Origin of the sequence: Streptomyces sp. MK37H (assembly GCF_018035285.1) — a bacterium.
Classification (GTDB): Bacteria; Actinomycetota; Actinomycetes; order Streptomycetales; family Streptomycetaceae; genus Streptomyces; species Streptomyces endocoffeicus.
This window is the reverse complement of the sequence record NZ_JAAAYH010000020.1, coordinates 1-51001: the sequence shown is the minus strand read 5'-3', so window position 1 is coordinate 51001 and position 51001 is coordinate 1. Positions and strand designations below refer to the sequence as shown.

Here is a 51001-nt window from a genome sequence, read left to right as displayed (position 1 = left end):
TGCCGCCCCTGCCGCCCGACCCGCCCAAGCCCGCCCCGGGCAGCGGCGACTGGGAGCGCAAGCTGGCCCACGGGCTGAGCTTTCTGCGCCGCCGGATCACCGGGGACTACGAGGTCGACGACTTCGGCTACGACCACGACCTGACCGAGCAGGTGCTGATGTCCCTGCTCCGCCCGCTGTCCGACAAGTACTTCCGGGTCGAGGTGAAGGGGATCGAGAACATCCCCGACAGCGGCGGCGCGCTCGTCGTCGCCAACCACTCCGGGGTGCTGCCGCTGGACGGACTGATGCTCCAGGTCGCGGTGCACGACAACCACCCGGCCGAGCGCCATCTGCGGCTGCTCGCGGCCGATCTGGTCTTCGTGCTGCCGGTCATCAACGAGCTGGCCCGCAAGGCCGGGCACACCCTCGCCTGCGCCGAGGACGCCCAGCTGCTGCTGGAGCGCGGCGAGGTGGTCGGGGTGATGCCGGAGGGCTTCAAGGGGATCGGCAAGCCGTTCTCGGAGCGGTACAAGCTGCAGCGCTTCGGGCGGGGCGGCTTCGTCTCGACGGCGCTGCGCGCGGGGGCGCCGATCGTGCCGTGCTCGATCGTGGGCGCGGAGGAGATCTACCCGATGGTGGGGAACGCCAAGACCCTGGCCCGGCTGCTCGGCATTCCTTACTTCCCGATCACGCCGACCTTCCCGCTGCTCGGGCCGCTGGGCGCGGTGCCGCTGCCGACGAAGTGGACCATCCAGTTCGGCGAGCCCATCCCCACCGACGGGCATCCGCCGGAGGCGGCGGACGACCCGATGCTGATGTTCAACCTGACCGACCAGGTACGAGAAACGATCCAGCACACGCTCTACAAGCTGCTCGTGCAGCGGCGGTCGGTGTTCTTCTGACGGCTACCCGGCCAGGGCTGTGATGCGGCGCGGCCACCCGGCCCGACGGACGGAGTCCGGCGCAGCCGCCCGAAGCCGGGGAGGCCCTCCAGGGCCGAGCCATGCGAGGGTGGCCGGAAGAGGGGCCGAGTTGCTGGTGCGGCGGCGGTCGGTGTTCTTCTGACGGCTTGGTCCCTGGGGGTGGTGTGCGCCGCACACCACCCCCAGGGCATTTTCACCTCGTGTCGTCGCCGTCGATGCTCAGGCCCGGCAGCAGGTCGGGCAGCAGCGGGGGAATCGTGATGTCCGGCTGGGACGGCTTGCTGCCCGGGTCGCCCTTGCCCGTGGACGGGCTGGGGCTCGATCCGCCGCCGAGCGGCGGGTCCAGCAGATCGCCGGCCCCGCCCACCAGGCCGCCGCTCTGGCTGTGGGTGCTCGCCGAGGACGACGGGTGCGCGTGGGGGGCCGTCTTCCCGTCCGTGCGGCTGCCGCTCGGGGTGGCCGAGGCGGACGCCGGGCGGTCGTCCGGGTCCATCCCGCCCGCGCGCTGCGGCGCATGGCCGGTCTGCGGGCCGGACTGGGCCTGCTGCTCCTTCTTCGTGGGCAGCAACGCCCGCAGCGGACCGACCTCTTGGTCTATGGCGTCGAAGACCGAGCTCACCTCGTCGCCGACGTCCATGAGCTGGACCGGCAGCTGCTCGCGCAGCCGGCTCCAGCCGTCGCGGTGGGCCTGGGAGAAGGTGGAGAGCTGCTGGATCGGGCCGAGCGAGCCGTCGCGCTGATAGACCTGGTGCAGCAGCCGATGGCCCTCGGAGGCGTCATGGCGCATCCCGGCCAGGACCCGGCGGATCTCGCCCAGCGAGTCATGGTCCAGATCGCCGGCGCGGGTCCGCTCCATCAGGCGGCGCGCCTCGCTCATCCGCGTGGACGCCTGGTCCAGATAGATCCGGCCCCGGTCGGCGTCGCCGTCCGCCATCTCCAGCTTGAGGTCTTCCATACCGCGCTTGAACCCGTAGAGGGTGTCGCCCGGCAGCGCGTTCGAGCTGGCCGCGGCGACGCCGCCGAACGCGCCCGCCGCCACGCCGACCGTGAGTCCCCCGGCCGCGAGCCCCTTGGACCAGCGGGAACGGGGGCGGAATCTTGCCACCGGGGGTTTGGCCCGGTGGGCGCCACTGGGGCGGCGGCGCTGCTCGGGCACGCGTGGCGCCCCTTCGGCGAAGGCCGCCTCCATGGCGGCGAGCAGCTGCGCCCGCTGGGTGACGCGGACCTCCGGGTCCAATGTCGGTGTCGGCAGCTCGCCCAGCCCGCTCGCCAGGGCCAGCAGCCGTCTCCGCTCGGCGCTCTCCGCCGATGGGGAACCTGGCTGCTGCTGCGGCGTCTCGTCCCGGGCGGCCTGGTGGTTGCTCTCCAGGGCCTCCAGGGCCTCCAGGGCCTTGGCGAAGGCGTTCGCCCGCCGGTGTGCCGTTACGTTCGCGATCACAGGCGGCACCTCCTCTCGTCGTGACGGTCGACTCCCCAGGACACCCGAGGGTTCCGTGCCATGCGCGCGTCCACCCGATCGAGTGAGTGGATCACTGGCAGGGTACGACCACAAGGCGCCTGCATCCCCCACAACGAGCGGCGCAGCACCCGGGTTACGCCCTCCCCGAGGGCCCTCCCGGCGGGCGGACGGACCGTGGCCGGGAGGCTACGGGCGGTCAGCGGGCGTCGTCCGGAAGGAGCCGGGCCAGAGTGCGGACGGCCCGGTACTGAAGTGTTTTGATCGCGCCCTCGTTCTTCCCCATGACCCGGGCGGTCTCGGCGACCGAGAGGCCCTGGAGGAAGCGGAGCGTCACGCACTCCTGCTGCTGCGGGTTGAGTTTTCGCACCGCCTGGAGCAGGGCGGCGTTGGACAGCGATTCGAGGACGGAGTCCTCGGGGCTGCGCTCGACCTCGTTGGCGTCCAGCATCTCGCCGGTGGTGACCTCCAGCCGGAAGCGGCTGGACTTGAAGTGGTCGGCGACGAGGTTGCGGGCGATGGTCACCAGCCAGGCGCCGAAGTCGCGGCCCTGCCAGGTGAAGGTGCCGATGCGGCGCAGGGCGCGCAGGAACGTCTCGCTGGTGAGGTCCTCGGCCGTGGCCCGGCCGCCCACGCGGTAGTAGATGTAGCGGTAGACCGTGTCGGCGTACTGGTCGTAGAGCCTGCCGAACGCCTCGGCCTCCCCGGACTGGGCGCGCTCGACGAGGTCCATCATGCGGCGGCTGTCGCTGTCGGCGCTTGGACGCCGGGCGGTGGGGGTGGAGCCGCGGGAGCGTCTGCCGACCGCGGCACCCCCGTCCGCCAGGGCGTAGCACGGACCGGCCTGGCCGGGGCGGTCGACCGTGCCGACGGCTGGGCTGACGGGCTGTGGGGTGGCGAGGGCGGGGACGGCATACGCGGTGGGGACGAAGCCGCGCAGACAGTCGAGGACCGTTGCGCGCAGCGTAGCCAGGCCCGAGGCGTCAACCCCGACGTGTGGGTACACGGGACTCCCAGAGGCAGAGCTTCCATCACGTGCAGTACGGGACCGTCACCCGCCGTAGGGACGTGTGGGTACCGGTTTGCGTCTAAGGAGAATAACGCTTCGTACAGGCGGCACTACACCCGGTTGCTCAAATCATCGTTTCCGTTCGCTCTGTTATGGATTGATGACACATCAAGTATCGAACGTGTACCGCCAATTGACCGGAATCGTTCGTGGGTTGTGCGATTGTGTGGCGTGTTGTGACAAAGTGGCGGTAAGGGGACTGGCGGGGGCGCTGTGGGGTAGGAAGTGCGGAATGACCGAAACAGGGCGGGCGCGTTCGGTTGTGTATCGAGGGGCACATCGTCACGGAGCGCGATCGACGGTCAGCCTTGACCGTCCTCGGTCACGGTCGTACGCAGGCGGTCAGCACCGCCCGAACGGGGCACTCCGGAAGGGGCTCAGCGGGAGGTCAGCGAGGGGATCGGGGGTCAGGCCGGAGTCGGAACGGGCCTCGGCCGCCGGTGGTCAGCGACGCCGGCGGTGCAGGGCCACGGCGGCCGCCGTGCCGCCCGCCACCGCGCCCACCCCGGCCGCCGCCGGAATGCCGATCTTGGCCGCTTTGCGCCCGGTGCGGTAGTCGCGCAGCCGCCAGCCGTGCTCACGGGCGTGCCTGCGCAGCCGGGTGTCCGGATTCACCGCGTACGGATGGCCCACGATCGACAGCATCGGAATGTCGTTCGCGGAGTCGCTGTAGGCCGCGCAGCGGGTCAGGTCCAGTCCCTCGGCCCCCGCCAGCGCCCGTACGGCCTCGGCCTTGGCCGGGCCGTGCAGCGGCTCGCCGACCAGCCGGCCGGTGTAGATGCCGCCCACCGACTCGGCCACCGTGCCCAGCGCCCCGGTCAGCCCCAGCCGCCGGGCGATGATCGTCGCGGTCTCGACCGGCGCGGCGGTCACCAGCCAGACCCGCTGCCCGGCGTCCAGATGGGCCTGGGCGAGGGCGCGGGTGCCGGGCCAGATGCGGTCGGCCATGTACTCGTCGTAGATCTCCTCGCCGATCGACATCAGCTCGGACACCCGGTGGCCCTTGACGATGGACAGGGCGCTGCTGCGCACGTCCTCCATGTGCGCCGGGTCCTCGACCCCGGCCATCCGGAACCAGGTCTGCTGCCAGGCGAAGCGGGCCAGTTCGCGCTTGCGGAAGAAGTGCCGCTTGTAGAGGCCACGGCCGAAGTGGAAGAGCGCGGCGCCCTGCATGACCGTGTTGTCCAGGTCGAAGAAGGCGGCGGCCCGCTCGTCCCCGACGACGGGGAACTCCGGCTCGGCGGGGGCCTGCGGTCCGGGGGTCTCGGCCGACGACTTGCGCGCGGCCTCGGCCGATGCCTCTCCGGCGAGGACACTCCGCTCGGTGGCGGGTCGTCGACGTCGGGTGAACCATCCCAGTGCGGCCATGGAGGGAGCATAGCCAGCGCTCCGGCGCATCCCGTTACGCCCGGGTGTCGGGCCGTTTCAGGTTAGGCGAAAGGGAGGCGCGCAAGGGTGGAACGGTCCCCGTGCGGCGGCCGGAATCAGCCGCCGAGCGCGGCGCGCAGCCGCTGGGGGTTCACCCGCCAGAAGTCGTGCTGCTCGCCGTCGATCAGCACCACCGGGATCTGCTCCCAGTAGGCGCGGTACAGCTCCTCGTCCTGGGTGATGTCCTTCTTCTCCCAGGGGGTGCCCAGCTCGCCGCAGACCTCCTCGACCACGGCCTCGGCGTCCTCGCACAGATGGCAGTCGGGCTTGCCGATCAGCGTGACCGTGCGCTCGGTGGGCTTCTTCCGCGGGGTGCGGCGCAACAACGGGCTCATGGCTACAAGTGTGCCCGCCTTTTTTCGGGGCTCGGTTCGCCTCCGGGCGCCTCAGCCTCCCCCGGCTACCGCTGGGAGGTGCCCCCGGCCAGAAGACCCCAGCGCTCCGATGCGCGATGGCGCCCGGGCCGCTGCCGACGAGTTCGGAAGTGGGCTCTCGGTCGATTACGATCGTGGGCGTTTTGTTGCTGTCCGGGGTAAAAAGGTGAGGAGTGAGGACCTGTGCTCCCGTCGGCGGCCCAGCGGGGCGAGCGTGTCCGCGGGGAACGGCGCGACGCAGGTAGTGGTTCCGCGGCTGGCTCGATAAGGCGCGTGACACCGGTCACTTTGCACGGACAAAGCGGACACCATCTTTGTGCACGCGTTCACAAAGACATAGCCTGCTGTCGATGGGGCGGTCATGAAACACCCGGCCGCCCGCAGCCTAGCTCTACCCGCAGGAGCACCGTGGCAACTGGCCGAACTCACCGACCGGCGACCCGCAGCCGAGGGATCCCCGAGGCCACCGTCGCCCGGCTACCGCTGTATCTGCGTGCGCTGACCGCTCTCTCCGAGCGCTCGGTGCCCACGGTGTCCTCGGAGGAGCTGGCCACCGCGGCCGGCGTCAATTCGGCCAAGCTGCGCAAGGACTTCTCCTATCTCGGTTCGTACGGCACCCGCGGTGTCGGCTACGACGTCGAGTACCTCGTCTACCAGATCTCGCGGGAGCTCGGGCTCACCCAGGACTGGCCGGTTGTGATCGTCGGCATCGGTAACCTCGGCGCCGCGCTCGCCAACTACGGCGGCTTCGCCTCCCGTGGCTTCCGGGTCGCCGCGCTGATCGACGCCGACCCCGCGATGGCCGGGAAGCCGGTCGCGGGCATCCCGGTGCAGCACACCGACGAGCTCGAGAAGATCATCACGGACAATGGCGTCTCGATCGGCGTCATCGCCACCCCGGCGGGCGCGGCCCAGCAGGTCTGCGACCGGCTCGTGGCCGCCGGGATCACCTCGATCCTCAACTTCGCGCCCACCGTGCTGTCCGTTCCGGACGGGGTGGACGTGCGCAAGGTCGATCTCTCGATCGAGCTGCAGATCCTTGCCTTCCACGAGCAGCGCAAGGCGGGCGAGGAGGTCAGCGCCCCCGAGGAGGCCGCGGGGGCGGTTCCACCGCCGCCCGTGACGCCCCATCGCGCGCCCTCCGGCGCCCCCGGCGTCGACAGCGGCCGGCAAGGACCTGACGGGGACGTGCCCGCCGTGATGCCGGCATGAGTCTCCTCGTCGTCGGACTGAGTCACCGCAGCGCGCCCGTGAGCGTGCTGGAGCGCGCCGCCCTGGTGGGGGACGAGCAGGCGAAGCTGGTGCAGGACACCCTCGCCGCCGAGCCCGCCACCGAGGCCGCGGTGCTGGCCACCTGCAACCGCATTGAGCTCTACGCCGACGTGGACAAGTTCCACGCCGGGGTCGCCGAGCTGTCCACACTGCTCGGCCAGCACACCGGCGTCGGACTGGACGAGCTCACCCCGTACCTCTACGTCCACTACGAGGACCGGGCCGTCCACCACCTGTTCTCGGTGACCTGCGGGCTGGACTCGATGGTCGTGGGCGAGGGCCAGATCCTCGGCCAGATCAAGGACGCGCTGGCGCTGGGGCAGGAGCTGCACACCGCCGGGCGGCTGCTGAACGATCTCTTCCAGCAGGCGCTGCGGGTCGGCAAGCGGGCCCACAGCGAGACCGGGATCGACCGGGCGGGCCAGTCACTGGTCACCTTCGGCCTGGAGCAGCTGGCCCAGGGCGCGCCGGTGGCGGAGTGGGCCCGGGGCAAGCGCGCCCTGGTGATCGGCGCCGGTTCGATGTCCTCGCTGGCCGCGGCGACGCTCGCGCGCGCCGGTGTATCAGAACTGGTGATCGCCAACAGGACGTTGGAGCGGGCGCTGCGCCTGGCCGAGTCCCTGGCCCAGCAGCACGCCGCCACCCCGGCCGCGATCATCCCCGCCGGTGAGGACGCCTCCGCCGATGCGGATACCGGTGCGGAAACGTTGCGCGAGGGCCTGGTGGCCCGCGCCGTGCCCCGGGACCGGGTCTCCGCCGAGCTGCCGCACGCCGACATCGTCGTGTCCTGTACGGGCGCGACCGGGCTGGTCCTGACCGCCGCCGAGCTGCGCACCGCGCTCGCCCAGCGCGCGGCCTGCCCGCCCGGGACGCACCCCGCCGGGGCGGACGTCTCGCTGCTGGACCTGGCGATGCCGCGCGACATAGACGCGGCGGCGCACCGGATCGAGGGGCTGCACCTGATCGACATCGAGTCCCTCGCCGAGGCGGCCGCCGAGCCGTCCGGCGCGCCGGGCTCGTCCGCCGGGGCGATGGCCGCCGACGTGGACAAGGTGCGGACCATCGTCTCCGAGGAGGTGGCCGCCTTCGGGGCGGCCCAGCGTGCCGCGCACATCACCCCGACGGTGGTCGCGCTGCGTACCATGGCGGCGGACGTCGTCGCCAGTGAGATCGCCCGCCTCGACGGGCGACTTCCCGATCTGGACGACAAGCAGCGGGCCGAGATCACGCAGACCGTGCGCCGGGTCGTCGACAAGCTGCTGCACGCGCCCACCGTGCGGGTCAAACAGCTCGCGAGCACTCCGGGAGGCGCCGGTTACGCGGACGCGCTGCGGGAGCTCTTCGACCTCGATCCGCAGGCGGTCGCCGCCGTCAGCCGCGCCGACGGCTCGGCCCGCACCGCAGAACCGAACGACCCGAAGGGAGGCCGGGCATGAACCCCACCCCCTCACCCGCCGCCTCCGGCGGCGCTCCGCCGCTGCGCCTGGGCACCCGCCGCAGCGCGCTCGCCATGGCCCAGTCCGGTCTGGTCGCGGACCTGGTCAGCGAGGTCACCGGGCGCCCCGTCGAGCTCGTCGAGATCACCACGTACGGCGACACCTCGCGGGAGCACCTGGCGCAGATCGGCGGTGCCGGCGTCTTCGTCTCGGCGCTGCGCGAGGCGCTGCTCAGGGGCGAGATCGACCTGGCCGTGCACTCGCTGAAGGACCTTCCCACCGCGGAGCCGGAGGGGCTGGCGCTGGCCGCGGTCCCGCGCCGCGAGGACCCGCGCGACGCGCTGATCGCCCGGGACGGGCTCACCTTCGCCCAGCTTCCGCCGGGGGCCCGGATAGGCACCGGATCCCCGCGCCGCGCGGCCCAGCTGAACGCGTGGGCCCGCTCCTTCGGCCTCGACATCGAGACCGTGCCGATACGCGGCAATGTCGACACCCGCATCGGCTACGTCCGCTCGGGACGGCTGGACGCCGTGGTGCTCGCCGCCGCCGGTCTGATCCGTCTGGGGCGGATCGGCGAAGCGACCGAGCTGCTCGATGCCGACCATGTTTTGCCCGCCCCCGGCCAGGGGGCCCTGGCAGTGGAGTGTGCCGCGTCCAACGTGGCGCTCACTGCCCGGCTCGCCGAGATCGACGACCCGTCCACACGGGTCGCCGTGACCGCCGAGCGATCCCTGCTCGCCGCCCTGGAGGCCGGCTGCAGCGCACCCGTGGGGGCGCTGGCCGACCTGTTGGGCGACGGTCAGGCTGTCACCGAAATGCGCCTGCGTGGCGTCGTCGGCACGCTCGACGGCACGACGCTGGTGCAGCTGTCCACCACCGGTCCCGTACCCGCATCGCCCAGTGAGGCCGCGGACCTCGGTCGCGTACTCGCCGCCGAGCTGCTCGCCAAGGGTGCGGCCGGTCTTATGGGGGAGCGAGCACTTTGAACCCCACCGCCCCGAATCACCCCGGCTGCGGACACGTCACCTTCCTCGGTGCGGGCCCCGGAGATCCGGGCCTGCTGACCTTGCGCGCCGTGGAGGCACTCGCCACCGCGGACGTGTTGATCGCCGACCCTCAAGTGCTCGACGTGGTGCGCAAGCACGTCAGGCCGGGCGTGGCCGCGGACGCTCAGGGCACGCCGCGGCAGGCGGACGCTGATGGGTCGTCAGGCACCGCCACCGTCCCGGTACTCAGGGACAGCGCCAATCTTGTCATGACGGCCGCGCGCGGCGGCAAGCGGGTCGTGCGCGCGGTCGCGGGCGACCCCGGCCTCGACGGATACGCCGCCGACGAGATGCTCGCCTGCGCCGCCGAGGGCATCGTCTTCGAGGTGGTGCCCGGTGTGGCCGCCGCGGTGGGCGTGCCCGCCTACGCGGGCGTGCCGCTGCGGGACGCCCACAGCGCGGATGTGCGCTTCGTGGACGCCCTGAGCGCCGACGAGCGCTGCTGGAGCGAGATCGGCTCGTCCGACGCGACCGCCGTGGTCTCCGCGACCCTGGAGACGGTGGCCGCCGCCGCGGGTGAGCTGGTGTCCGCGGGCCGCAAGCCGGACACCCCGCTCACCGTCACCGTCGCGGGCACCACCACCCGCCAGCGGACCTGGACCGCGACGCTGGGGACTATCGCCCAGGTGCTGAAGGCGGCGAAGGTACTGCCGTCGCCGCAGGGCGCCCAGCCGGTGATAGCCGTGGTCGGCGAGCAGAGCGCGGCCGGCCGGCGCGATCAGCTGTCATGGTTCGAGTCCAAGCCGCTGTTCGGCTGGAAGGTCCTGGTGCCGCGCACCAAGGAGCAGGCCGCCTCGCTCTCCGATCAGCTGCGCGGCTACGGCGCGGTGCCCAGTGAGGTGCCGACCATCGCCGTGGAGCCGCCGCGCACCCCGCAGCAGATGGAGCGCGCGGTCAAGGGCCTGGTCACCGGGCGCTATGAGTGGATCGCCTTCACCTCGGTCAACGCGGTCAAGGCGGTGCGCGAGAAGTTCGAGGAGTACGGGCTCGACGCCCGCGCGTTCGCCGGGATCAAGGTCGCGGCGGTGGGCGAGCAGACCGCCACGTCGCTGATCGAGTTCGGTGTGAAGCCGGATCTGGTGCCCAGCGGTGAGCAGTCCGCGGCCGGGCTGCTGGAGGACTGGCCGCCGTACGACCCGGTCTTCGACCCGATCGACCGGGTGTTCCTGCCGCGCGCCGACATCGCCACCGAGACCCTGGTCGCCGGGCTGATCGAGCTGGGCTGGGAGGTCGACGACGTGACCGCGTACCGCACCGTGCGCGCCTCGCCGCCGCCGGCCGAGACCCGTGAGGCCATCAAGGGCGGCGGGTTCGACGCGGTGCTCTTCACCTCGTCGTCCACCGTGCGGAACCTCGTCGGCATCGCGGGCAAGCCGCACAATGTCACCGTCATCGCCTGTATCGGCCCGGCCACCGCGAAGACCGCGGAGGAGCACGGACTGCGGGTGGATGTGCTGTCGCCCGAGCCCTCGGTGCTCAAGCTGGCCGAGGCGCTCGCGGACTTCGGGGCGGCGCGGCGGCAGGCCGCGCTCGAGGCCGGGGAGCCGGTCACCCGCCCGAGCGAGCGACGGCCTGGTTCGCGAAGGAGGGCACGCTCTTGAGCATCTCGTACGGCAGCTTCCCCGGTACGCGGCCGCGCCGGCTGCGCACCACGCCCGCGATGCGGCGCATGGTCGCGGAGACCCGGCTGCACCCGGCCGAGCTGATCCTGCCCGCGTTCGTCCGCGAGGGCGTGACCGAGCCGGTGCCGCTGCGGTCGATGCCGGGCGTGGTCCAGCACACCCGGGACACGCTGCGGAAGGCGGCGGCCGAGGCGGTCGCCGCGGGGATCGGCGGGATCATGCTCTTCGGGGTGCCGGAGGAGTCCAAGAAGGACGCGGTCGGCACCCCCGGCACCGATCCCGACGGCATCCTCCAGGTGGCCATCCGGGACGTGCGCGCCGAGGTCGGCGACGACCTCGTGATCATGTCCGATCTGTGCCTGGACGAGCACGTCGACCACGGCCACTGCGGGGTCCTGGACGCCGAGGGCCGGGTGGACAACGACGCCACGCTGGAGCGGTACGCGGAGATGGCACGCGTCCAGGCCGACGCGGGCGTCCACACCGTGGGCCCCAGCGGGATGATGGACGGGCAGGTCCGGGTGATCCGCGAGGCGCTGGACGGCGCCGGGCACCAGGACGTCTCGATCCTCGCCTACACCGCGAAGTACGCCTCCGCTTTCTACGGCCCGTTCCGCGAGGCGGTGGGCTCCTCGCTGAAGGGCGACCGCAAGACCTACCAGCAGGACCCGGCCAACGCCCGCGAGTCGCTGCGCGAACTGGAGCTGGACCTGGCCGAGGGCGCGGACATGGTCATGGTCAAGCCGGCCCTGCCGTACCTGGACATCCTGCGGCAGATCGCCGACGCCGTGGACGTGCCGGTGGCCGCGTACCAGATCTCCGGTGAGTACGCGATGGTCGAGGCGGCCGCGGCCAACGGCTGGATCGACCGCGACCGCGCCATCATGGAGACGCTGACCTCGGTGCGGCGCGCGGGCGCGGGGATGATCCTCACCTACTGGGCGACCGAGGTGGCCCAGCGGCTGAACCGCGGGGAGTGACACTCCACCGCGGGGAATGACCACGAGGCCGGGGGCGCGGAGCCCCCGGCCTTCGCGTCACCGGGCCCGCCCCTCTTCATGTCGCTCATACGGCGATCACCGGCCCCTGACCACGAAGTCGGCGGCCGCCCGCCCGGGGGCCACCAGCCGGGCGTTGGCCTCGTCGGAGGTGAGGACGAAGCGCTCGGCCTCGTCGTGCGGCTTGCCGAACCGCTCATGGCGCTCGATCAGCCGGCGCACCCGCTCCTCGCTGTCCAGGTCGACCCACCAGGTCTCGTCCAGCAGCTCGCGCACCGGGAGCCAGGGCGCCTCGCCGAGGAGCAGATAGTTGCCCTCGGTGATCACCAGCGGGATCTCCGGCGGCACCGGAATGGTGCCCGCGACCGGCTGTTCGAGCTCGCGGTCGAACCCCGGCGCGTAGACGACCTCCTCGGTGCGCGGCGCCCGCAGCCGCCGCAGCAGCGCGGTGTAGCCGTACGGATCGAAGGTCTCCGGCGCGCCCTTGCGGCCGATCAGGCCGAGCCTGCGCAACTCGGCGTCGGCGAGGTGGAAGCCGTCCATGGGCACCAGGACGGCCCGGTCGGCGCCGAGGGCGTCGACCAGGTGCTCGGCGAGGGTGGTCTTACCGGCCCCGGGTGGTCCGGCGATGCCGAGCAGACGGCGGCCGCCTGCGTCGGCGAGGCGCTGAGCGCGGTCAAGGAGGTGCTGGGGAATCATGGCGGGCGCTTTCGGCACGTCGGGTTCGGTGCGCGAGGCAGGCTATCCGGAGGCGGCGACGAGGCGGTGCTCGACTGCCGACTGTGGTGACTGCCAACTGTAATGACCGCCAACTGTCGTATGAGCGCGCTAGGTTGAGGCCGTTCGCTCCCTTCGCGTTCCTCAGCAGAGAGGCAATGCTCGTGCGCTCACGCACCAGATGGAGACGTATCGTCTCGTCCGCCGCCACCGGCCTCATCGCGGTGACGGGACTCCTCGGGGCCGTCGCCGCCCCGGCCCACGCGGTCCCGGAAACCGCCGTAGGGGCCGTCACCTCCTACACGTACACCAGCGCCTCCGTCGATGACTGGATCGGATGGGGCGGTTCCGGCTCCTATACCGCGCCGAGCGACACCATCGAGATCAACGGCACCGCGCGGTACCTGACGGTCAGTGTGTCCAACGCGAACGACTTCTGGGACATCGGCCTCGCCGCCCCCGAGGGCGAGACCCTGCACCCCGGTGTCTACCACGACGCCGAGCGCGCCCTCTCCCGCACGGGCCGCGCCCCGGGCCTGGACGTGTCGGGCAATGGGCGCGGCTGCAACGAGGTCTACGGGCAGTTCGCCATCGATCAGATCGAGACGGACGCGTCGGGTGCGGTCACCTCGCTGGAGGCGACCTTCACGCAGAACTGCGACTGGGCGGCCGCCCCGGCCCTTCAGGGCACTGTGAGGTTCCAGGCCCGCCCGCTGTCGTACGCCTACACCAGCGACCACGGCGACTACATTGGCGGCGGCCGCTCCAATGACTACACCGGCTCCACTTCCATCTTCGGGCTGAGCGGCAGCGGTGCCCCCATGAACACCATCAATTACAGCGTCTCCGGCAAACGGGACAACTGGTCGGTCCGGATGGCCGCACCCAGTGGCCAGTCTTTGGAAGCCGGGAAGACCTACCGGACGACCGGGCTCGGTGGTGACGATACGGCCCGTCTGGAAGCCGGCGGCAACGGACACGGCTGCAGCCGCAGTAACGGCGACTTGACCATCACCGAGCTCTCGTACGACGCGGCAGGCAAGATCGCCACCTTCGCCGCCACTTTCACTCAGCACTGCGAGGGCGTCGAGCCCGCGCTGCACGGCACGATCCACTATCTGGCCTGACGCCCCGGCGCATAGGCGCACCCGGGGGAATTTCCAGGAAATCTCGGCAGAGGGCACATCCATCGGGCCCTCTCGGACGTCTGACCAGGGAGCGGCCCTGTGATGCGGCCGCAGGCCAGGGGCATTTGGAGATATTCACGTTGAAAACCGGCATGAAGGGTCTACGTCGCGTATCCGCGGTCACGATCACCGCTGGAGCCGTGCTGACGGCGGGGGCGTTCACCGCCTCCGCGCAGGCCGCGACGACCGCAAGTCCCACGATCGCCGCCAAGGGCGGGTTCGTGATGAACAACGCCACGGGGAAGAGCCTGTTCACCAAGGCCGCGGACACCCGTCTTTCCACCGGCTCCACCACCAAGATCATGACCGCCCGGGTGGTGCTCGCGCAGCCGAACCTCAACCTGGACGCCAAGGTCACGGTCCAGAAGGCGTACAGCGACTACATCGTCGACAACAACTGGGCCTCCTCGGCCAAGCTGATCGTCGGCGACAAGGTCACCGTCCGCCAGCTGCTGTACGGGCTGATGCTCCCGTCCGGCTGTGACGCGGCGTACGCGCTGGCGGACAAGTTCGGCACGGGTTCCACCCGGGTCGCGCGGGTGAAGTCGTTCATCGGCAAGATGAACACCACAGCCAAGTCCCTCGGGCTGACGAACACCCACTTCGACTCGTTCGACGGCATCGGGCACGGCGCCAACTACTCGACGCCGCGCGATCTGACCAAGCTGGCCAGCAGCGCGATGAAGTACTCCACGTTCCGCTCGGTCGTGAAGACGAAGTCGACCAAGCAGAAGGTGACCACGAAGAGCGGCGGCTACCGCTACATGTCGTGGACCAACACCAACAACCTGCTGGGCAGCTACTCGGGCACCATCGGCGTCAAGACCGGCTCGGGGCCGGAGGCCAAGTACTGCCTGGTCTTCGCCGCCACCCGGAACGGGAAGACGATGATCGGCACCGTCCTCGCCTCCACCTCGGTGGACAACCGCACGAAGGACGCGAAGAAGCTGATGGACTACGGCTTCAGCAGGTAGCCGTCACCCGCGGCACAGCAAGGGGCCTGCCCCGCGAACCCATCGGGTCGCGGGGCAGGCGCGCGGTCAGGGCCCCGGCGCCGTGCTCAGCGCACCGCGTTCCAGGAGTGCGCCACGTCCACCACGACATGCCCGTCGGTCTGGAAGACCCGGAACGGCAGCCGTGCCCGCACCCCGAGGCCGACCTGGGTCTCACCCTCGAAGCTGGCGCCGAAGCGGGTGTCCCGGAAGGTCTGGTAGCCGGAGATGTCCACGCCCGGCAGCGGCTTGCGCGCCCGCCCCGGGTACGACTCCGCGCCGCTGCCCGGGTCGTAGCTTGGCGCGGACACATGGATGTCCAGGATCGCCCCGCCGCGGACCGGGATCTCCTCGCCGGAGCCGTCCTGGTACAGGGTGTTCACATACCCCACGCGGTAGCCGACGCGATCGGCGGCCGTGGCCCCCTTCACGTCGAACACGATGCGGTCGTAGCACGCGTGCCGGCCCGTCCTGATGTTCCCCAGCGGTGCGTGTCCCGCCGGCTGGGCCGTCTTCTCGCCGCTGCCCCAGCCGGTCTCACAGGTCGTCGCCGCCTTGGCCGCGGTCGGCGTGACGGCCCCGGCCGTCCCCGCCGTCGCCGCCAGCGCGCCGCCCGCGAGCACCATCGCCGCGAGTGCGGTCCCCCACCGTCGCATGGTCAAGCCCCCAATGGTCTGTTGTCTGTTGTCTGTCGATGACAGGTGATTCACGGGGTTGGACAGGCCGGGGCGGTGAGAGGTTGTCCCGGTCCGGGAAATGTGTCCCGAATGCTACGTGCGCGGGGGCATTCATGGCAGTCGCCCGGGGGTTTTCCCCCGAGCGGGTCGGCCGGTTGCCCGGATGGGACGGGAAGGGCGGTTCGACAAGGCTTGTGCACATGAGACCGACGACCGGCAGAACCGCCGCACTGGCCCTCGCCACCGCCGCCACCGCCTCCCTCCTCGGGGTCGCTTCCGCGAACGCGACCCCGGACCCGCCGGCCGACCCGACCGCCACCGCGCTCGACTGGGGCGCCTGCGAGGGCACCGGGCTCGACCCCCGTCAGGAATGCGCCACGCTCAAGGTGCCGCTGGACTACCGCGATCCCGGCGGCAAGCGGATCTCCCTCGCCGTCTCCCGCATCCCCAGCGAGCGGCCGCGGGCCCGCCGGGGCGCCCTGCTGCTGATCCCGGGCGGCCCCGGATCGCCTGGGCTGGGCCGGCCCAGCACGCTCGGCAAGCGGCTGCCGAAGTCGGTGCGGGACGCGTACGACGTCGTCAGCTTCGACCCGCGCGGCCTGGGGAAGTCCACGCACACCGGATGTGATCTGAACCGCGCGGATCTGTCGCTGCTCGCCTCCCGCCCCTGGCCCGCCCCCGGCGGGGACATCACGCGGAACATCACCACCGGCCGCCGCATCGCCGACACCTGCGCTCGCAACGGCGGCGAGCTGTTGCGCACCATCAGCACCGTCAACGAGGCGCGGGACATCGACAGCGTCCGCCGGGCGCTCGGCGAGCGGAAGCTGTCCGCGTGGGGCGTCTCGTACGGGACGTATGTGGGCTCCGTCTACGCGCAGATGTTCCCCGAGCACACCGACCGCTGGGTGCTGGACAGCAATGACGACCCGAACCCGGAGCGGGTGGAGCGCGGCTGGCTGGCCAACTACGCCGTGGGCGTCGAGGACACCTTCCCCGACTTCGCCGCGTGGGCCTCCGCGCCCGACAGCCCCGTGCGGCTCGCCGAGACCCCCGACGGGGTGCGGCGGCGGGTCCTGGAGCTCGCCGCCCGGCTGGACGCGAAGCCGCTGCCGTGGCCCGGCGCCAACCCGCCCGAGCTGAACGGCAACGCACTGCGCCAGAGCATGCTGAACGCCCTGTACTCCCGGGACGACTTCGAGAGCCTGGCCCAGCTGATCGTCGACGCGGACGCGGGCAAGGCGCCCGCCGAGGCACCGGCCGACCCCTCGCAGGACGCCGCGGCCGTGTCCCTCGCGACCATCTGCAACGACGTGGAGTGGCCGACCTCGCTGCCCGGCTACGCGCGGGATGTCGCAGCCAGCCGCAAGAGCCACCCGCTCACCGCGGGCATGCCGGTGAACGTCACGCCGTGCACGCTCTGGCATGACGAGCCGCGGGACAAGCCGGTGCGGATCACCGACCAGGGGCCGTCGAACGTCCTGCTGGTGCAGAACAAGCGCGATGTGGCCACCCCGTACAGCGGCGCGCTCAACCTGCGGCGGGCTTATCGAGACCGGGCCCGGATGGTCGGCGTGGACGCGATGGGGCATGGCGCGGCGTATGTGGAGAACGGCAGCGCCTGCGCGGACCGGAGGGTGACGGACTTCCTGCTGACCGGTGAGCGGCCGAAGCGCGATGTGCTCTGCCCGTGACGCGGGTGACGAGCCACCGATGAACGCGGAGAGCCCCGCCCCTCGTACTGGGGCGGGGCTCTTCACGGCTCTTCACACGCGGTGGCTCAGAGGCGCTCGGGGGTGCGGATGCCCAGCAGGGACATGCCCTGCCCCAGCGTGCGCGCCGTGATGTCGCACAGGAAGAGGCGGTTCTCCACCTGGGCCGGGCCGCCCTCCGCCTTCAGCACCGGGCACTGGTCGTAGAAGGTCGTGTACAGCGAGGCCAGTTGGTAGAGATACCCGGCCAGCTTGTGCGGCTCGTACCCGGCGGCCACCTCGCGCAGCGTCTCCCCGAACTGGTCGAGGTGCAGACCCAGCGCCCGCTCGGCCGGGGCCAGCGGAAGCTCCGGGTGGGCCAGCGGCCGCTGCCCCTCCTCGGCGCGGCGCAGGATCGACTGGATCCGGGCGTACGCGTACTGGAGATAGACCGAGGTGTCCCCGTTGAGCGAGACCATCTGGTCGAGGTCGAACTTGTAGTCCCGCGAGGCGGAGGTGGACAGATCCGCGTACTTCACCGCGCCGACGCCGACCTGGGCGCCGCGCTCGAGGACCTCCTCCTCGGTGAGGCCGAGCTTCTCGCTCTTCTCCCGGACCACGGCCGCGGCCCGCTCGGTGGCCTCGTCCAGCAGGTCCTCCAGCCGCACCGTCTCGCCCGCGCGGGTCTTGAACGGCTTGCCGTCCTTGCCCAGGACGGTGCCGAAGGCGAGCTGTACGGCGTGCACCTGGTCATTGAGCCAGCCGATCCGGCGAGCGGTCTCGAAGACCATCTTGAAGTGCAGCGACTGCCGGGCGTCCACCACATACAGCAGGGTGTCGGCCTTCAGGTGCTGCACCCGGTCCCGGATCGCGGAGAGGTCGGTGGCCGCATAGCCGAAGCCGCCGTCGGACTTCTGGACGATCAGCGGCACCGGATTGCCCTCGGGGCCCTTGATGTCGTCGAAGAAGACGCACAGCGCACCCTCGGAGCGCACGGCGACGCCGGACTCCTCCAGCAGCCGGCAGGTCTCGGCCAGCATGTCGTTGTAACCCGACTCGCCGACCACATCGGGGTCGTGGATCTCGATGTCCAGCTTGTCGAAGACCGAGTAGAAGTAGATCTTCGACTCGTCCACGAACTTCCGCCACAGGGCGATGGTCTCCTCGTCGCCCGCCTGGAGCTCCACCACCCGCCGCCGGGACCGCTCCTTGAACTCCGCGTCGGAGTCGAAGAGCGCCCGCGCGGCCTTGTAGAGCCGGTTGAGGTTGGACATGGCCTCCTCGCCGGAGGAGGCGTCCTTGTGGTCCAGCTCGTGCGGGTGCTCGATCAGATACTGGATGAGCATGCCGAACTGGGTGCCCCAGTCGCCGATGTGGTGGCGGCGGATCACCTTCTCGCCGGCGAACTCCAGGATCCGCACCACCGCGTCGCCGATCACCGCCGAGCGCAGATGGCCGACGTGCATCTCCTTGGCCACATTGGGCTGGGCGTAGTCGATCACGGTGGTGCCGGGCGCCTGCGCGTACGGCACGCCGAGGCGGTCGTCGGCGGCGCGGGCGGCGAGGGTCGCGGTGATCGCGGAGTCGGCGATCGTGATGTTGAGGAAGCCGGGGCCGGAGACCTCGATGTCGGCGATCACCGGATCGGGGTCGGCCGAGGTGGCGGCGACCGGAAGGTGCGCCACGACCTTGGCGGCCAGCTCACGGGGGTTTCCCTTGAGCTGCTTGGCCAGCGCCAGCATCCCGTTGGCCTGGAAGTCGGCCCGGTCGCTTCGTCGCAGCAGCGGGTCCGCGGAGCCGGTCTCCGGCAGGGCAGCCGAGAGGGCGTCCGCGACGCGCTGATGGACCGTAGCGGCGAGGGAAGGGACCGAAGCCATGGAGTGCCATTCCGATAGTGGTGGTATGGGCAACCCAGTATTTCACGGCGGGTCCAACGGTTTCCCCGGCCTGTGGATAACCCGGGCCCGACCGGCGGACCCTGTGGGCAACTCCGGAGGGGTCCGTTCCGTCTGGGACAATGGGCGGTGCCATGACCGCTAGGAAGGAAGTGCCGACCGTGGCTCAGAGCACCGAGACCGACTGGGTCTCCCGATTCGCCGACGAGGTCATTGCCGAGGCGGAGCGCCGCGCCCCGGGCAAACCTGTCGTCGTCGCCTCGGGCCTCAGCCCGTCCGGCCCGATCCACCTCGGCAATCTGCGCGAGGTCATGACCCCGCACCTGGTCGCCGACGAGATCCGGCGCCGGGGCCGCGAATGCGTTCACATCCTGTCCTGGGACGACTACGACCGGTATCGCAAGGTCCCGGCCGGGATCGACCCCTCCTGGTCCGAGCACATCGGCAAGCCGCTCACCTCGGTCCCGGCCCCGCCCGGGTCCCCGTATCCGAACTGGGCGGAGCACTTCAAGGCGCCGATGGCCGAGGCGCTGCGGGAGATGGGCATCGAGTTCCACCCCATCAGCCAGACCGAGATGTACACCTCGGGGGCGTACCGGGAGCAGATCCTGCACGCGATGCGCCACCGCCGGGAGATCGACGCCGTCCTGGACCGGTACCGCACCAAGGACAAGCCGGGCGCCAAGAAGCCCAAGCAGCAGCAGAAGCCGGTGGACGAGGCCGAGCTGGCCGCCGCCGAGGGCTCGGGCGCTGCCGCCGAGGACGACGGCAGCGCGGGCGGGGCGGGTTACTACCCGTACAAGCCGTACTGCTCGGTCTGCGAGCGTGATGTGACCACGGTGACCTCGTACGACGACGAGACCACCGAGCTGGCGTACACATGCGCGTGCGGCCACGGCGAGACCGTCCGCCTGAGCGAGCACAACCGCGGCAAGCTGGTCTGGAAGGTCGACTGGCCGATGCGCTGGGCGTACGAGGGCGTGGTCTTCGAGCCCTCGGGCGTCGACCACTCCTCGCCGGGCTCGTCCTATGTGGTCGGTGGCCAGATCGTCCGCGAGGTCTTCGGCGGGGAGCAGCCCATCGGGCCCATGTACGCGTTCGTGGGCATCAGCGGCATGGCCAAGATGTCCTCCTCCAAGGGCGGTGTGCCCACCCCGGCCGACGCGCTGGAGATCATGGAGGCGCCGCTGCTGCGCTGGCTGTACGCCCGGCGTCGGCCCAACCAGTCCTTCAAGATCGCCTTCGACCAGGAGATCCAGCGGACCTACGACGAGTGGGACGCGCTGGAGCGGAAGATCACCGAGTCCACGGCCCAGCCCGCGGACGCGGCCGCGTACCGCCGCGCGACCCGCACCGCCACGGGCGAACTGCCCAGCACCCCGCGCCCGCTGCCGTACCGCACGCTGGCCTCGGTGGTGGACATCACCACCGGCCATGACGAGCAGACGCTGCGCATCCTCGGCGAGCTCGACCCCGACAACCCGGTGAAGTCCCTGGAGGAGACCCGGCCCCGGCTCGACAAGGCCGAGCGCTGGATCACCACCCAGGTCCCGGCCGACCAGCGCACCCGGGTCCGGGACGAGCCGGACACGGAGCGGCTGGCCGCTCTGGGCGACACCGAGCGGGAGTCGCTGCGGCTGCTGCTCGACGGCCTGGACGACCACTGGTCGCTGGACGGCCTCACCACGCTGGTCTACGGGGTGCCCAAGATCCAGGCGGGGCTGTCGCCGGAGGCCAAGCCGACGCCGGAGCTGAAGGTCGCCCAGCGGTCGTTCTTCGCGCTGCTCTACACCCTGCTGGTCGGTCGGGACACCGGCCCGCGGCTGCCCACGCTGCTGCTGGCGGTGGGGGCGGACCGGGTGCGCAAGCTGCTCGCGGCCTGACCTCCGCGGCTCCCGGGCGCCGGGCGGATGGCCTTACGGCCGCCGCCCGGCGTTGCGGCTTCGCGGGACGGCCACGGGGTGGCTACGGGATGGCCTCGCGCTCCAGGCGGACGCGCTCCTTGAAGTCCTCGACATACCCGGCCAGCTGGCCGTTGCTGAGGTCGGTGACGCCGTAGGTCTCCCGCAGCCGCTGCCCGAACTGGTACGCGGAGGGGTACCGGCTGTGGTCGGCGAGGAACTGGCGGAAGGTCGCGTAGTAGACCTCCTCGCGCGGCACGTCGTCCGGCAGCTGGTTCGGCTGCTGCTCCGGCTGCGGCTCCTCGTACGCGTACCGCTCGGGCTCGCGCTGCTCCGGTACGTAGACGCCCTGATGGCTCCCCACGCCCTCACCGCCGAGCGGCCGCACCCGGCCGCCCGGCCCGACCGGCACGGTCAGCTGGGGCTGCTGGAGCTGTGGCTGCTGGAATTGCTGCGGCTGCTGCTCGGGCTGCGGCGCCTGGCCCGGGACCTGCTGGTCCTGCGGCTGGAGCTGCTGCGGCTGCTGTGCCTGCTGCGGGTGCTGGAGCTGCTGTGCCTGCTGCGGCTGCTGCTCGACCGGCGCGGGGTGGGCGGCCGCCGGGTCGAAGGGCACGGCGTTCCGGCCGTCATGGCCCTGCCCGGCGGGCTGCTGGTACACCGGCAGGGGCAGTGAGAGCGGCAGCTCCTGCGTCTGGGGCTGCTGGGGGTGCTGCTGCGGCCCCATGTCCGCCATGGGCCCCGGCGCGCCGTACGGGCCCGGCTGGGCCTCCAGGGACGCGCTCCTGGGTCCCGTCTCGTCCGCCGCGGCCGACCGGCCCGAGGGGAGCGCGGTCGGCGACACCGTGGACGGGTCCAGACCGGCCGCCGCGAGCCCCGCCGGCGCGGTGTCCGCCAGCGGCACCCCATACCGCGCCAGCCGCAGCGGCATCAGCGATTCCACGGGCGCCCTACGGCGCCAGGACCGCCCGTAGCGGGCCCGCAGCCGGGCCTGGTAGACCAGCCGGTCCTGCTCCAGCCTGATGACCTCCTCGTAGCTGCGCAGCTCCCACAGCTTCATCCGGCGCCACAGCCGGAAGGTGGGCACCGGCGCGAGCAGCCAGCGGGCGATGCGGACCGACTCCATGTGCCGGTCGGCGGTGATGTCGGCGATCCGGCCGACCGCGTGCCGGGCGGCCTCGACGGAGACGACGAACAGGATCGGGATCACGCCGTGCATGCCGACGCCGACCGGGTCCGGCCAGGCGGCCGCGCCGTTGAAGGCGATGGTGGCCGCGGTCAGCAGCCAGGCGGTCTGGCGCAGCAGCGGGAAGGGGATGCGGATCCAGGTGAGCAGCAGATCCAGCGCGAGCAGGACCACGATCCCCGCGTCGATGCCGATCGGGAAGACATTGGCGAACTTGCCGAAGCCCTTGTCGAGGGCGAGATCGCGCACCGCGGCGTAGGAACCGGCGAAGCCGATCCCGGCGATCACCACCGCCCCGGTGACGACCACCCCGGCCAGTATTCGGTGCATCCGTGTCAGTTGCATCGCGGCCACCCGCGACCCCTCCCCGTCCTCAACAACAGCCGCATCAGCGTCGCATACACGTCAAGGCTCGTGGGCGGGAAGGGGTCGTGTCGGCGAGTCAGGCGCCGCTCTTGGCGCCCTTACCGATGGCGCCGACGGCCTCCTTGGCCGCGGACTTGGCGTCCTTGAGCAGGTCGGCCGCGTCCGGGGCCTTGGCGGTCTCATAGCCGGCGCCGTCGTACTGGAGGGTGATGACGACATTGGCGGTACGGACCACGACCGTCTGGTCGCGGAAGTCGTCGCCGTCCTTCTTCTCCTTGGTGCTGACCGTGGTCGCGTCGTCGCCGATGCCCGCGACCTTCTCGGTCTTGGGGTCGGTCACCTTACCGGCGGTGGCGGCCCTGCTCGCCTGCTGGGCGGCGTACTCCCCGGCGCGCTTGTCGCCGGAACCGAGCCCCGGGTCGGAGTGGAACAGCTTGAGGGAGACGGTCAGCGAGCGGTAGTCGAACTTGTCGAGGCCGCTCCACAGGCAGCTGGCCGACGTATTGGTGTCGGCCGAGGGAAGGGCCTTGCCCTTCTTGTTCTGCGCCTTGGGGACGAGATCGTCGATCGTCTTCCCGGAAAGCGTGGAGCACACATCGGGCAGCTTGCTGAACTTCGCTGCCGCGACGGTGGGTGAAGCGCTGGGCGAGCCGGGTCTCGCTGAGCCACCGGCGTTCTTGTCGTCCTTCTTGTCCGAGCCGGAGGAGCAGCCGGCGACGAGCACCACCGGTACGGTCGCGCAGGCGAGTATTCGGGCGAGTCGCGGGGCTGAACGGTGCATGGGTCCTTCGCTCATTCTCTGTCGATGGGCGGACGTGCCGCCCGCGTCATTAGTCGGCACGGTACGCGGCCGACGCGCGGGCGTCCCAATTTCCGAGGTCTCCGCGGGGAGGGGCCGGGGTGCTCGCGGGGGTGCGGCGAGGACCCGTTATTCGTTGAGGCGACCGGTCAGTTCATCGGCCAAGTCCTGGGCGTTTTCCTGCAGTTCCTGGCTGCTGGGAATGTGCTTCTTGTCGGTCGTCCACTGGTCGTACGCAATGGTGGCAATCACATTCGAGGACCGGAACACGACGGTGATGTCGCGGTGGATACCCGAGTCCTTGGTGATCAGTTGGTCGTTGAGAAAGGCGTCGTCACCGAGGTCGTCCAGCCGGCGCGGGGCGGTGTCCTCCGAGGCGGTGTCACTTTCGTCACTTCCGCCGCTCGCATCGGCGCCCGCGGAGGGGCTATCGGTGCTTTTGCCCCCCTCATCGCTCTTGTCGCCCTTACCGGCTTCGTCGCTCTTGTCGCCCGTGCTGCTCTTACCGGGCTCATCGGCGCTCGCACTGGCGGAGGCGGAGGAGCCGCTGTCGTCGCCCGCGCCGCCCCCGTCGCCCGCATCGCCCGCGTCGCTCTCCGAGCTGCTCTCCGAGCCGGAGGGGCTCGAGGGAGGGCTCGTGGCGTCCGGGATATCGGCGGCGACGGCCTTCTTCTCGTACGTCTCCTGGGCCCGGTCGTCGTCGCTGACCGAGGGGTCGTACGAGACCACCCGCTGGAAGTCGATCGTGAGATAGCGCGTGCCGCTCGTGGTCTCCACCTTCCAGCGGCAGCCGTCCCGGCGGTCTATGTCATACGTCACGGCCGCCTGGCCGTCGTACACCTTGTCGTCCTGCTCGGCGCCGGGCAGCAGGGCCTGGAGGGTCTTGCGGCTCACCGCGCCGCATGCCTCGGGCAGCGTGCGATAGCGGCCGGGCTCGGCCGAGACGGCCGTCCCGGAGTCGCCGGAGGCGCCGTCGTCCGGGTCGGTCGTCGAATCGGAGCCGGTGCATCCGCCGAGCCCCGCGGCGGCGAGCACGGTGATGAGCACGGCGACGGCCGGGGTGGCCCGCCGTCCGTACGCCCTTCGCTGCGCTGGCTGCACTGTCCGTGTCCCTTCGAGCGACGGAAAACTCCTTGCCGCCCGCAGGCGGTGGCTGGACACAATGTCTATCGCACGCACTGCCGTGCCTGCCGGTCGCCCGCCGCCTATGGGGCATTGGCCCGGCTTTTGCGTTTTCAGTCTTTTACGGGGGAATGAGTACATCATGTCGTATGTCGAGGTGCCCGGCGCGCAGGTGCCGATCCGGATGTGGACCGACCCCTCGACGGTCGAGGACGTGGCCATGCAGCAGCTGCGCAATGTGGCCACGCTGCCCTGGATCAAGGGGCTCGCCGTGATGCCGGATGTGCATTACGGGAAGGGTGCCACGGTCGGCTCGGTGATCGCGATGCAGGGCGCGGTGTGCCCGGCGGCGGTCGGGGTGGACATCGGCTGCGGGATGTCGGCCGTCAAGACGTCGCTGACCGCCAACGACCTTCCGGGGGATCTCTCGCGGCTGCGGACCCGGATCGAGCAGGCGATCCCGGTGGGGCGCGGTATGCACGACGCCCCGGTGGACCCGGGGCGGCTGCACGCGTTCCCGACGACGGGGTGGGACGACTTCTGGAGCCGGTTCGGGGGAGTGGCCCAGGCGGTCAGGTTCCGCCAGGAGCGAGCCGTCAAGCAGATGGGTTCGCTCGGATCCGGTAACCACTTCATCGAGTTCTGTCTCGATGACGAGGGCTCGGTCTGGCTGATGCTGCACTCCGGCTCCCGCAACATTGGCAAGGAGCTGGCCGAGTACCACATCGGCGAGGCCCGGAAGCTGCCCCACAACCAGAATCTGGTCGATCGCGACCTGGCCGTCTTCATCGCGGGCACCCCGCAGATGGCGGCGTACCGGCACGATCTCTTCTGGGCTCAGGAGTACGCGAAGTACAACCGCGCGATCATGATGGCGCTCTTCCAGGACGTGGTGCGCAAGGAGTTCAAGAAGGCCTGCCCCGTCTTCGAGCCGGTGATCAGCTGCCATCACAACTATGTCAGTGAAGAGCGGTACGAGGGGATGGATCTGCTGGTTACCCGGAAGGGAGCCATCAGCGCGGGCTCGGGGGAGTGGGGGATCATCCCCGGCTCGATGGGCACGGAGTCCTACATCGTGCGCGGTCTGGGGAACGAGGCGTCGTTCAACTCGGCCTCGCACGGTGCCGGCCGCCGGATGAGCCGGAACGCCGCGAAGAAGCGGTACTCGGCGCGGGACCTGGAGGAGCAGACGCGGGGCGTGGAGTGCCGTAAGGACTCCGGCGTCGTGGACGAGATCCCGGCCGCCTACAAGCCGATTGGACAGGTCATGGAGCAGCAGCGGGACCTGGTCCAGGTGGTCGCCAAGCTCAAGCAGGTCATCTGCGTGAAGGGCTGAGGTGCAGGACGATACGTGATCGATGGCCCCCGGACTGGTGACGGTTCGGGGGCCTGCCTGCTTGGTCGTCGTGGTGCTGCACTGTGGACCGCGTTACTCAGCGGGGCGTGCTGCCGCGCGGGACGGCGTAGACAGGTTGTTGGGCGGCCTTCGGGCAGCCCCGGTGCGAGGAGATGGGGGGATAGACGTGAAGCGCGACGAAGAGCGACGGATCAAGCGGGCTGTCGCCAAGGGAATCCGTGACCACGAGCGGAAGAAGGACGGCGGCTGCGGATGGATCATGGGGCTCGTGCTGGTCGTGGTGATCCTCGCGGTTCTGGACGCGCTCGGCGTGCACTTCATATGAGGTGCCGCCGCCCAGCACTATGAAGTCGATGGGCAGGCGATCCCGCGCGGCCCCGCGGCCAGTCCGGAGCCCGCGAGCCATTCGGTGTTGCGCGTCGCGCCCAGGGCGACGACGGCCACCTCCGCGTCCAGCGCGTCGCCGTCGGAGACGTGGGCCCGCCGCAGCCTGCCCGCACCGTCGCCTTCCAGCCCGGTGACCATCACACCGCAGCGCAGATCGACGCCGTACTGGTGCTGCAGCTCGGCGGCCACCTCGCCGATCACGCCGCCCAGGGCGCCCACCAGGGGAGCCGGGCCGCGTTCGGCGACCGTGACGGGCAGCTCCCGCTCACGGCAGACGGAGGCGATCTCCGAGCCGGTGAACCCGGCGCCGATCACCAGCACCCGGCGGGGTCCGGCCCGCAGCCGGTGGACCGACCGGGCGGCGTCGTCCGTGGTCCGCAGCACGAAGACGCCGTCCAGGCCGGCCTCCAGCTCGTTCGGCCACGGGCGGGAGCGCACACCGGTGGCGATCAGCAGCCGGTCGTACTCCACCGAGGTGCCATCGGCGAGCGCCACCCGCTTGGCCGCCGTGTCCAGCGCGGTCGCGGCGACGCCCAGCCGCCACCGCGCGTCGATCGCACGGCGGCGGGGGAGGGCCGTTTGGCCGACCGGCACCAGGCCGAGCAGGACCTACGATGTGGCCCTCGCGCCGGAGCCGCTCCAGGGAGCCGTCAAGCGCCATCGGAGGCACCCACCCGGTCCGCCGTCCACCTGCCGCCCGCGCCCTCCACGGTGATGGCCCTGACCGGGCACGCCGCCACCGCCCGCAGCACGTCCGCGCGCCGCGCGTCGTCCGGCCGCGCGTCGTACAGCAGCGCTTCCTCACCGTGCATCGCGAACACATCCGGCGCGAGGAAGGCGCACTGTGCGTAGCCCTGGCACCGGTTGAGATCAACGACAACCCTCATGACGCCTCCGCTTCACCGCGAAGAGTCTCCGGGAGGTGACGGCCGCTCCCAGCATCGGAGCGTCCCCGGGATGGCGCATACGCACTGAGCCGAACGGGGGACGGCGGGCTGTCGCGGCAGGGCTGTGAGGAGCCGTGGAGGACGAGGGCGGACGGGCTCAGCGCTCGCGGTGGACCTTGTGCTGGGCGGCCTGGGCGCGGGGGCGGATGACCATCATGTCGATGTTCACATGCGAGGGGCGGGTGACCGCCCACTCGACCGTGTCGGCCACGTCGTCGGCGGTCAGCGGCTCGGCCACGCCCTCGTAGACGGCCGCGGCCTGGCTCTCGTCCCCGCGGTAGCGGTTCACCGCGAACTCGTCGGTCCTGACCATGCCCGGGGCGATCTCGATCACCCGCACGGGCTCACCGCACAGCTCCAGGCGCAGGGTGGCCGCGATGGCGTGGGAGCCGTGTTTGGCCGCCACGTACCCGCCGCCGCCCTCGTACGCCACATGGCCCGCCGTGGAGGACAGCACGACGATCGTGCCGTCGCCGGAGGCGGTGAGGGCGGGCAGCAGCGCCTGGGTCACCTGGAGCACGCCCACCACATTGACCTCGTACATCGCCCGCCAGTCGGCCGGGTCGGCGTTGGCCACGGTCTCGGCGCCGATCGCGCCGCCCGCGTTGTTCACCAGGACGTCGCAGCGGTCCAGACCGGCGGCGAAGGACTCCACGGCGGCGCGGTCGGTGACGTCCAGGACGTACGCCTCGGCCTCGTGCCCCGCCTCGGTCAGCTCGGCGGCGAGCGCCTCGATGCGCTCCTTACGGCGGGCGGCGAGGACGACACGGAATCCGGCGGCCGCCAGGCGGCGCGCGGTCGCGGCTCCGATCCCGCTGCTCGCGCCGGTGATCACTGCGGTACGGGTGGTCATCGGCCCTCCAGTGGTGACGTGGCGCAAACGGTGGTGTGTGCGCATGATCCATATGCAGGATATGACGGCCCGATTTACCTCCAACCGGGGGACTGAAGATAGGAATCCGCTAGGGGCTCTCGGGCTCGGGGAAGGGTGCACTGCGTCCGGCGCGGTGCCGGTAAATGGAGCACCCATGCCCAAGGAGTGAATTCAGGTAATGACCCAGCAGAGCAGATTCCTTCAGCGGTCCCGTCGTTCTTTCCGGCGCTGGGGCGTGGCCTCAGCGGGCGCCATCGCGGCGGCGGCCCTGGTTACCGGTACTCCGGGAACCGCATGGGCCTCGGGCAGCACCCCCGATCCGCACTCGTCGCAGAGCAACCACTGTGCCCAGGACCGGGCGCACGGTGACAACAAGGAGAACCACGACAAGGGGAACCACGACAAGGGGAACCACGAGAACGGCCGTCACGAGGACAAGAAGGGCCAGCACGAGCACGGCCGCTACGAGGTGAAGGACCCGAACGGCCGTCACGAGGACAACGGTCACGAGCACGGCCGCTACGAGGCGAACAGCCACGAGGACCCCAACGGCGGCCGCCACGATGACCACGCCAGGGACGACCAGGACGGCCGTCACGACGAGGGCGGGCGGTACGAGAAGAAGGAGAGCGACCCGCGCGAGGAGAGCGACCAGCGCGAGGACCACGGCCAGCGTGAGGACCACGGCCAGCGTGAGGACCACGGCCGGTACGACGAGAAGATGGACAGCGGTCGTGAGGACAGCGGCCGCAAGGAAGAGAGCCGTAAGGAGGACAGCGGCCAGGAGGAGAGCCGTAAGGAGGACAGCGGCCAGGAGGAGCACGGCCAGCGCGAGGAGAGCGGCCAGCGCGAGGACCAGGGCCGTCAGGACCCGACCCGCTACTTCCCCACCGGGAAGTACTGGCCCGGCATCCAGGGCCGCAGCGCGGCGCGCCCCGAGCAGGCCGCGCAGCCGGAGCAGGTGGCGCAGCCCGAGCAGGCCGCGCAGCCGGAGCAGGCGGCGCAGCCCGAGCAGGCCGCGCAGCCGGAGCAGGCGGCTCAGCCCGAGCAGGCCGCGCAGCCTTACGAGGCCGCCCAGTCCGGTGAGGAGGCCCAGGACCGCGGTGCCGTCCGTCCCGTCACCGTCCCCGTCCACGAGGCCGACCAGGCGCGCCACGGCCAGGAGCACAAGGAGCACCAGGACCAGAAGAAGAACGACCCGGTGACGCTCGCCGAGGCGGTCGAGATCGCCGAGTGCGAGGTCGGCGGCCAGGCGGTCAGCGCCGAGCTGGTGGACTGCCCCGAGGACGACCCGCACCACCAGGGCAAGCACCAGGACGGCCGTAAGGACGACCGTAAGGACGACCGCAAGGACCCGCGCCACCACGACGACCAGCGCAAGGACAAGCAGCGCAAGGACGAGCACAAGGACCCGTACAAGCAGGAGGTCAAGCAGGTGTGGGTCGTGGAGGTCGAGTGCGACCACACCATCACGACCGTCTTCATCGACCCGGACACCGGCTGCGTCCTCGGCACGGAGCAGGAGCAGGACGACCACCACGGTGACCACGGCAAGCAGGGCAAGGACAACCACGGCGACCATGAGGGCAAGGGCGGCCACGGCCGGCCGATGGTTACCTCCTAGGCACGTACATGATCACAGCGACTCCGGCCAGACAGATCAGCGCTCCGAGCACATCGAAGCGGTCGGGCCGGTAGCCGTCGGCGACCATGCCCCAGGCGAGCGATCCGGCGACGAACACGCCGCCGTACGCCGCGAGGATGCGACCGAACTCCGCGTCCGGCTGGAGCGTGGCCACGAACCCGTAGGCGCCAAGGGCGATGACCCCGGCGCCGATCCACGCCCACCCCCTGTGCCCACGCACGCCTTGCCAGACGAGCCAGGCGCCGCCGATCTCCAGGAGCGCGGCCACGGCGAACAGAGCGATGGAACGTGCGATGAGCATGGGGGGAAGGGTACGGCCCGCCCATGCAAGGCTCCGTAGCGGAGCGGAACGCTACGATCGGCGCCCACCAAAGGATCACACCGGGGGATGGGTGCCGTGCAGTTCCGCCTTCGAGTCGACGCCGCCGAGGGGTCTCCGGGCGTCCTCGACCTCAATCGCTGGTTGACCGGGGACCCCGACGTCGCGGGCGCCGCGGAGGTGGCGCTGGTGGACGAGGAGGACCGCGACGACACCCTGGGCGGCCTCGAGGTCATCTCCATCGTCGTCTCGAACCTCACGTCCCTCGGCAATCTGCTGCTCGCCGTGGCCACCTGGCGTGACGCACGGGCGCGCGGCACGGACACCCGGGTCGAACGCGATGGCGTCTCCCTGCGCGTCGAGAGCACCGACCCGGAGACGATCCGCCGCCTCCTCCGGCAACTGGAGCCCCCGGAGGGCTCCCAGCCCCCGGAAGCGTCCCCGGAGAGCTCCGACCGCCCGGAGAACCCGGCATGACCTGGCGCTCCGGTACCTCCCGTACGACGGGAGAGGGACCGGCAGCACGCCTCTCCGACCCCTCCGCGTCCCGGGCGGTCCTCATCGAGGCCCATGCCTTCACCCGCGGCGGAGCCGCCTCCCGGGACCGGCAGCGGCATCTGGACGACCGTCCATCCGTGGCGGCGGGCTGCCGGCGGCTGGCCGAGCTGTTCCGGGATCCGGAGGTGTGGGGCCTCCCCGAGGAGCACTGCCGGATCGTCTCGCAGCCGACGCGCGACAGCATGCTGGAGGCCGTCCACCGCGCGGCCGCCGAGGCCACGGACACGCTCGTCGTCTACTACGCGGGCCATGGCCTGCTCTATCCGCTCAGCGGCGGCTTACACCTGGCCGTACCGGAGACGACGAAGGACAAGTCGTTCACCGCGGTGAAGTACGACGACCTGCGCGAGATCCTGCTGAGCGCCACCCGTGTCCGCCGTAAGGTCGTCATCCTCGACTGCTGCTTCAGCGGCACCGCCCTGCGCGGCCATCTGTCCGCCGGGGATGACACGATCCGGCTGGCCGATGTCGAGGGCACCTCGGTCCTCGCCGCCTCCCACGCCACCAAGCAGGCGCTGGCGCCACCGGGGGAGCGGTACCCGGCCTTCACCGGCGAGTTGATCACACTCCTCGAAGAGGGCGACCCGGACGCGCCGGAGTTGCTCACCATGGCGGACCTCTACGACCGCGTGGACCGCGCCCTGATGCGCAAGAACCGCCCACGCCCCCAACAGCTGAACCGCGACCGCGGCGCCCACATCTCCATCGCCCGCAACCGCACTCTCCGCCAGGACCCCCCTGAGCCGGACGAGACCGTCGCCGCACCCGAAACCCACCGCCTGAGCACGCGCCAACGCGCCCTCGCCGCGGCCACCCTGGCCCTCGCCGCCATCGTCGGCCTGACCTTCTGGCTCCTGCCGGACGGCAACGGCGAGCGCGGGGCCGACGGCAAGGGCCTGAGCTGCGGCAAGGCCCACTCGACCTTCGACTCGGGAGACGGCACCCAACGCCGTGAGCCATCCGTCGACTCCGTGCACAACGCGGCGTGCAGGGGCGACTTCGACACCATGGAAGTGGCCATGGACCGCGGTGGTTTCGACGGCACGGGCCTCTCCGCCGCCGCCCCGGACAAGGTCATCGCGTCCTGGAAGAAGCGCCGGGACCGAGCGTCCTTCCTCCACGACCTTGCCACCCTGCTGGAACGCGAACCGACGGTCGATCAGGGCGGCTTGACCTTCTCCAACGGCGACCAGGTGGCCACCTGGCAACGAGGCCCGGGCACCGTGCCCGACAGCCACTACCGCTGGACGGGCTACTTCCTCTGCACCGGCCCGGACTCCAACCACCCGGTCTGCGACCGGCTCAGAGTAATCCACTGACCCAGCCGCACTCGGGCCCGCCCGGGCCCCTGGCTCAGGGCCAGACCAGGCAGTACGGCTGATGCCCCGCCTCGTGCAGCCGGTGGCTGAAGTCCTGCCACTCGTGGAGCAGTTGATAGACCGTGAAGGCGTCCCGGGGGCCGCCGCGGTCGGGGACCGTCGACCAGATGAAGGCCGCGGCGCCCACCGCCTCCTCGCCGACGCCGCGCAGCGGATCGACGGCGGTCATCGGGAGCTTGACGACGGCGTAGTCCGGGTGGAGAACGACCAGTTCGAGCGGGGGGACCTTGTGCAGCGGGACGCCCTCGATGCCGGTGAGGACCATCGCCGCCACCGTCTCCGGCTTGATCTTCGTGAACATGCCGTGGCCGAGTTCGTCGCCGCCGAGCTCCTCGGGGCGCATGGAGATGGGGACCCTGGCCGCGGTGGCGCCGTCCGGCGCACCGAAGTACTTGTAGGTCACCCCCATGCGGCCCCCGCTTCTGCCTGTCCTGCCCGCCTCGTCCCGCCGATGGCGTCCGGGCCGGGCACGCTCGGGGCCTCGGTCGTCAGTCCCTTCACCCAGTTCGCCACCGCGATACATATCTCCACCCGACCACTCGCGGCCACTACCGCGCAACCCGATCTCTGTTCACAGAGACCTCCCCCACCATAGAGCTGTGAAACGCCCGGCCGCGGGAGTACGTCCGCCTCTGACAACATGGCTTGTGTGAGCTATCCGTACGCAGCCCCAGTTTCGCAGACGCTTTTCGACCGCGCGGCCGCCGTGACGCCCGGCGGCGTGAACTCTCCGGTGCGGGCGTTCCGCGCCGTGGGAGGTACGCCCCGCTTCATGGTGTCCGGGGACGGTCCGTACCTCACCGACGCCGACGGACGCGAGTACGTGGACCTCGTGTGCTCGTGGGGGCCGATGATCCTCGGCCATTCCCACCCCGAGGTCACCGCGGCCGTGCAGGCCGCCGTCGCCCGCGGTACGTCGTTCGGTACGCCGGGCGAGGGCGAGGTCGAGCTCGCCGAGGAGATCGTGGCGCGGGTCGGCCCGGTCGAGCAGGTGCGCCTGGTGTCGTCCGGCACCGAGGCGACGATGTCGGCGATCCGGCTGGCCCGTGGGTTCACCGGACGGTCGAAGGTGATCAAGTTCGCCGGTTGCTACCACGGGCATGTGGACGCCCTGCTGGCCGCCGCCGGGTCCGGGGTGGCGACCTTCGGGCTGCCGGACACTCCGGGGGTGACGGGAGCGCAGGCGGGGGAGACCGTAGTGCTGCCGTACAACGACCTGGAGGCGGTCCGGGCGGCCTTCGCCGCGCACCCCGGGGAGATCGCCTGTGTGATCACCGAGGCGTCGGCGGGCAACATGGGCGTGGTGCCGCCGCTGCCAGGGTTCAACGCGGGCCTCAAGCAGCTCTGCGCCGACCATGGCGCGCTCTACATCTCCGACGAGGTCATGACCGGCTTCCGGGTCTCCAGGGCCGGGTGGTTCGGGCTGGACGGCGTGGAGCCGGACCTGATGACCTTCGGCAAGGTCATGGGCGGTGGCTTCCCGGCCGCGGCCTTCGGCGGGCGCGCCGACGTCATGGAGCGCCTGGCCCCGGCCGGCCCGGTCTACCAGGCGGGCACGCTGTCCGGGAACCCGGTCGCCACGGCCGCGGGCGTCGCCCAGCTGCGGCTGCTGGACGACGCGGCGTACGGACGGGTCGACGCGGCCTCCGAGCGGCTGCGGGCGATGGTGACGGAGGCGCTCTCCAAGGAGGGCGTGGCGCACCGGGTCCAGGTCGCGGGCAACATGTTCTCGGTCTTCTTCACCGGCGACGAGGTCACCGACTACGAGACGGCCAAGGCGCAGGAGGCGTTCCGCTTCACCGCCTTCTTCCACTCCATGCTGTCCCAGGGCGTCTACCTCCCGCCGTCCGCCTTCGAGTCGTGGTTCGTCTCCACGACGCACGACGAGAAGGCGCTGGAGCGGGTGGCGGCGGCTCTGCCGGGGGCGGCGCGGGCCGCCGCCGAGGCCACTGAATGATGGGTGACATGACACAGAGCGAGAACGACATCACCGTCGTCCATGTGATGCGCCACGGCGAGGTCCACAACCCGGAGGGCGTGCTCTACGGCAGGCTGCCCGGCTACCACCTCTCCGATCTGGGGCGGCAGATGGCCGACCGCGTCGCCGAGCACCTCGCCGACCGTGACATCACCCATGTGGTCGCCTCCCCGCTGGAGCGGGCGCAGGAGACGGCGGCGCCGATCGCCAAGGCGCACGGCCTGGACGTGGCCTCGGACGAGCGGCTGATCGAAGCGGCCAACGTCTTCCAGGGCAAGACCTTCGGTGTCGGCGACGGCGCGCTGCGCAAACCGGTCAACTGGCGCCATCTCACCAACCCGTTCCGCCCGTCCTGGGGCGAGCCCTATGTCGACCAGGTGGTGCGGATGATGGCGGCGCTGGGCCGGGCGCGGGACGCCGCGCGCGGCCACGAGGCGGTGTGCGTCAGCCATCAGCTGCCGATCTGGATCGTGCGCAGCTTCGTGGAGCGGCGGCGGCTGTGGCACGACCCGCGCAGGCGGCAGTGCACGCTGGCCAGCCTCACCAGCTTCACCTTCCGCGGCGACCGGATCGTCTCGGTGGGCTACAGCGAACCGGCCCGTGATCTCGTTCCGCCCCATCTGCGCGCGGGCGCCAAGCCGGTGAAGGGGGCCTCCAAGGGCTACGGCGCCTGAGCGGTGCGCCCGGCCGCGGCCGGGCCGGGGGTGCGGGCCGCCATGTGCGGCCCGCGATGTGCGTGACGGGCGCATGGCCGTGGGATGACCGTTGGGGCATGCGGCGTGCCACCGAATGGAGACATTGTGTCCGCCGTGTAATTGACCGCGTTCTTTCGGAACCTCGCTATTCGCCTCGCCATCTCCAGGGTTGTCCGGACACCCCGGGCAATCAGAACGGCGAGTGCGAATTGAGGACGTTATGCGTGAGGTCAGCCGGAGGGGGATCCTCGGTCTTGGTATGGGAGCGGCGGCATCACTGGCCGTCGCCGGCTGTTCCTCGGGGTCCGGATCCGGTACGCCGAAGCCCTCGAAGACGACCCAGGCGAAGCCGATCGGTGACGGCTCCACTTCGCACGGTGAGCGGCGTAAGGAGGCCCCGAAGCCGGAGCGGCTGGAACGGGGGCAGAAGCCGCCGCAGTTCGTGGTGTTCTCGTGGGACGGCGCGGGAGAGGTCGGCAACGGACTCTTCCCGCGGTTCCGCAAGCTGGCCGAGGACCACGGCGCGACCATGACCTTCTTCCTCTCCGGTATCTACTGCCTTCCGGAGTCGAAGAAGTCGCTGTACCGGCCGCCGAACAACCCGGTGGGCGCCTCCGACATCGGCTATCTCACCGATGAGCACATCAAGGCCACGCTGCGGAACGTGCGCGAGGCGTGGCTCGAGGGCCATGAGATCGGCACCCATTTCAATGGGCACTTCTGCTCCGGCAGCGGCTCGGTGGAGAACTGGACGTCCGCGCAGTGGAAGTCCGAGATCGATCAGGCCATGTCCTTCGTCACGGAGTGGCGGACGAATACGCGCTTCACCGATGTGGATCCGCTGCCCTTCGATTATCACAAGGAGCTCATCGGTGGCCGCACTCCGTGTCTGAAGGGCCAGACCAATTTGCTGCCGACCGCCCGGGAGCTCGGCTGGCGCTATGACGCCAGTTCGCCGGGCGGACTCCAGGTGTGGCCGTCGAAGAAGCAGGGCCTCTGGGACTTCCCGCTGCAGCAGATTCCCTTTCCGGGGCACTCCTTCGAGGTGCTCTCGATGGACTACAACATCCTGGCGAACCAGTCGAGGAATTCCACCAACGCGCCGCCCGCGAACTACCCGGGCTGGCGCAAGCAGGCCGCCGAGGCGTACATAGCCGGTTTCAAGCGGGCCTATGAGACCAATCGCGCCCCGTTCTTCATCGGAAACCACTTCGAGCAGTGGAACGGCGGTATCTATATGGACGCCGTCGAGGAAGCGCTCAAGCACATGGCCGACGAGAAGCACAAGGACGTCCGGCTGGTCTCCTTCAAGCAGCTCACCGACTGGCTGGACGCACAGGACCCCGCGGTCCTGGCCGAGCTGCGCGGGCTGGGCGTGGGCCAGGCGTGGAGCGCGAACGGCGGCTGAGGGCGTTGGCGGATGCGGGCGAGCCGGGGGCAGGGCCCCGCGGGGCCCGGCGGGGTGCCCGGAGGGGGGTGGCGAAGATCCCCAAAAGGGCCATGCGAAACTTTTCACATGAGTGCCTGCCGTGCCCCTCGGGGCCTCGTGACCCGTCGTCGCGCAACCGTGCTGGCCATCGGGGCCACGGTTGCCGCGCTGTCCCTGACCGCCTGCGGCGGGGGCGGCACCTCGGGCGGCTCCGCCGACACCAAGTTCGTCCAGGGCAAGGGCGGCGTGGACACCGTCGCCAAGGAGAACCGTAAGGACGCACCCCAGCTCTCGGGCAAGACCCTGGAGGGCAAGCCGCTGGACGTGGCGGACTACAAGGGCAAGATCGTGGTCCTGAACGTCTGGGGCTCCTGGTGCGCCCCCTGCCGGGCCGAGGCGTCGAACCTCGCCAAGGTGGCCAAGGACACCAAGGCCAAGGGTGTGCAGTTCATCGGGATCAACACCCGTGACTCCAACCGCGCCCCCGCGCTCAGGTTCGAGAAGGAATACGGCGTCGACTACCCGAGTCTGTACGACCCGATCGGGAAGCTCATGCTGCGCTTCCCCAAGGGCAGCCTCAACCCGCAGGCCATCCCCTCGACGATCGTGCTGGACCGGGAGGGCAGGATCGCGGCCCGCGCTCTGACGCCGCTCAGCGAGGAGCGCCTGCGCACGATGGTCACGCCGCTGATCGCGGAGAAGTGACCTTTCGTGAACACGCTGGCCGCCGCGACCGATCCCAACCAGACCGTCCTGACCGGGGCGCTGCTGCTGGCGCTTCCGGTCGCCCTGCTCGGCGGACTGGTCTCCTTCTTCTCCCCCTGTGTACTGCCGCTGGTGCCCGGCTATATGTCGTACGTCACAGGGGTGACGGGCACGGATCTGGCCGAGGCCAAGCGCGGCCGGATGGTCGCGGGCGCCTCGCTCTTCGTGCTCGGCTTCACCGCGGTCTTCGTCTCCGGGGGCGCGCTCTTCGGCAACTTCGGCTGGACGCTCCAGGAGCACAAGGAGACCATCTCCAAGATCCTCGGGGTCGTCACGATCGTGATGGGCCTCGCCTTCATGGGGGTGCTGGGGGGCTTCGGACAGCGGGAGTTCCGCTTTCACATCAAGCCCACGCTGGGGCTCGCGGGGGCGCCGGTGCTGGGCGCCCTGTTCGGCGTCGGCTGGACGCCGTGCCTGGGGCCGACGCTCACCGCCGTCAACGCCCTGGCGTTCAATGAGGCGAGTGCGGGGCGCGGGGCCCTGCTCACCGCCGCCTACTGCGTGGGGCTCGGGCTGCCGTTCGTGGTGGTCGCCGTGGCCTACCGCCGGGCGCTGGGCGCCTTCGGCTGGGTCAAGCGGCACTACGTCTGGGTGATGCGAGCCGGGGGCGGCATGCTCGTCGCTCTGGGGGTGCTGCTGCTCACAGGTGTCTGGGACACCATGATGGGCTCCATGCAGACCTGGGCTCAGGGCTTCAACGTTGGGATCTGATCGATGTCCACCACCGATACCGACACCGCGGCCGGCAAGGAGGCCGGAACGCCGCCCGAGGGTGGCGCGACCGCCGAGGAGCGCGAGCTCGGCGCCGCGGGGTCGCAGCTGTCCACCGCCCCGGCCGAGGAGATCAACGTCCCCTCGCTGGGGCCGCTCGGCTGGGCCCGGTGGTTCTGGCGGCAGCTGACCTCGATGCGGGTGGCGCTGCTGCTGCTCCTGCTGCTCACCCTCGCCACGATCCCCGGCTCGCTGGTCCCGCAGACCAGCATCGACCAGCTCAAGGTGCAGGACTTCCAGGAGCGGCACCCGACGCTCACCCCGATCTACGAGAAGCTGCAGCTGTTCCACGTCTACAGCTCGGTGTGGTTCTCGGCGATCTACCTCCTGCTGTTCATCTCGCTCATCGGCTGCATCGTGCCGCGCACCTGGCAGTTCATCGGCCAGCTGCGCGGCCGCCCGCCGGCCGCGCCCCGCCGGCTGACCCGGCTTCCCGCGTACACCACCTGGCGCAGTGAGGCCGAGCCGGAGCAGGTGCTGGCGGCCGCCCGGAAGATCATGAAGGGGCGCCGCTTCCGCCTCGAGGCCTCGGGTGACGCGGTGGCCGCGGAGAAGGGCTATCTGCGCGAGGTGGGCAATCTGCTCTTCCACACCGCGCTGATCGTGCTGCTGGTGTCCTTCGCCGCCGGGCAGCTGTGGAAGACCGAGGGCAGCAGCCTGATCACCGAGGGCGGCGGCTTCTCCAACAGCCTCACCCAGTACGACGACATCAAGACGGGGCAGCTGTTCAACAGCGACGATCTCGCCCCCTTCGGCTTCCAGCTGAACCGCTTCACCGCGACCTATGAACGCAGCGGTCCGCAGATGCGCACCCCGCGCACCTTCCGCGCCGATGTGAGCTACTGGGACGGCGCGGACGGCGCCAGCCACAAGACCTCCATCAAGGTGAACGAGCCGCTGGAGATCGCGGGCTACAAGGTCTTCCTGCTGAACCACGGCTACTCGCCGGTCGTCACCATCCGGGACGGCAAGGGCGATGTGGTGCACCAGGGCCCGGTGGTCGGGCTGCCGATCGACGGGGCCAACCTCACCGAGAGCATGGTCATCAAGGTCCCGGACTATCGGGACAAGAACGGCAAAAAGGACCAAATCGGCTTCCAGGGGCAGTTCCTGCCGACCTGGGTGCGCAGCAAGGGCATGTTCTCCGTCTTCCCGGCGCTGGACAATCCGACGCTGGTCCTGACCGCCTACCACGGCAGCCTCGGTGTGGACGGCGGTACTCCGCAGAGCGTGTACCAGCTGGACAAGTCGCGGATGAAGCAGTTCCTGGAGCCCGACGGCAAGACCAAGTTCGCCCGGGCGCTCAAGGTCGGCGACACCATGAAGCTGCCGAACGGCGCCGGAACCCTGTCGTTCGACGGCGTCAAGGAATGGGCCAGCTTCCAGATCTCGCACAAGCCGGGTGACCAGGGCGCCCTCATCGGTGCCGTGGCCGCCCTGGTGGGCCTGGCCGCCTCCCTGTTCATCCAGCGCCGCCGGGTGTGGGTGCGCGCGGTGACGGGCGACGACGGCACCACGGTGGTCGAGATGGCGGGGCTCGGCCGCAGTGAGTACGCCAAGCTGCCCGAAGAACTCGCCGATCTGGCCGTCCGTCTCCAGGCGGACGCACCCCCGGCCCCGGAAGCGGAACCCGACCCGGAGCCCGACCGGAACTCCACCGAGGACTCCGGTAAGGACTCCACCGGAGACTCCGGTAAGGACTCCGCCAAGGAATCCACCGAGGACTCCGCCTCGGAATCCGCATCCGACACCGCAGATCCCGCAGATCCTGCCGAAGGAGCGCGCGCGTGAACCTCGCCGCCGAAGTCAACGAGAACCTGGCTCACTACAGCAACGTGCTGATCTACTCGGCGATGGCGGTCTACACCCTCGCCTTCCTGGCGCATATCGCCGAGTGGGTGTTCGGCAGCCGCAGCGCCGTCGGCCGCACCGCCGCCGCGATCACCGCCGACGCCGAGGCCGCCCAACGCGCCAAGGTGACCGTGCGGGTGGGCGGGCAGAGCGGCGGCACCGCCGTCCTGGAGCGGCCGAAGATCGTCACCCGCTCCGCGGCGGGCAGCCGCGACGTCCCGGACGGGCCGGGCGCCGCGGGCGGCACCGAACAGGGCGATGTGTACGGCCGGATCGCGGTGGGCCTGACCGTACTGGCCTTCCTCTTTCATGCCGCGGGCGTCCTCTTCCGCGCGCTGTCGGTGCAGCGGGCGCCGTGGGGCAACATGTACGAGTTCTCCACGACCTTCGCCATGGTCGCGGTGGCCACATACCTGGTGCTGCTGGCGCTGAAGAAGAATGTGCGCTGGATCGGGCTGCCCCTCGTCACCACGGTCCTCCTCGACCTCGGTCTCGCCGTCTCTGTCTTGTACACCGCGAGCGACCAGTTGGTTCCGGCCCTGCACTCGTACTGGCTGTGGATCCACGTCAGCTGCGCGATCGTCTCCGGCGCCTCGCTCTACATCGGGGCCGTCGCCACGCTGCTCTACCTCTTCCGCGACCGCTACGAGGTCCAGCTGGAGAACCCGGAGGGCAAGCAGTTCGGCCGGTTCGCCAAGTCCGTTCTGGAGCGGGTGCCCTCGGCGGCGTCGCTGGACAAGTTCGCGTACCGGATCAACGCCACGATCTTCCCGCTGTGGACCTTCACGATCATCGCGGGCGCGATCTGGGCCGAGGCCGCCTGGGGCCGCTACTGGGGCTGGGACCCCAAGGAGGTCTGGTCCTTCATCACCTGGGTCGCCTACGCCTGCTACCTGCACGCCCGCGCCACCGCCGGCTGGAAGGGCCGCAAGGCCGCCTACCTGGCGCTGATCGCCTTCGGCTGCTACCTGTTCAACTACTACGGCGTCAACATCTTCATCACCGGCAAGCACTCCTACGCCGGGGTCTGACACCGGACAACGCAACGGCCGGTTCCCCTGACCCATGTCGGGGGAACCGGCCGTTGTCGCGCTTCTCGGGCCGCCTGGCCGCTCTTCCGGACGCGGCCGCTCCTCAGGACGCCGCCGGCGGGGTGTCCTCCGGACCTGACCCGGAGCCGGAACCGGAACCGGAACCCGAACCGGAGCCCGGCCCATCGCCCTTGCGGCGCAGCTCCTCCTCGCGGCGGCGGAGGTCGGCCTCCCAGTCCCTCAGGCGCTCCTCGTCGCTCTCACGGTCGCCGGGCGTGTCGGCCGGTCCGTCCCCGTCGTCCTCAGGGCCCTTGTCGTTCAGGGACTTGAGGAACTCGGGGTTGTCGTCCGGCGCGACCCAGCCGCCCCCGCCGCCCGCGCTCCGGGCCCCGGGCCGGCCGGCACCCCCGGGGACGGCGCGCTTGCGGCCCGCGATCAGCCAGGAGATGGAGCCCACGACGGGGAACAGCAGGACGAGGATCGCCCAGATGGGCTTGGGGATATAGCGGATGTCCTGTTCGTCGGTGGTGATGCAGTCGATGAACGCGTAGATGCTCAGTGCCAGCGGCACCAGGATCATCAGCACCCGTAGCATGAGGCGATTCCCCCTGCGTGTGGTGTTCGGGGCGGTGGCTCGGGCCCCCAGTTACGGGACCAGGGTAGTGCGTACCGGATACTGGGACGTATGGCTTATGACGATCTTCGTTCCTTTCTGCGGGCGCTCGACAGGGAAGGCGACCTCAAGAGGGTCAAGGCCGAGGTCGATCCCTATCTCGAGGTCGGGGAGATCGTCGACAGGGTCAACAAGGCGGGCGGCCCCGCGCTGCTCTTCGAGAACGTCAAGGGTTCGGCGATGCCGCTGGCCATGAATGTCTTCGGCACCGACCGCCGCCTCCTGAAGGCCCTGGGACTCCGCTCGTACGACGAGATCAGCGAGAAGATCGGCGGGCTGGTCAAGCCCGAGCTGCCGCAGGGGTTCGTGGGACTGCGCGAGGCGTTCGGGAAGCTGGGCTCGATGGCCCATGTTCCGCCGCGGAAGGTGAAGGAGGCGCCCGTCCAGGAGGTGGTCCTCACCGGCGAGGACGTCGATCTGGACCAGCTTCCGGCGCTGTTCACCTGGCCCGAGGACGGCGGGTCGTTCTTCAACCTCGGCCTGACCCACACCAAGCACCCGGAGACCGGGGTGCGCAACCTCGGCCTCTACCGCCTCCAGCGCCATGACCGCCGCACCATCGGCATGCACTGGCAGATCCACAAGGACAGCCGCAACCACTACCAAGTGGCCGCCCGGCGCGGGGAGAAGCTCCCGGTGGCGATCGCCTTCGGCGCGCCGCCCGCCGTGACCTACGCCGCGACCGCGCCGCTGCCCGGCGACATCGACGAGTACCTCTTCGCGGGGTTCGTCCAGGGCCGGCGGGTCGAGATGGTGGACTGCAAGACGGTGCCGATCCAGGTCCCGGCGGCCGCCGAGGTCGTCATCGAGGGCTGGCTGGAGCCCGGGAAGACGCTGCCGGAGGGCCCGTTCGGCGACCACACGGGCTTCTACACGCCCCAGGAGCCGTTCCCGGCCCTGACCATCGACTGTGTGACGATGCGGCGGCGGCCGCTGCTCCAGTCGATCGTGGTGGGCCGTCCGCCGACCGAGGACGGACCGCTGGGGAGGGCGACCGAGCGGTTCTTCCTCCCGCTGCTCAAGATCATCATCCCGGACATCGTGGACTACCACCTCCCCGAGTCCGGCGGGTTCCACAACTGCGCGATCGTCTCGATCGACAAGAAGTACCCCAAGCACGCGCAGAAGGTGATGCACGCCATCTGGGGCGCCCACATGATGTCGCTCACCAAGCTGATCGTCGTGGTCGACGCCGACTGCGATGTCCACGATCTGCACGAGGTTTCCTGGCGCGCTCTGGGGAACACCGACTACGCCCGCGATCTGACCGTGGTCGAAGGCCCCGTCGACCATCTCGACCACGCCTCGTACCAGCAGTTCTGGGGCGGTAAGGCGGGCATCGACGCCACCGCGAAATGGCCCGAGGAGGGCTATACGCGCGACGGCGGATGGCCGCGCATGGTCATGTCCGATCCGGAGACCGCCGATCGGGTGACGAAGCGATGGAAGGAGTACGGGCTGTGAGCGCCGATTCCGCGACCCCCGATCTCTTCGGCCCCGAACCGGCGCCGCCCGGCCGGGTCCGGGCCTTTCTGCGGCTGGTGATGATCGAGCACTCGGTCTTCGCGCTGCCCTTCGCCTACATCGCCGCGCTGACCGCGATGCATCTGTGGGACGGCACCGTCCACTGGACGCGGCTGCTGCTGATCACGATCGCCATGGTGGGCATGCGCACCTTCGCGATGGCCTGCAACCGGATCATCGACCGCGAGATCGACGCCCGCAATCCGCGCACCGCCGGCCGTGAGCTGGTCACCGGCGCCGTCTCGGTGCGCACCGCGTGGACCGGCGCGCTCATCGCGCTCGCCGTCTTCCTGGGCTCGGCGGCGCTCCTGAACCCGCTCTGCCTGGCGCTGGCGCCGCTCGCGGTGGTGCCGATGGTGGTCTATCCGTACGGCAAGCGGTTCACCGACTATCCGCACGCCATCCTGGGCGTGGCCCAGGCCATCGGGCCGGTCGGCGCCTGGATCGGGGTCACCGGCGAATGGTCGTGGGACGCGGCGATCCTGGGGCTCGCGATCGGCATCTGGATCGGCGGCTTCGACCTGATCTACGCCTGCCAGGACGTGGCGGCCGACCGGGCGCACGGGGTGCGGTCGGTGCCGGCCCGCTTCGGCATCGCGGGCGCCCTCTACGGGGCGCGCGTCTGCCATGTGGTCACCACGGCCCTGCTGGTCTGGTACGCGCTGGCCACGGACGCCGGGGCGTTCTTCTGGGTCGGGCTGGCGATCGTCGCGGCGGCGTTCGCGTACGAGCACACCATCGTGCGGCCGGGCGATCTGTCCCGGCTGAACCGCGCCTTCTTCACGGTCAACGGCTTCATCGGGATCGCCCTGTTCTGCTGCGCGCTCCTCGACCTCGTGGTGCGGGGCCTCGGCCTGTGAGACCCGCCGGATAGGCTCGGTGACGTGGAGACGCCGCACGAGCCTTACGGGCCACATGAGCCGTACGGGCCGCACGAAGAAGTGGGCGGGCGCCGTCCCTGGGTGGTCGGTGTGTCCGGCGCGTCCGGGACGCCGTACGCCGCCTCGGTGCTGCGCGCGCTGCTGGCGGCGGGGGAGGCGGTCGACCTGGTGGTCAGCCGGGCGTCAAGGCTGACGCTGCTGGACGAGACGGGGATCGGATTCCGGGACGCCCACTGGCGTGACGATCTGCGCCGCTGGCTGGCGCGTGGCGCGGACGGCACACCCGACGCCTTCGAGGTGCCCGCCGAGGTGGCGGACGTGACCCACTGGTCGCCCGGGGACCTGGCGGCCGGGCCGTCCTCCGGCTCGTATCCGGCCAAGGGGATGCTGATCGTCCCGGCGAGCACCGCGTGTGTGGCCGGGGTGGCGCTCGGGCTGTCGAAGGACCTGCTCCAGCGGGCCGCGAGCGTCACGCTCAAGGAACGGCGCAAGCTCGTGGTGGCGGTGCGCGAGACACCGCTGAGCGGACAGACGCTGAAGGCTCTGGTGACGCTGGACGAGGCGGGCGCGGTGGTGCTGCCCGCCTCGCCGGCGTTCTACGCGGGGGCGACGCACATCCAGGATCTGGTGGACTTCGTCGCGGGGCGGGTGCTGGACGCGGCAGGGGTGCCGCACAAGCTGTACCGCCGGTGGGAGGGGGAACTCGGTGGGGACCGGGACCGGGGAACGGCCTAGCGGGTCCAGCGCCGCCTGGTGCGCGCGGCGCGGGCCGCGACGACGGCCGCGCGGCGGGCCGCGCGGGAGACGGGCCGGTCGGTGGTACGGGCTGCACGCGAGCGGCTGGCCAGGTCCCGCAGCTCGAGCATGCGGGCCTCAAGGCCCTCGATCGTGTACACGGTGAGTCTCATCTCCTGAGGGATGGTCGATCGCCTAAAAGATTTACAGGACTTGTGGTCCTGATGCCTTAGATTCTACATGTAATCTCGCTCAATCTCTGAATAATGGAAGGCGCACGTGCTTATGGACGCGGTGGACAGGCAGCTCATCCAGGCCCTGCGGGAGAACGGCCGGGCCTCCTACGCCGAGCTCGGCAGGCTCGTCGGCCTCTCCGGGCCCAGCGTCACGGACCGGATCAACCGCCTGGAGGCCGCCGGGGTGATCACCGGCTATCGCGCGACCGTGGACGCCGCCTCCCTGGGACTGGGCGTCACCGCGCTGATCGGCATCCAGCTCTCGGACGCCACCGACCACGAGGAGGTGGCCCACCGGTTGCGCGAGCTCGCCGAGATCGAGGACTGCTGGTTCATCGCGGGCGACGACTCCTACATGCTCAAGGTGCGCGCATCCGATGTGGACGGCCTGGAGCGGACCATCCGCCGGCTCTCCGGCACCAAGGGCGTATCCCGCACCCGGACCACGATCGTGCTGTCCACGAAGTGGGAAAACCGGGTCGGCGAGCTTCCGGAGGACATCGAGGCGTAGTCTCGGCGAAGGCTGACATCAGCAGACGTATGGGAGGCGACCGGGGTGACGGGGACCACACACGACGTGGGTTTCAAAAGGGAGTTGGAGCAGAAGGTCCGCGCGGGCGAGCGGCTCTCGCGGGAGGACGGCATCGCCCTTTACGAGTCCGACGATCTGGCCTGGCTGGGCGGTCTCGCCCATGAGGTGCGCACCCGTAAGAACGGCGACGTCGTGCACTTCAACGTCAACCGCCACCTCAACATGACGAACGTGTGCACCGCGTCCTGCGCGTACTGCTCCTTCCAGCGCAAGCCCGGCGAGAAGGACGCCTACACGATGCGCATCGAGGAGGCCGTCCGCCTCGCCAAGGCGATGGAGAACGAGAACCTCACCGAGCTGCACATCGTCAACGGCCTGCACCCGACCCTCCCCTGGCGCTACTACCCGCGGTCGCTCAAGGCGCTCAAGGAGGCCCTTCCGCAGGTCTCCCTCAAGGCGTTCACCGCCACCGAGATCCACCACTTCGAGAAGATCTCCTCCATGCCCGCCTCGGAGATCCTCGACGAGCTGATCGATGCCGGGCTGGAGTCGCTCACCGGTGGCGGCGCCGAGATCTTCGACTGGGAGATCCGGCAGCACATCGTCGACCACGAGACCCACTGGGAGGACTGGTCGCGCATCCACCGGCTCGCGCACGAGAAGGGGCTCAAGACGCCCTGCACGATGCTCTACGGGCACATCGAGGAGCCCCGTCACCGGGTGGACCATGTGCTGCGCCTGCGTGAGCTCCAGGACGAGACCGGCGGCTTCCAGGTCTTCATCCCGCTGCGCTACCAGCACGACTTCGTGGACATGAAGGACGGCAAGATCCGCAACCGCCTTCAGGCCCGCACCACCATGGCCACCGGCGCGGAGGCGCTGAAGACCTTCGCGGTCTCGCGGCTGCTCTTCGACAACGTGCCGCACGTCAAGGTCTTCTGGGTGATGCACGGCGTGCAGACCGCACAGCTCGCGCTCAACCACGGCGCGGACGACATGGACGGGTCGGTCGTGGAGTACAAGATCACCCACGACGCCGACGCCTACGGGACGCCCAACAAGCTCACCCGTGACGACCTGCTCGACCTGATCCGGGACGCCGGGTTCCGGCCGGTGGAGCGGAACACCCGCTACGAGGTCATCCGCGAGTTCGAGGGCCCGGACCCGGCCCGCCGCGAGACCCCGCAGCCGATGCGGGTGTGATCCGTACGGCGGGTGTGATCCGTACGGCGGGTGTGACGCGTATCGCGGGCGTACCGCCGGTGTGACCCGTATCGCCCTCCGCTCGGCGGCCGCTGTCTGACGGCCGCCGAGCGGGGCACTCGGGAGCCATGGCCGGTATCAAGAGCCCCGAGGACGCGTACACCGCCGCCCCCTTCGTCCCGGAGGGCGCCGACCTGGGCGCGCTCCGGGAAGCGGCGGCCGGATGCCACGGCTGCCCGCTGCACCGTGACACCACGCAGACCGTCTTCGGCGCCGGGGATCCGGACGCCCGGGTCGTGCTCGTCGGCGAGCAGCCGGGCGACCAGGAGGACCGGCAGGGCAAGCCCTTCGTGGGCCCTGCGGGCAAGGTCCTCGACCGGGCCCTGGACGAGGCCGGGATCGACCCGGACGAGACGTACATCACCAACGCCGTCAAGCACTTCAAGTTCACCCACGTCCCCGAGCGCGGCAAGCGGCGCATCCACAAGCCGCCGAGCCTGCGCGAGCTCTCCGCCTGCGGGCCCTGGCTGGAGGCCGAGCTGGAGCTGATCGAGCCCGAGGTGGTCGTGGCGCTCGGCGCCACGGCGGGCAAGGCACTGCTGGGCTCGTCGTTCCGGGTGACCAAGCAGCGCGGCACGCGGCTGGAGGGCGACCCGTCGGGACCGGCGCGCGGCGCCCTGATCGTCCCCACGATCCATCCCTCCGCGGTGTTGCGGGCCGATGACCGGGAGGCGGTGTACGAGGGGCTGGTGGCCGATCTGAGGGTCGCGGCGGAGGCACTGGGCTGAGCCGGACCGCGGTCGCGTACCAGGCCGGCCGGACCGCGGTCGCGTACGGTCTCGGGGCGCGCGGGGGCGCTGACAGACCCCCTGGGTATCGTCGATCGCATGCCCCTGCGCTGTGAACTCGACCCCGAGACCACCCCCGAGCTGCTCGACTCCGTCTGCGCCCTCTGGGCCGACGTCTCGAACGCGGGCGGCGCCGTCGGCTTCGTACCGCCCGTGGCCAAGGACGACATACGCCCCGAGCTGATCAAGCACCTCGCCGCGATGACGGAGGGCCGGACCCGTCTGCTATTGGGCCGCGACGAGGACGGCGCGGTGGCCGCCACCGCCTTCTTCACCTTCAACACCCACCGGCTGATGCGCCACTGGTGCTGGCTCTACACCGTGATGGTGCACCCCTCCCACCAGGGCAAGGGATACGGCCGCGCCCTTATGGCCGCCGCCGAGGACGCCGCGCGCGATATGGACGGCATCCGGGGCATACGGCTCACCTGCCGCGGCGGCACCGGGGCGGACCTCTTCTACGAGCGGTGCGGCTACAAGGAGGTCGGGCGGGTGCCCGGCGCGATCAAGGTCGCGGACGACGACTTCCGGGACGACGTCACCATGTGGCTGCCGCTGAATTGATCAGAAACCGGCCGTGGTTCACTGGGAGGACAGGTTCTTCCGGCGGTAGCCACCGGAAGACCTCGCAGCAGAACTCCCCACAGGACTCCCAGGAGAGAGAGGACGAGTCGTGTCCTTCACGCCGAGCGCCGCGTTCCGCTACACCCTCATGCGCCTGGGAATCTTCGTCGGCTCGTTCCTGGCCATCTGGGCCCTGGTCTACTTCCGGGTGCTGCCCTCCGGCCTCGGCAGCGCCAATCTCTTCTGGGTGATGCTGCTCGCGCTGGTCGTCTCCGCGCCGCTCAGCTGGGTGATGCTGCGCAAGCAGCGGGATGCCATGGCCGTCGAGGTCGCCGAGAGGGTGGACCGCGCCAAGGAGCGGCTGGCGGCGAACCAGAGCCAGGAGGACGGCGTCTGACCGGCGCTGGGCTGTAACCCTCCTCACACCACCCCGCACACTCCACCGACGCCCCTTGGGCCAGTTTCCGCTGGCGCAAGGGGCGTTGATGTCTTTTCGTCCCTCAGACGCCCTCAGATGCCCTCAGGCACCCCCAGAAGTCAAAGATTTCCTTTGGGTTCCCCAAAGCGGCGGTGTTAACGTACTTGTCATGAAGACAGCAGCCGCGCCCCACATCTCAGCGAGCGTTCCGCTCGTGGCGCGCCTGCACATCGATCTTTGCCGCTGGCTGTCCGCGGCCTGTCGTCGCCGCTGATCCACCTCGCGCACAGCGGCCGGAGATCCCGTACGGACTCCTGGCTTTCTCCCGCTCTCTTACCTCCACCGGAGTGTGTCCGTTGTCGTCCGCCCTCAAGGCGTCCCCCCATGGATCGTCGTCCTTCCGCCTGCCCAAGGTGCCCTTCTGGGCGCAGATCCTGCTGGGCCTCGTCCTCGGTGTGGTGCTCGGCTGGATCGCCCGCAGCGGTGATGTCGGCTGGCTGGTCACCACGCTCGACAAGATCGGCACCATCTTCGTCCAGTTGCTGAAGCTGGCCGTCGCGCCGCTGGTGTTCTTCGCGATCCTGATCTCGATCACCAATCTGCGGAACGTCAACAACGCCGCCCGGCTGGCGACCCGCACCCTGCTGTGGTTCATGGCCACCTCGCTCATCGCCGTCGCCATCGGCCTGGCGATCGGCCTGGTCACCAACCCCGGCGCGGGCACCGACCTGACCCCGAAGGACGGCGCCAAGCCCGACCACGCGGGCTCCTGGCTGGACTTCCTCACCGGTATTGTGCCGACCGACGTCATCACCCCGTTCACCGAGCTGAACGTCCTGCAGATCGTCTTCCTCGCCGCCGTCGCCGGCGTCGCCGCCCTTCAGCTCGGCGAGAAGGCCCAGCCGATCCTCACCCTGAGCCAGTCGGTGCTCGAACTGCTCCAGAAGGCCCTGTGGTGGGTCATCCGCCTCGCCCCGCTGGGCACCCTGGGCCTCATCGGCACCGCCATCGCCGACTACGGCTGGAACCTGATCGGCAAGTACGCGACCTTCACCGCCGACATCTACATCGGCTGCGCGCTGGTGATGTTCGGCGTCTACCCGCTGCTGCTCGCGACCGTCGCCAAGGTCAACCCCCTGAACTTCTTCAAGGGCGCCTGGCCCGCCATCCAGCTCGCCTTCGTCTCCCGCTCCTCGGTCGGCACCATGCCGCTGACCCAGAAGGTCACCGAGCGGCTGGGCGTTCCCAAGGAGTACGCCTCCTTCGCGGTGCCCTTCGGCTCGACGACGAAGATGGACGGCTGCGCCTCGATCTACCCCGCGATCGCCGCGATCTTCATCGCCCAGATCTTCGACGTGAACCTCGGCGTCGGCGACTACCTCTTGATCGCCTTCGTCTCGGTGATCGGCTCCGCCGCCACCGCCGGCCTTACGGGCGCCACGGTCATGCTGACCCTGACCCTCTCCACCCTGGGGCTCCCCCTGGAGGGCGTCGGCCTGCTGATGGCCATCGACCCGGTCCTGGACATGATGAGGACCGCCACCAACGTTGCGGGACAATCGCTGATACCGGTGATCGTCTCCGCCCGCGAGAAGATCCTCGACCACGAGGCGTACGCCCACGCCAGCGCCTCCCCGCTGGACGACCGCGACGAGCCGGAGCCCCAACTGGCCGCCGCGTAACACCTGCCGAGCGACAGGCGGTGCCCCCGGACCTCTCCGCGGTCCGGGGGCACCGCGTGCTGTTCACCCGCCCGCCGTGGCCTCCAGGCCCACGATGGCCACCACCAGCAGCAGCAGGAAGAAGATCCGGGCCGGGGTGACCGGTTCGTGGAAGAGCAGCATGCCCAGCAGCGCGGTGCCGACCGCGCCGATGCCGACCCAGACGCCGTAGGCCGTGCCGATGGGCAGGCTCCTCACCGCCGCGCTCAGCAGCCCCATGCTCACGATCAGACCGGCGACGGTGAACACACTGGGCCACAGCCGGGTGAAGCCGTCGCTCAGCTTCATGCCGATCGACCAGCAGATCTCGAACAGCCCGGCCGTGAGCAGCAGGACCCATGCCATGACGGCACCTCCGTGAAGTCTCTCGATTACGGGGGTGCGTCGTCTTTGCGGGTCCCGGTACGGCGCGTCTCGTCGGGTTCCTCCGGACCGTAGCAAACCTCCCGCGTCAGACGAGCCGGGCGGTGAGCAGGGGGAGGGCGTGGGTGAGTTCGCGCTCCCAGTAGGGCCAGGTGTGGGTGCCGGGGCCGTAGAGGTGGGCGGTGACGGCCAGACCGTGGGTGCGGGCGCGGCGTACATAGCGCTGGGCCATCTCGCCGAGACCGCGCTCCAGGGCGTCCTCGGGGCGCCCCGGTGGGTCGAGGGGGCCGGGGGCGCCGTTGCCGCAGGCGAGGTAGAGCGGGTAGCCGCGGGGGAGCCGGGGGATGAGGGCGTACGGGTTGTGGGCGTCCCAGAGCGCGGACTGGGCGGTGGGGTCTCCCCAGAGGGCCGTCGGGTCGGCGCCTTGGCCCGTAAGGATGTCCGATACGCCGGTGGGATCCAGGGTGGTGTGGATGACGCCGCTGAAGGAGGCCGCCGCGCGGAAGAGGCTGGGGTGGCGGGCGGCGTAGGAGAGGGCGCCGAAGCCGCCCATGGACAGACCGGCGATCGCCCGGCGGCCGTTGGCCCGCAGGGCACGCTCCAGCAGGGGGCGCAACTCGGCCAGGTGGAAGGTCTCCCAGGCGGGCGGGCCGTAGTGGCCGCCGTTCCACCAGTTGGAGTAGAAGCCGGCGGGGCCGCCCTCGGGGGAGACGATCAGGGCCGGGGTGGCGGCGGTGATGGCCTCGACATCGGTGTTGCGGGTCCATGCCTCCCAGCCGGGGCCCGGGTCGCAGCAGCCGTGGAGCAGGTAGAGGACGGGCCAGCGGTGGTGGGGTCTGCGGTCGTATCCGGTGGGGAGGAGGACGCGGGCGTGGCCCTCGCGGCCCAGGGCGGGCGAGTCGATCGTCAGGTCCAGGACGCGCTCGCCGACGCGCTCCGCGGCCACGAGGCGTGCGCGGGCGGACGTCCGGTGTCCGGCAAGGGCTTCCGGGGAACGGGCCTTCGAGGAGCCGGGCTCCGGGGAACGGGCTTCCGCGCGGGCGGGGAGGAGCGGTGCGGCGGCCAGCGCGGTCAGCGCGGCGAGCGTGCGACGGCGGTTCGGCATCGTTCGTTCTCCTTCGCGGCACTGCGTTACGGAGCTGAACGGGGCACGGTGCGTGGTCAGTTGAAACTTTGATGTC

General features: G+C 70.5%; 49 protein-coding genes, 1 pseudogene and 1 riboswitch. Of the genes and pseudogenes, 31 read left to right on the top strand and 19 right to left on the bottom strand.

The genetic code is table 11. The features are described 5' to 3' along the window. A partial coding sequence (locus GWI24_RS05545; protein ID WP_210944772.1) for a lysophospholipid acyltransferase family protein occupies positions 1 to 884 on the top strand: 884 nt, incomplete at its 5' end. 214 nt (positions 885 to 1098) lie between these two features. Here GWI24_RS05545 and GWI24_RS05540 read toward each other — a convergent pair. From GWI24_RS05540 to GWI24_RS05525, 4 genes are all read right to left on the bottom strand, one after another. Beyond that, positions 1099 to 2343, bottom strand: coding sequence for a DUF5667 domain-containing protein (locus GWI24_RS05540; RefSeq protein ID WP_210944771.1), 1245 nt, complete (start codon positions 2341 to 2343; stop codon positions 1099 to 1101). Between the two features lie 217 nt (positions 2344 to 2560). Further along, on the bottom strand, positions 2561 to 3367 hold the full coding sequence (locus GWI24_RS05535) for an ECF subfamily RNA polymerase sigma factor, BldN family (protein ID WP_210944770.1): 807 nt from the start codon (positions 3365 to 3367) through the stop codon (positions 2561 to 2563). Between the two features lie 507 nt (positions 3368 to 3874). Further along, a complete protein-coding gene (locus GWI24_RS05530) occupies positions 3875 to 4798 on the bottom strand; it encodes an HAD family phosphatase (protein WP_210944769.1) in 924 nt (307 codons plus the stop codon). Positions 4799 to 4914: 116 nt separating this feature from the next. Beyond that, complete coding sequence (locus GWI24_RS05525) at positions 4915 to 5193, bottom strand: glutaredoxin family protein (RefSeq protein WP_210944768.1); 279 nt, start codon at positions 5191 to 5193, stop codon at positions 4915 to 4917. Between the two features lie 447 nt (positions 5194 to 5640). On the opposite strand from GWI24_RS05525, the gene GWI24_RS05520 reads away from it, so the two are divergent. The 5 genes from GWI24_RS05520 to hemB are packed head-to-tail and all read left to right on the top strand — an operon-like array spanning position 5641 to position 11588. Then, complete coding sequence (locus tag GWI24_RS05520) at positions 5641 to 6444, top strand: redox-sensing transcriptional repressor Rex (protein WP_210944767.1); 804 nt, start codon at positions 5641 to 5643, stop codon at positions 6442 to 6444. Beyond that, positions 6441 to 7940 (top strand): glutamyl-tRNA reductase, encoded by a 1500-nt coding sequence (locus GWI24_RS05515; protein ID WP_210944766.1) that lies wholly within the window; start codon positions 6441 to 6443, stop codon positions 7938 to 7940. The genes GWI24_RS05520 and GWI24_RS05515 overlap by 4 nt, the downstream gene beginning before the upstream one ends. Further along, a complete protein-coding gene (hemC, locus tag GWI24_RS05510; RefSeq protein ID WP_210944765.1) occupies positions 7937 to 8926 on the top strand; it encodes a hydroxymethylbilane synthase in 990 nt (329 codons plus the stop codon). The genes GWI24_RS05515 and hemC overlap by 4 nt, the downstream gene beginning before the upstream one ends. Continuing rightward, the gene (locus tag GWI24_RS05505; protein ID WP_210944764.1) at positions 8923 to 10587 is read left to right on the top strand and encodes a bifunctional uroporphyrinogen-III C-methyltransferase/uroporphyrinogen-III synthase; all 1665 of its coding nucleotides are present in this window, start codon (positions 8923 to 8925) and stop codon (positions 10585 to 10587) included. Before hemC ends, GWI24_RS05505 begins: the two co-directional genes overlap by 4 nt. Then, the gene (gene hemB, locus GWI24_RS05500; protein WP_210944763.1) at positions 10584 to 11588 is read left to right on the top strand and encodes a porphobilinogen synthase; all 1005 of its coding nucleotides are present in this window, start codon (positions 10584 to 10586) and stop codon (positions 11586 to 11588) included. Before GWI24_RS05505 ends, hemB begins: the two co-directional genes overlap by 4 nt. Before the next feature lie 96 nt (positions 11589 to 11684). On the opposite strand, the gene GWI24_RS05495 is transcribed toward hemB, so the two are convergent. After that, entirely contained in the window at positions 11685 to 12305 is a 621-nt protein-coding gene (locus tag GWI24_RS05495; protein ID WP_210944777.1) for a nucleoside/nucleotide kinase family protein, read from the bottom strand. A 182-nt stretch (positions 12306 to 12487) separates the two neighbouring features. Here GWI24_RS05495 and GWI24_RS05490 point away from each other — a divergent pair, with 182 nt between their 5' ends. After that, entirely contained in the window at positions 12488 to 13450 is a 963-nt protein-coding gene (locus GWI24_RS05490) for a hypothetical protein (protein WP_210944762.1), read from the top strand. A gap of 152 nt (positions 13451 to 13602) precedes the next feature. Further along, positions 13603 to 14484 carry a D-alanyl-D-alanine carboxypeptidase family protein gene (locus GWI24_RS05485; RefSeq protein WP_210944761.1) on the top strand — a complete coding sequence of 294 codons (882 nt, stop codon included), beginning with the start codon at positions 13603 to 13605 and terminating at the stop codon, positions 14482 to 14484. A gap of 86 nt (positions 14485 to 14570) precedes the next feature. Here GWI24_RS05485 and GWI24_RS05480 read toward each other — a convergent pair whose 3' ends face one another. After that, a complete protein-coding gene (locus tag GWI24_RS05480) occupies positions 14571 to 15158 on the bottom strand; it encodes a hypothetical protein (protein WP_210944776.1) in 588 nt (195 codons plus the stop codon). Positions 15159 to 15379: 221 nt separating this feature from the next. Between GWI24_RS05480 and GWI24_RS05475 the strand changes: the two genes are divergently transcribed. Beyond that, positions 15380 to 16873, top strand: coding sequence for an alpha/beta hydrolase (locus tag GWI24_RS05475; RefSeq protein ID WP_210944760.1), 1494 nt, complete (start codon positions 15380 to 15382; stop codon positions 16871 to 16873). 86 nt (positions 16874 to 16959) lie between these two features. On the opposite strand, the gene argS is transcribed toward GWI24_RS05475, so the two are convergent. Continuing rightward, positions 16960 to 18747 (bottom strand): arginine--tRNA ligase, encoded by a 1788-nt coding sequence (gene argS, locus GWI24_RS05470; protein WP_210944759.1) that lies wholly within the window; start codon positions 18745 to 18747, stop codon positions 16960 to 16962. A gap of 152 nt (positions 18748 to 18899) precedes the next feature. Between argS and lysS the strand changes: the two genes are divergently transcribed. Continuing rightward, on the top strand, positions 18900 to 20648 hold the full coding sequence (lysS, locus tag GWI24_RS05465) for a lysine--tRNA ligase (protein WP_210944758.1): 1749 nt from the start codon (positions 18900 to 18902) through the stop codon (positions 20646 to 20648). A gap of 82 nt (positions 20649 to 20730) precedes the next feature. Here the strand turns inward: lysS and GWI24_RS05460 are convergent, their stop codons facing one another. The 3 genes from GWI24_RS05460 to GWI24_RS05450 all read right to left on the bottom strand — a co-directional run bounded on the left by GWI24_RS05460 (position 20731) and on the right by GWI24_RS05450 (position 24115). After that, complete coding sequence (locus GWI24_RS05460) at positions 20731 to 22194, bottom strand: DUF2637 domain-containing protein (RefSeq protein WP_210944757.1); 1464 nt, start codon at positions 22192 to 22194, stop codon at positions 20731 to 20733. Positions 22195 to 22291: 97 nt separating this feature from the next. Next, positions 22292 to 22996: a hypothetical protein gene (locus GWI24_RS05455; protein WP_210944756.1), complete on the bottom strand. Its 705-nt coding sequence runs from the start codon at positions 22994 to 22996 to the stop codon at positions 22292 to 22294. A 147-nt stretch (positions 22997 to 23143) separates the two neighbouring features. Further along, positions 23144 to 24115 (bottom strand): DUF3558 domain-containing protein, encoded by a 972-nt coding sequence (locus GWI24_RS05450; protein WP_308343492.1) that lies wholly within the window; start codon positions 24113 to 24115, stop codon positions 23144 to 23146. Between the two features lie 163 nt (positions 24116 to 24278). Between GWI24_RS05450 and GWI24_RS05445 the strand changes: the two genes are divergently transcribed. Both GWI24_RS05445 and GWI24_RS05440 read left to right on the top strand, forming a co-directional pair. Further along, positions 24279 to 25472, top strand: a complete 1194-nt coding sequence (locus GWI24_RS05445; RefSeq protein WP_210944755.1) for an RtcB family protein — start codon at positions 24279 to 24281, stop codon at positions 25470 to 25472. 187 nt (positions 25473 to 25659) lie between these two features. After that, the gene (locus tag GWI24_RS05440; RefSeq protein ID WP_210944754.1) at positions 25660 to 25818 is read left to right on the top strand and encodes a hypothetical protein; all 159 of its coding nucleotides are present in this window, start codon (positions 25660 to 25662) and stop codon (positions 25816 to 25818) included. A gap of 32 nt (positions 25819 to 25850) precedes the next feature. On the opposite strand, the pseudogene GWI24_RS05435 reads toward GWI24_RS05440, so the two are convergent. From GWI24_RS05435 to GWI24_RS05425, 3 genes and pseudogenes are all read right to left on the bottom strand, one after another. Beyond that, positions 25851 to 26489: pseudogene (locus tag GWI24_RS05435) on the bottom strand (FAD-dependent oxidoreductase); the annotation flags it as partial. A gap of 41 nt (positions 26490 to 26530) precedes the next feature. Then, entirely contained in the window at positions 26531 to 26767 is a 237-nt protein-coding gene (locus GWI24_RS05430; protein ID WP_210944753.1) for a ferredoxin, read from the bottom strand. Between the two features lie 157 nt (positions 26768 to 26924). Next, positions 26925 to 27680, bottom strand: coding sequence for an SDR family NAD(P)-dependent oxidoreductase (locus GWI24_RS05425; protein ID WP_210944752.1), 756 nt, complete (start codon positions 27678 to 27680; stop codon positions 26925 to 26927). A gap of 256 nt (positions 27681 to 27936) precedes the next feature. Between GWI24_RS05425 and GWI24_RS05420 the strand changes: the two genes are divergently transcribed. Further along, complete coding sequence (locus GWI24_RS05420; protein WP_210944751.1) at positions 27937 to 29325, top strand: hypothetical protein; 1389 nt, start codon at positions 27937 to 27939, stop codon at positions 29323 to 29325. Here GWI24_RS05420 and GWI24_RS05415 read toward each other — a convergent pair. After that, positions 29315 to 29647: a YnfA family protein gene (locus GWI24_RS05415; protein ID WP_210944750.1), complete on the bottom strand. Its 333-nt coding sequence runs from the start codon at positions 29645 to 29647 to the stop codon at positions 29315 to 29317. The two genes, GWI24_RS05420 and GWI24_RS05415, sit on opposite strands and share 11 nt — an antisense overlap. Before the next feature lie 87 nt (positions 29648 to 29734). Between GWI24_RS05415 and GWI24_RS05410 the strand changes: the two genes are divergently transcribed. Both GWI24_RS05410 and GWI24_RS05405 read left to right on the top strand, forming a co-directional pair. After that, positions 29735 to 30142, top strand: coding sequence for a hypothetical protein (locus tag GWI24_RS05410; protein ID WP_210944749.1), 408 nt, complete (start codon positions 29735 to 29737; stop codon positions 30140 to 30142). Beyond that, a complete protein-coding gene (locus tag GWI24_RS05405) occupies positions 30139 to 31542 on the top strand; it encodes a caspase family protein (RefSeq protein ID WP_210944748.1) in 1404 nt (467 codons plus the stop codon). The genes GWI24_RS05410 and GWI24_RS05405 overlap by 4 nt, the downstream gene beginning before the upstream one ends. Positions 31543 to 31576: 34 nt before the next feature. Here the strand turns inward: GWI24_RS05405 and GWI24_RS05400 are convergent, their stop codons facing one another. Then, a complete protein-coding gene (locus GWI24_RS05400) occupies positions 31577 to 32125 on the bottom strand; it encodes a hypothetical protein (protein ID WP_247615921.1) in 549 nt (182 codons plus the stop codon). A 117-nt stretch (positions 32126 to 32242) separates the two neighbouring features. Between GWI24_RS05400 and hemL the strand changes: the two genes are divergently transcribed. The 7 genes from hemL to ccsB all read left to right on the top strand — a co-directional run bounded on the left by hemL (position 32243) and on the right by ccsB (position 40122). After that, entirely contained in the window at positions 32243 to 33559 is a 1317-nt protein-coding gene (hemL, locus tag GWI24_RS05395) for a glutamate-1-semialdehyde 2,1-aminomutase (protein ID WP_210944747.1), read from the top strand. Positions 33560 to 33567: 8 nt separating this feature from the next. Then, on the top strand, positions 33568 to 34254 hold the full coding sequence (locus tag GWI24_RS05390) for a histidine phosphatase family protein (RefSeq protein ID WP_210944746.1): 687 nt from the start codon (positions 33568 to 33570) through the stop codon (positions 34252 to 34254). Positions 34255 to 34495: 241 nt separating this feature from the next. Beyond that, positions 34496 to 35683, top strand: coding sequence for a hypothetical protein (locus GWI24_RS05385; protein ID WP_210944745.1), 1188 nt, complete (start codon positions 34496 to 34498; stop codon positions 35681 to 35683). Between the two features lie 108 nt (positions 35684 to 35791). Beyond that, entirely contained in the window at positions 35792 to 36409 is a 618-nt protein-coding gene (locus tag GWI24_RS05380; protein ID WP_210944744.1) for a TlpA disulfide reductase family protein, read from the top strand. A gap of 6 nt (positions 36410 to 36415) precedes the next feature. Beyond that, positions 36416 to 37180, top strand: coding sequence for a cytochrome c biogenesis CcdA family protein (locus tag GWI24_RS05375; RefSeq protein ID WP_037955272.1), 765 nt, complete (start codon positions 36416 to 36418; stop codon positions 37178 to 37180). Between the two features lie 3 nt (positions 37181 to 37183). Beyond that, on the top strand, positions 37184 to 39031 hold the full coding sequence (locus GWI24_RS05370) for a cytochrome c biogenesis protein ResB (RefSeq protein WP_210944743.1): 1848 nt from the start codon (positions 37184 to 37186) through the stop codon (positions 39029 to 39031). Further along, the gene (gene ccsB, locus GWI24_RS05365) at positions 39028 to 40122 is read left to right on the top strand and encodes a c-type cytochrome biogenesis protein CcsB (RefSeq protein WP_210944742.1); all 1095 of its coding nucleotides are present in this window, start codon (positions 39028 to 39030) and stop codon (positions 40120 to 40122) included. Before GWI24_RS05370 ends, ccsB begins: the two co-directional genes overlap by 4 nt. A gap of 103 nt (positions 40123 to 40225) precedes the next feature. Here the strand turns inward: ccsB and GWI24_RS05360 are convergent, their stop codons facing one another. Continuing rightward, complete coding sequence (locus GWI24_RS05360; protein WP_210944741.1) at positions 40226 to 40717, bottom strand: PLD nuclease N-terminal domain-containing protein; 492 nt, start codon at positions 40715 to 40717, stop codon at positions 40226 to 40228. A 90-nt stretch (positions 40718 to 40807) separates the two neighbouring features. Here GWI24_RS05360 and GWI24_RS05355 point away from each other — a divergent pair, with 90 nt between their 5' ends. From GWI24_RS05355 to GWI24_RS05345, 3 genes are all read left to right on the top strand, one after another. Next, positions 40808 to 42259 carry a menaquinone biosynthesis decarboxylase gene (locus tag GWI24_RS05355; protein WP_210944740.1) on the top strand — a complete coding sequence of 484 codons (1452 nt, stop codon included), beginning with the start codon at positions 40808 to 40810 and terminating at the stop codon, positions 42257 to 42259. After that, on the top strand, positions 42256 to 43179 hold the full coding sequence (gene mqnP, locus GWI24_RS05350) for a menaquinone biosynthesis prenyltransferase MqnP (RefSeq protein ID WP_210944739.1): 924 nt from the start codon (positions 42256 to 42258) through the stop codon (positions 43177 to 43179). The genes GWI24_RS05355 and mqnP overlap by 4 nt, the downstream gene beginning before the upstream one ends. Before the next feature lie 81 nt (positions 43180 to 43260). Continuing rightward, entirely contained in the window at positions 43261 to 43935 is a 675-nt protein-coding gene (locus tag GWI24_RS05345; RefSeq protein WP_210944774.1) for a UbiX family flavin prenyltransferase, read from the top strand. On the opposite strand, the gene GWI24_RS05340 is transcribed toward GWI24_RS05345, so the two are convergent. Next, on the bottom strand, positions 43932 to 44108 hold the full coding sequence (locus GWI24_RS05340) for a hypothetical protein (RefSeq protein ID WP_210944738.1): 177 nt from the start codon (positions 44106 to 44108) through the stop codon (positions 43932 to 43934). The genes GWI24_RS05345 and GWI24_RS05340 overlap by 4 nt on opposite strands. Before the next feature lie 112 nt (positions 44109 to 44220). On the opposite strand from GWI24_RS05340, the gene GWI24_RS05335 reads away from it, so the two are divergent. From GWI24_RS05335 to GWI24_RS05310, 6 genes are all read left to right on the top strand, one after another. Beyond that, positions 44221 to 44682, top strand: coding sequence for an Lrp/AsnC family transcriptional regulator (locus GWI24_RS05335; protein WP_020869409.1), 462 nt, complete (start codon positions 44221 to 44223; stop codon positions 44680 to 44682). Between the two features lie 45 nt (positions 44683 to 44727). Then, positions 44728 to 45906, top strand: coding sequence for an aminofutalosine synthase MqnE (mqnE, locus tag GWI24_RS05330; protein WP_210944737.1), 1179 nt, complete (start codon positions 44728 to 44730; stop codon positions 45904 to 45906). Between the two features lie 128 nt (positions 45907 to 46034). Further along, complete coding sequence (locus GWI24_RS05325) at positions 46035 to 46694, top strand: UdgX family uracil-DNA binding protein (RefSeq protein WP_210944736.1); 660 nt, start codon at positions 46035 to 46037, stop codon at positions 46692 to 46694. Between the two features lie 99 nt (positions 46695 to 46793). Continuing rightward, positions 46794 to 47318: a GNAT family N-acetyltransferase gene (locus tag GWI24_RS05320; RefSeq protein WP_210944735.1), complete on the top strand. Its 525-nt coding sequence runs from the start codon at positions 46794 to 46796 to the stop codon at positions 47316 to 47318. A gap of 109 nt (positions 47319 to 47427) precedes the next feature. After that, positions 47428 to 47715, top strand: a complete 288-nt coding sequence (locus GWI24_RS05315) for a DUF4229 domain-containing protein (RefSeq protein WP_308343487.1) — start codon at positions 47428 to 47430, stop codon at positions 47713 to 47715. A gap of 377 nt (positions 47716 to 48092) precedes the next feature. Beyond that, positions 48093 to 49418 carry a dicarboxylate/amino acid:cation symporter gene (locus GWI24_RS05310; protein ID WP_210944734.1) on the top strand — a complete coding sequence of 442 codons (1326 nt, stop codon included), beginning with the start codon at positions 48093 to 48095 and terminating at the stop codon, positions 49416 to 49418. A 63-nt stretch (positions 49419 to 49481) separates the two neighbouring features. On the opposite strand, the gene GWI24_RS05305 is transcribed toward GWI24_RS05310, so the two are convergent. Next, positions 49482 to 49802, bottom strand: coding sequence for a multidrug efflux SMR transporter (locus GWI24_RS05305; protein ID WP_210944733.1), 321 nt, complete (start codon positions 49800 to 49802; stop codon positions 49482 to 49484). A gap of 33 nt (positions 49803 to 49835) precedes the next feature. After that, a riboswitch (guanidine-III (ykkC-III) riboswitch) is annotated at positions 49836 to 49900 on the bottom strand. A gap of 8 nt (positions 49901 to 49908) precedes the next feature. Beyond that, positions 49909 to 50925, bottom strand: coding sequence for an alpha/beta hydrolase family protein (locus tag GWI24_RS05300; RefSeq protein ID WP_210944732.1), 1017 nt, complete (start codon positions 50923 to 50925; stop codon positions 49909 to 49911). Positions 50926 to 51001: the final 76 nt, after the last annotated feature.

Bases quoted from the DNA above. Each gene is read 5' to 3' on its own strand.
- GWI24_RS05445 (WP_210944755.1), top strand. From the start codon at position 24,279: ATGTCGTATGTCGAGGTGCCCGGCGCGCAGGTGCCGATCCGGATGTGG.
- GWI24_RS05325 (WP_210944736.1), top strand. From the start codon at position 46,035: ATGGCCGGTATCAAGAGCCCCGAGGACGCGTACACCGCCGCCCCCTTC.
- GWI24_RS05410 (WP_210944749.1), top strand. From the start codon at position 29,735: ATGGGTGCCGTGCAGTTCCGCCTTCGAGTCGACGCCGCCGAGGGGTCT.
- GWI24_RS05455 (WP_210944756.1), bottom strand. From the start codon at position 22,996: ATGCACCGTTCAGCCCCGCGACTCGCCCGAATACTCGCCTGCGCGACC.
- lysS (WP_210944758.1), top strand. From the start codon at position 18,900: ATGACCGCTAGGAAGGAAGTGCCGACCGTGGCTCAGAGCACCGAGACC.
- GWI24_RS05415 (WP_210944750.1), bottom strand. From the start codon at position 29,647: ATGCTCATCGCACGTTCCATCGCTCTGTTCGCCGTGGCCGCGCTCCTG.
- GWI24_RS05380 (WP_210944744.1), top strand. From the start codon at position 35,792: ATGAGTGCCTGCCGTGCCCCTCGGGGCCTCGTGACCCGTCGTCGCGCA.
- GWI24_RS05370 (WP_210944743.1), top strand. From the start codon at position 37,184: ATGTCCACCACCGATACCGACACCGCGGCCGGCAAGGAGGCCGGAACG.
- GWI24_RS05405 (WP_210944748.1), top strand. From the start codon at position 30,139: ATGACCTGGCGCTCCGGTACCTCCCGTACGACGGGAGAGGGACCGGCA.
- GWI24_RS05390 (WP_210944746.1), top strand. From the start codon at position 33,568: ATGACACAGAGCGAGAACGACATCACCGTCGTCCATGTGATGCGCCAC.
- GWI24_RS05525 (WP_210944768.1), bottom strand. From the start codon at position 5,193: ATGAGCCCGTTGTTGCGCCGCACCCCGCGGAAGAAGCCCACCGAGCGC.
- GWI24_RS05385 (WP_210944745.1), top strand. From the start codon at position 34,496: ATGCGTGAGGTCAGCCGGAGGGGGATCCTCGGTCTTGGTATGGGAGCG.
- hemL (WP_210944747.1), top strand. From the start codon at position 32,243: ATGGCTTGTGTGAGCTATCCGTACGCAGCCCCAGTTTCGCAGACGCTT.
- GWI24_RS05430 (WP_210944753.1), bottom strand. From the start codon at position 26,767: ATGAGGGTTGTCGTTGATCTCAACCGGTGCCAGGGCTACGCACAGTGC.
- GWI24_RS05305 (WP_210944733.1), bottom strand. From the start codon at position 49,802: ATGGCATGGGTCCTGCTGCTCACGGCCGGGCTGTTCGAGATCTGCTGG.
- GWI24_RS05475 (WP_210944760.1), top strand. From the start codon at position 15,380: ATGAGACCGACGACCGGCAGAACCGCCGCACTGGCCCTCGCCACCGCC.
- GWI24_RS05480 (WP_210944776.1), bottom strand. From the start codon at position 15,158: ATGCGACGGTGGGGGACCGCACTCGCGGCGATGGTGCTCGCGGGCGGC.
- GWI24_RS05530 (WP_210944769.1), bottom strand. From the start codon at position 4,798: ATGGCCGCACTGGGATGGTTCACCCGACGTCGACGACCCGCCACCGAG.
- GWI24_RS05320 (WP_210944735.1), top strand. From the start codon at position 46,794: ATGCCCCTGCGCTGTGAACTCGACCCCGAGACCACCCCCGAGCTGCTC.
- GWI24_RS05495 (WP_210944777.1), bottom strand. From the start codon at position 12,305: ATGATTCCCCAGCACCTCCTTGACCGCGCTCAGCGCCTCGCCGACGCA.
- GWI24_RS05515 (WP_210944766.1), top strand. From the start codon at position 6,441: ATGAGTCTCCTCGTCGTCGGACTGAGTCACCGCAGCGCGCCCGTGAGC.
- GWI24_RS05400 (WP_247615921.1), bottom strand. From the start codon at position 32,125: ATGTATCGCGGTGGCGAACTGGGTGAAGGGACTGACGACCGAGGCCCC.
- GWI24_RS05340 (WP_210944738.1), bottom strand. From the start codon at position 44,108: ATGAGACTCACCGTGTACACGATCGAGGGCCTTGAGGCCCGCATGCTC.
- GWI24_RS05485 (WP_210944761.1), top strand. From the start codon at position 13,603: ATGAAGGGTCTACGTCGCGTATCCGCGGTCACGATCACCGCTGGAGCC.
- hemC (WP_210944765.1), top strand. From the start codon at position 7,937: ATGAACCCCACCCCCTCACCCGCCGCCTCCGGCGGCGCTCCGCCGCTG.
- GWI24_RS05460 (WP_210944757.1), bottom strand. From the start codon at position 22,194: ATGCAACTGACACGGATGCACCGAATACTGGCCGGGGTGGTCGTCACC.
- GWI24_RS05425 (WP_210944752.1), bottom strand. From the start codon at position 27,680: ATGACCACCCGTACCGCAGTGATCACCGGCGCGAGCAGCGGGATCGGA.
- argS (WP_210944759.1), bottom strand. From the start codon at position 18,747: ATGGCTTCGGTCCCTTCCCTCGCCGCTACGGTCCATCAGCGCGTCGCG.
- GWI24_RS05300 (WP_210944732.1), bottom strand. From the start codon at position 50,925: ATGCCGAACCGCCGTCGCACGCTCGCCGCGCTGACCGCGCTGGCCGCC.
- GWI24_RS05355 (WP_210944740.1), top strand. From the start codon at position 40,808: ATGGCTTATGACGATCTTCGTTCCTTTCTGCGGGCGCTCGACAGGGAA.
- GWI24_RS05335 (WP_020869409.1), top strand. From the start codon at position 44,221: ATGGACGCGGTGGACAGGCAGCTCATCCAGGCCCTGCGGGAGAACGGC.
- GWI24_RS05360 (WP_210944741.1), bottom strand. From the start codon at position 40,717: ATGCTACGGGTGCTGATGATCCTGGTGCCGCTGGCACTGAGCATCTAC.